The sequence below is a fragment of the Allobosea sp. genome (genome assembly GCF_035999205.1).
Lineage (GTDB): Bacteria > Pseudomonadota > Alphaproteobacteria > Rhizobiales > Beijerinckiaceae > Allobosea.
Map to the genome: position 1 here is coordinate 1 of NZ_DASYHA010000002.1, position 57,671 is coordinate 57,671.

The window sequence follows — 57,671 nt, forward strand, 5'->3', positions numbered from 1 at the left end:
CGCGGCGCCCGCGCCACCATGGAGCAGGCTCCGCTGCTGCTGGTCTGGCCCTGCGCCGCGCTGACGCTCACCATCCTCGCCATGAACCTGCTCTGCGACGGCCTGCGCGACACGCTCGACCCGCGCACCGCCGGCCGCTGATCTCTCTCGTCTAGACCAACAAGGACCAAGCCATGGCTGCCAAGACCGATCCACTCGTCCATATGGGCACGATCACCGGGGGCGAGGCCCGCGAGATCTACAAGGACAACCCGATCATCCTGCTGCCGATGGGCAGCCAGGAGGACCAGGGTCCGCACGCCCCGATGGGCGACTACCTCCTCGCCGAGAAGATCGCCGAGCTCGCTGCGATCCGCGCCAGCAAGGCCGGAACGCGCACGCTCGTCGCGCCGGTCCTGCCCTTCGGCGGCGCCGACTGGTTCGGCCCGATGGTCGGCGGCATCGCGATCTCGCAGGCGACGCTGACCACGGTCATCGCCGAGATGGTCGACTCGCTGCATCGCAACGGCCTGACCCGGATCATCGTCATCAACGGCCACGGCGGCAATGTCGGCCCGATCTCGGAAGTCGCGCGCGAACTCTACCAGCGCGAGCAGATCGTACTGCCGAGCCTGTATCTCTGGCGCATCGGCTACGGCCTGCTGCCGGGCATACTCGGTGGCGCCGACAAGGCCGCGGCGGTCGCCGGGCACGGCTCCGACCCGCTGACCTCGATCGGCCTGCATCTCTTCCCCGAGCTGATCCGCAAGGACCTGATCCCGGACGGCAAGCCGCTGAAGAAGGACCCGGTGCTCGACCTGCAGTTCACGGGGCTCGGCCTGGCCAGCTTCGAGGGCCACGAGGTCGCGATGCCCAACGAATATGACGAGACTTACAATCTCGGCGTCGCCAAGGGCGATCCGCGCCTGTGCTCGGCCGAGACGGGCGCCGCCCTGACCGAGAAATTGACCGACATCTGCGCCCGCTTCGTCGCGCATTTCGCCAGCAAGGTCCCGGCCTGATCGCAACGGCGCCGCGGCTTCCGCGGCGCCGTTTCCACATCCGCCCGCGAATGCGCCAATCTCAGGAGGTCCCCATGCCGACACGCCGCCTCATTCTCCAGACGGGTCTCGCCACCATCGCCATGCCGGCGGTGCTGCGGGCGCAAGGCCTGACCGGGCAGATCACGCTGATGTCCTATGCCGGCATCTTCCAGGACAACTACACCAAGGCGGTGGTCGAGCCCTTCCTGGCCGCCAATCCCGGCGTGAAGGTGAACTATGCGCCCGGCGGTACCTCCGCGCAGATGGTCGGCTCGGTCCGCGCTCAGAAGGCCGATCCGCAGATCGACGTCGTCATCATGGATGTCACCACCTCCAGCATCGGCAACATCGAGGGCCTGTTCGAGAAGCTGACGCCCGCCGAGTTTCCGGTCCTCGAGGAACTTGCGCCGGAGGCGCGCGCGGCCGGCGGCGAGTTCGGCCCCGCCGTGACCTTCGACCATCTCGTGCTGGTCTACGACACCCAGAACCTCAAGCCGCCGCTCGCGAAGCTCGCCGACCTCTGGCGGCCGGACCTGAAGGGCCAGATCGCGCTCTCGGCCCCACCGAACATCCAGGGGCTGGCCCTCACCGCCATGGTCGAGAAGATGGAGGGCGGCGACCATCGCAAGTCGATCGACGCGGCGATGAAGCGCCTCAAGGAGCTTGCCCCTTCGGTCAACACCTTCGAGCCCAATCCGGATGGCTACTCGCTGATCCTGAACGGCGTTGCCAAGGTCGCGACGGGCTGGAACGCCCGCTCGCAGCTCTACGGCGACCAATCCGGCGGCAAGATCGGCACGCTGCTGCCGCCCGAGGGCTCGGTCTTCCAGATCAACACGATCAACCTGACCGCCGGCTCGAAGAACCGGGCGGCCGCTGCAGCTTTCGTGAAATACGCCCTGTCGCAGCCGGCGCAGAAGGCCTTCACCGAGCGCATGTTCTACGCGCCGACCAATGCCAAGGCCCAGATCGATCCGAAGGCTGTGGCACGCACGGCGGCGGCACCCGAAAGCCGCGCCAACATGATCCCGCTCGACTGGAACGACATCCTCAAGGTGCGCGACCAGTGGAACAACCGCTGGCGCCGCGAGGTCATCACGGCGGCACGGTGAACCGCTCCCGCGGCGTCCTGCTCGCTGCCGTGGCGAGCAGCCACGCCTTGAACATTGCCCTCGACGAAGAATGACATGGATGGTCGGGACAAGCCCGACCATGACGGAACAGCCCGGAACATCTTGGTCATGAGCTATCTCGAACTGGCCGGCCTGCAGAAGCGCTATGGCAGCGCCGTCGCGGTCGACGATGTCTCGCTGTCGGTCGCGAAGGGCGAGTCCGTCGCCCTGCTCGGCCCTTCCGGCTGCGGAAAGACCACGACTTTGCGCATGCTCGCCGGGCTGATCGATCCCGATCGCGGCACCATCCGCGTCGACGGCAGCGAGATCACGAAGCTGCCGGCACACAAGCGCAACATGGGCTATGTCTTCCAGTCCTATGCACTGTTTCCGCATCTGAGCGTCGCGCGCAATGTCGCCTTCGGGCTGGAGGAGCGCGGCGTCGGCAAGGCCGAGATCACCAGGCAGGTCGAGGAAGGGCTGGCGCTGGTCCGCCTCTCCGGCCTCGGCGGCAGGCGGCCGCGCGAACTCTCCGGCGGACAGCAGCAGCGCGTCGCGCTGGCCCGCGCGCTGGTGATCCACCCCTCCGTGCTACTGCTCGACGAATCGCTCTCAAATCTCGACGCCAAGCTGCGCGACACGATGCGCCACGAGATCCGCTCGATTCAGCGCTCGCTCGGCATCACCACCCTCTTCGTCACCCACGACCAGGTCGAGGCGCTGACGATGTGCGACCGCATCGCCGTGATGAATCGCGGCCGCATCGCCCAGATCGGCACGGCCGAGGACATTTACGAGCGCCCGGCCACCCGCTTCGTCGCCGAGTTCGTCGGCCGGGCGAACGCCTTGCCCGCGACGCGCGACAGCGACGGCAAGGTCCTGCTCTGGGGCGCCTCGCAGCCGGTTGCGGCGCCGCCGCAGGGCGAGTTCGATCTCTTCGTGCGCCCGCAGCGCATGCGTCTCGTGCCCGTTTCCGAACCGGCCGGCGGCTCGACCGTGCGTGTCGCCGGCCGCGTGCTGCGTAGCGTTTTCGTCGGCGACCATGTCGAGGTACTCGTCGAGGGCGCGGGCGGGCAACTCACCGTCGAAATGCCCTCGGGCACCACAGCCCCTGCGGAGGGCGCGGAGATCGCGGTGATCTGGCAGGCGCAGGACAGCCTGCCCTTCGCGCGCGAGGCGGCATGATCGGCGTCGCCCGCCTTCCGCTCCTGCTGGTTCCGGCGGGGCTCTTCGTTCTGGCCATCTATGCCTGGCCGACGCTGCTGCTCCTGCGCAACGGCTTCAACGAGGTCGGGCCGACCGGCGCGATGATCGAGGCCTGGTCGCTGAAGACGGCGGCCGATACCTTCGCCGACGGCTTCACTTTCGAGCTGACGCTGAACTCCCTGCAGCTCTCGCTCAGCGCGACCACCATCGCGCTCGCCCTGTCCTATCCGCTCTCGCTCTTCCTGTTCCGCACGAATTCGCGCTTTCGCGGCCTGCTCGCGGTAATCGCGATCCTGCCCATGCTGATTTCGAGCGTCGTGCGCGTCTTCGGCTGGCTCGCCATTCTCGGCGATCGCGGCCTCGTCAACACGCTGCTGCAGTCGCTCGGACTGATCTCGGCTCCGCTTCGCCTCGTCTTCAACTGGACGGGCGTCACCATCGGCCTCGCCGAGAGCATCATGCCCTACATGATCCTGGCGCTGCTTGCCGGCTTCGGCCAGCTCGACCGCACGCTCGAGGAAGCTTCGCGCTCGCTCGGCGCCTCGCCCCTGCGCACCTTCTGGCGGGTCACGCTGCCGCTCAGCCTGCCGGCGCTCGCGCTCGCCGCCGGCCTCGGCTTCGTGCTCTCGATGTCGGCCTACATCACGCCTAAGCTGCTCGGCGGTGGGCGCGTCTTCGTGCTGGCGACCGAGATCTTCGAGCAGGCGACGACCAACACGAACTGGCCGGTCGCGGCCGTGCTGGCGATCTACACGCTCGGCCTGCTGCTTCTGCTGCTGGTCCTCTCCAACCTGCTGGCGCGGGGGTTGAAGCGATGAACGGCGCCGGCACCGTCCTCTCCGGCCTCGCCGCACTGGTCTATGCGCTGATCCTGGCGCCGATCGTCGTCGTGGTGATGCTCGCCTTCTCGGCCGACAACTTCATCCTGTTCCCGCCATCCGGCTATTCGCTGCGCTGGTTCCAGGCTCTGGCGTCTCATGCGCCGCTGCTTTCGGCGCTGTGGCTGAGCGTGCAGGTCGCCAGTGTAGTGACGCTCTTGTCGCTCGCGATCGGCGTCCCGGCCGCACTGGCGCTGGCCAAGGGCGAGTTCCGCGGCAAGGACGCGCTGACCGGCTTCTTCCTGGCACCGCTGCTGCTGCCGACCCTGATCACCGGCCTCGCTTTGCTGCTCTTCTTCACGCCCCTGCGGCTGACGGCAACGCTTCCCGGCCTCGTGCTCGGGCACATGACCGTGACCGTGCCCTTCGTCATCCGGATGATGACGACGGCGCTGTCCACCCTGCCGCACGACATCGAGGCCGCAGCCGCGACGCTCGGCGCCCCGCCCTGGCGCGTGGTACGACGGGTGACGCTGCCTTTGGCGACGCCGGGCCTGATCGCCTGCGCCTGCCTGTCCTTCCTGCTGTCCTTCGACGAGACCGTGATCTCGCTCTTCATCTCGGGCCCGCGCGCCTCGACGCTGCCGGTCGAGATGGTCCGCTATGTCGAGGGCCGCACCGACCCGCTGATCGCCGCCCTGTCCGTCGTCCTCATCATCGCCACGTTGATCGTCGTCGTCGCGGTCGAGCGCCTTGTCGGCGTCGCCCGCGCGGTCGGCAAATAGGAGAGAGACCATGCCCGACTACCGTATCGCCCCCATGCCGGAACAGCTCCCGGCGGCCCTCGTCGAGAAGCTGCAGAAGGTCGAGACCGCCACCGTCGGCCATTCCCAGCACTGGGGCTTCATGGACCGCGGCATCCAGCCGCTGCTGCGCGGCAAGCGCATCGCCGCCGCTGCCGTGACCCTCGCCATCCCCGGGCAGGACTCGACGCTGCTGCACCACACGCTCGGCCTGCTGCGGCCGGGCGACATCCTCGTCGTCGACAGGCTGGGCGACGACAAGCATGCCTGCTGGGGCGGCGGCGTCACCGTCGCAGCCAAGGCTGCCGGCGCGATCGGCGGCATCGTCGATGGCCCCTGCACCGACCTGACCGAGATCGAGGATTCGGACTTCCCGATGTGGTGCCGGGGCATGTCTCCGATCACGACGCGCCTCTACAATCTCGGCGGCACGCTGAACCTGCCGATTTCCTGCGGAAATGTCCCGGTGAAGGCGGGAGACGTCATCCTCGCCGACGAGTCCGGCGTGCTCGTGCTGCCGCGTGACGAGGCCGAGGCGATCGCGGATGCGGCGATCGCCCGGCAGGAGCGTGGTGAACGTTCTCAGGACCGCGTCCGTAAGGGCGAGAAGCTCGGCGACATCTCCGGCGCGACCAAGATGGTGCTCGACGCGCTCGCGGCGGCCAAGGGCTGAGGTCCGAGCTCATGAACGCCATCGCTCCCACCCCGCGCATCACGAGCTTCACCTGCGAGAAGCGCCCGGCGACCGGCTCGCGCGGCATGGTCGTGACCAACCATCCGCTCGCCTCGGCCGCCGGCTCGCAGATGCTGCTCGCCGGCGGGAACGCGGTCGATGCGGCGGTGGCATCGCTCTTCGCCTTGACGGTAGTCGAGCCGATGATGGTCGGCATCCTCGGCGGCGGCCTGAGCCATATCCGGATGGCCGACGGCCGCCATGTCGTGCTCGACGGGCTCTCGACCGCCCCGCTGCGCGCGACGCCGGACATGTATGACTGCCTCTCCGACGAGATCGGCAAGCAGCGCGATGTCCGCGACCGCGAGAATGTCGTCGGCCCGAAGGCCGTCGCCGTTCCCGGCGCGCTCGCCGGCTGGTGCGAGGCGCTGGCGCGCTTCGGCACGCTGCCCCTGGCCGACGTGCTCCAACCCGCGATCGCGCTGGCCGAGCGCGGTTTCGTGGTGACGCCGTATCTCTCCAACTGCATCGCCGACAATGTCGCAGACCTGTCGCGCGACCCGGGTCTCACGGCGCTGCTCTTGAAGGACGGCAAGGCGATCCCCGCCGGGTCCCGGCTGGTGCAGACGGATTATGCCGCAAGCCTGCGCCTGATCGCCGAGCTTGGCCCCGCTGCGCTGTATGACGGTCCGCTCGGCAAGGCGCTGACCGATTTCATGGCGGCCAAAGGCGGCCTGATCGGCCAGGACGACCTCACCGCCTTCAAGGTCGAGACGCGTGAGCCGATCCGAGGCAGCTATCGCGGCTACGAGATTGTCGGCCCGCCGCCCCCGGCCTCCTCCGGCGTTCATGTCGCGCAGATGCTCAACATCCTCGAAGGCTACGACATCGGCGCGCTCGGCTTCGGCTCGCCCGATGGCGTGCATCTGCTGGCGGAGGCGCTCAAGATCGCCTTTGCCGACCGCGCCGTCGCGACCGCCGACCCCGCCTTCGTCAAGGTCCCGGTCGCCAGGCTGATCGACAAGGCCTATGCCGACGAACGCCGCGCGCTGATCGCGATGAACGAGGCGAAGGCCTGGTCACCGGGGCTGGCGCCGGGCGAGTCGCATGACACCACCCATGTCACGGTCGCCGATGCCGACGGCAACGTCGTCACCGCGACGCAGACCATCAACGGCCTCTTCGGTGCCTGCACCCAGATTCCCGGCACGGGCATGCTGACGAACAACTACATGTTCAACTTCGATCCGCATCCCGGCCGCGCGCTCTCGATCGCGCCCGGCAAGCGCGTCTTCACCTCGATGGCGCCGATGATCGTGCTGAAGGACGCCAAGCTCTGCTTTGCGCTCGGCCTGCCCGGCGCGTTGCGCATCTTCCCGTCGGCCCTGCAGGCGATCGTCAACCTGATCGACCACGGCATGAGCCTGCAGGAAGCGGTCGAGGCGCCGCGCATCTGGACCGAAGGCGGCGCGCTTGAACTGGAGGAAGCCTTCCCGGAAGCCGTTGCCGAGGCGCTCCGGGCGCGCGGCCACCGCATCGTCCCGATGCCCCGCATTGCCGGCGGCATGAACGCGATCCGCTTCAACGAGGACGGCACGCTGACCGGCGCCGCCTGCTGGCGCGCCGACGGCACCCCCGTCGCCATTTCCGGCGGGCTCGCCCGCGCCGGAGCGCGCTTCACGATCTGAGCCCGCGGCGCGCCCACCGCCCGCTTCCACCACGACCGATCCGAGAAAAGAACGACCCTATGACCGAAACCATCTGCCTCCTCGACATGACCACCCCCGCGCGCGCCGAGAAGCTGCGTGCGCTGCTGCCGCCGGGCTTCGTGCTGACCCATGGCACCGAGCGCGGCGACGAGCACATGAAGCAGATCATCGCGGAAGCGGACTATGCGATCTCCGGCCAGGTCGCCGTCTCCGGCGACGTGCTGCGCGCGGCGAAGAAGCTGAAGCTCCTGCACAAATGGGGCGTCGGCTACGACAACATCGACGTCGCCACGGCGAAGGAGCTCGGCATCAAGGTCGCGCGCACCACCGGCAGCAACGCGCTGCCGGTCGCCGAATTCACGATCGGCCTGATGCTCTCGACATTGCGCTATATCGGCTACGGCCATGCCGAGCTGAAGAAGGGCCACTGGAGCACCGGCCATTTGCCCGGCGACACCTTCATGCTCTCGGGCAAGACGGTCGGCATCGTCGGTTTCGGCGCGATCGGCCAGAACGTCGCCAAGCTGCTCAAGGGCTTCGGCTGCACGATCCTCTATTCAAAGCGCCAGCCGCTCAGTGCTGCGGAGGAAGCCGCGCTCGGCGTCAAATACGCCACGATCGACGAGATCCTGGCGCAGTCGGACGTCGTCTCGCTGCATTGCCCGCTGACGCCGGAAACCGCCAACCTGATCGACACCAGGGCCTTCGCCGCGATGAAGAAGACCGCCGTGCTGATCAACTGCGCGCGTGGCGGCGTCGTCAACGAGGCCGAACTGGTCGTTGCCCTGCGCAATCGCGAGATCGCGGGCGCGGCGATGGACGTCTATGCGATCGAGCCGTTGCCGGCCGACAGCGAGTTGCTCACGCTCGACAACCTCGTCGTCACGCCGCATCTCGCCGCGATGGCCGCCGACAACTTCGCCCCGACCGTGTCGCGCATGTTCGCCAACATCGCCCATGTCTCGCGCGGCGAACCCGTCCCGGCCAAGGATGTCGTGGTCTGAGCGCCCTCGAACGAAGCAGTCGCCCGTTCGCGTGACGATCACGCGATCAGACAACAGGCCCGGAGCACTTTTCGATCCCGCCGGATCGACAAATCCTCCGGGCCGCGACGCCGCACCGCGGCAACCCGCTTGACCTGAATCAAGGCCCATAGACCCCGCCATCGCTAAGTGTTGCCCCTGACGGCCTGCGCCAGGAGCGCGGCAGAACTGCGGGGACTGGGCATGGCGGCGGGCAATCCGATCAGACACGCGACGATAGGCGAGATCGCCGGCATGATGCTGGCGGCGGCGGCATTCCTCGGGCTGCTGCTCATCGCCGCGCAAACCGAGCACTCGGGCTACGCCTTCCATGCCGCGGTCGGCATGGCGGCGGCTCTGGTCTCGATCTTCATGATTGGGAATCGCTGCTTCAGGCCAGGCACGGGCCCGGCCCCGCAGGAGATCGACGGCCGGCCCAACTACAACATGGATCCGGTCAAGTTCGGCACCATCGCCGCGATGTTCTGGGGCATCGCCGGCTTCACCGTGGGGCTGATCATCGCCCTGCAGCTCGCCTATCCGGCGCTCAACTTCGATCTGCCCTGGATCAATTTCGGCCGGCTGCGGCCGCTGCACACCTCGGCGGTGATCTTCGCCTTCGGCGGCAACGTGCTGATCGCGACCTCGTTCTACGTCGTACAGCGCACCTCGCGGGCGCGCCTCGCGGGTGATCTGTCGCCCTGGTTCGTCGTCCTCGGGTACAACCTCTTCATCGTCATCGCCGGCACGGGCTATCTGCTCGGCATCACCCAGAGCAAGGAATACGCCGAACCCGAATGGTATGCCGATCTCTGGCTGACAATCGTCTGGGTCGTCTATCTCTTCGTCTTCCTGGCGACGCTGGCGAAGCGCAAGGAACCGCACATCTATGTGGCGAACTGGTTCTACCTAGCCTTCATCCTGACCATCGCCGTCCTGCATGTCGGCAACAACCTGGCGCTGCCGATCTCGGTCCTGTCGCCGCGCTCCTACATCGTCTGGTCGGGCGTGCAGGATGCCATGTTCCAGTGGTGGTACGGCCACAACGCGGTCGGCTTCTTCCTCACCGCCGGCTTCCTCGCGATCGTCTACTATTTCATCCCCAAGCGCGCGAACCGGCCGGTCTACAGCTATCGCCTCTCGATCATCCACTTCTGGGCGCTGATCTTCCTCTACATCTGGGCCGGGCCGCACCACCTGCACTACACCGCCCTGCCGGACTGGGCCCAGACGCTCGGCATGACCTTCTCGATCATGCTCTGGATGCCCTCCTGGGGCGGCATGATCAACGGCGTCATGACCCTGTCCGGCGCCTGGGACAAGCTACGCACCGACCCGGTCCTGCGCATGATGGTCGTCTCGCTCGCCTTCTACGGCATGTCGACCTTCGAGGGTCCGCTGATGTCGATCAAGGCGGTCAACTCGCTGTCGCACTACACCGACTGGACGATCGGCCATGTCCATTCCGGCGCGCTCGGCTGGGTCGCCTACATTTCCTTCGGCGCGATCTACTGCCTGGTTCCGTGGCTCTGGAACCGCAAGGAACTGTATTCGAACAAGCTCGTGAACTGGCACTTCTGGATCTCGACGCTCGGCATCGTGTTCTACATCTGCGCGATGTGGGTTTCGGGCATCCTCCAGGGCCTCATGTGGCGGGCCTACACCTCGCTCGGCTTCCTCGAATACTCCTTCATCGAGACGGTCGCCGCGATGCACCCCTTCTATGTCATCCGCGCGCTCGGCGGCGCCCTGTTCCTGACCGGCGCGCTGATCATGGCTTTCAATCTCTGGATGACGGTCTGGCACGGAACTGTGGGCGCCTCGCAGGCGGACCCGATGCCGCAGCCGCAGCTCGTCCCGGCCGAGTAGAGGAACGCTCCCCATGTCGAGTTCTGACCTGTCCGCGGCCTCGCCGCAGAAGTCCCTGCCGCGCAAGTCGCTCTGGGCCAAGCACAAGATCTTCGAGACCAACTCCATCGTCCTGATCATCGGCACGCTGCTGGTGATCTCGGTCGGGGGTCTGGTCGAGATCGCGCCGCTCTTCTACCTGAAGAACACGATCGAGAAGGTCGAAGGCATGCGGCCCTATACTCCGCTCGAGCTCGCCGGCCGCGCGATCTATGTGCGCGAGGGCTGCTACAACTGCCACAGCCAGATGATCCGACCACTGCGCGACGAGATCGAGCGCTACGGGCATTACTCGCTCGCCGCCGAGAGCATGTATGACAAGCCCTTCCAGTGGGGCTCCAAGCGCACCGGCCCGGATCTCGCCCGCGTCGGCGGCAAGTACTCCGACGAGTGGCAGCGCGGCCACCTCGCCGAGCCGCGCGCGCTGGTGCCGCAGTCGATCATGCCGGGCTACCCCTTCCTGGCCAAGACCGACCTCAAGTTCGGCGACATCGCCGATGATCTGCGCGCCAACCGCGGCGGCGGCGTGCCCTACACCGACGAGATGATCGCGCAGGCCGAGACCGATCTGCGCGCCCAGGCGACCCCCGACCACCCGAAGGCCGGCAAGCTCGAGGCGCGCTACCCGAAGGTGCAGGCCCGCGACTTCGACGGCGACCCCGGCCGCATCACCGAGGCCGACGCGCTGATCGCCTATCTCCAGGTCCTCGGCACGCTCGTCGACTTCAAGCTCTACGACGGCAAAGCCAACATCCGCTGAGCGAGGTCATCATGGACGCAACCTATCTCTGGCTCGCGCGCTTCGCCCAGTCCGCCGGCCTCCTCTACTTCGTGGGCATCTTCCTGGCCGTCTGCCTCTACGCCTTCTGGCCGTCCAATCGCGGCCGCTTCGAGCAGGCCGCCCGCACCCCGCTGCAGGACGATTGAGCCCATGAACAAGCACCACGACACGGATCACCAGATCGACGCCCATAGCGGTCAGACCATGACCGACCATGAATGGGACGGCATCCGCGAACTCAATACGCCGCTGCCGCGCTGGTGGCTCGGCATCTTCTACGCCACGATCGTCTGGTCGATCGGCTACTGGGTGGTCTACCCCGCCTGGCCGCTGATCAGCGACGCCACCAAGGGCGTGATCGGCTATGCCTCGCGCATCGAGATCGCCAAGGATCTCGCGCTCCTTCAGCAGCATCGCGCCACCCAGGCGAGCGGGCTGGCCGAGGCCTCGCTCGAGCAGATCAAGGCCGATCCCGCTCTGTTCCGCATCGCGATGGCGCAGGGCAAGGCCGCCTTCGGCGACAATTGCGCCGCCTGCCACGGCGTCGGCGGCGCCGGTGCCAAGGGCTATCCCAACCTGAACGACGACGACTGGCTCTGGGGCGGCACGCTCGCCGACATTCACCAGACGCTGCAGCACGGCATCCGCGTCGCCGGCAACGGCGACACCCGCATCAGCCAGATGCCGGCCTTCGGCAAGGATGGCATGCTCAAGCCGGCCGAGATCCGCGCCGTCGCCAACCATGTCCGCGAACTGGCCCACCTGCCGCCGGAGCCCAAGGCCGATCTGGCCAAGGGCCGTGAGCTGTTCGCCGCCAACTGCGCCGCCTGTCATGGCGACGCCGGCAAGGGCAACAGGGAACTCGGCGCGCCCGACCTAACCGACGCGATCTCACTCTACGGCATGGACATGGCCTCGCTCACGGAGACCATCACCAACAGCCGCGCCGGCGTGATGCCGTCCTGGGGCCAGCGCCTCGACCCCACCACGCTGAAGGCCCTGACCGTCTACGTGCATTCGCTCGGCGGGGGTCAGTAGTCATGGCGGTTCGAGATGCCGAGACAGAGGACGTTCCGCTCTTCGCGGCGTCGAAGAAGGTCTATCCGCAAAGCGTGACCGGCCCCTACCGGCGCGCCAAATGGATGATCCTCGCCCTCTGTCTCGGCATCTACTACCTGCTGCCCTTCCTGCGCTGGGACCGGGGACCGAACCTGCCCAACCAGGCGGTTCTGGCCGATCTCGCCAACGCCCGCTTCTACTTCTTCTTCATCGAGCTCTGGCCGCAGGAGGTCTACTACTTCACCGGCCTGCTGATCCTGGCCTCTTTCGTCCTGTTCCTGATGAACGCCGTCGCCGGTCGCATCTGGTGCGGCTATCTCTGCCCCCAGACCGTCTGGACCGACCTCTTCCTCACCGTCGAGCGCTTCTTCGAGGGTGACCGGCGCGAGCGCATCAAGCGCGACGAAGGCCCCTGGGACGCCGACAAGATCTGGCGCAAGAGCGCGAAGCACACGGTCTGGCTGCTGATCGCCTGGTGGACCGGCGGCGCCTGGGTGCTCTACTTCGCCGACGCCCCGACGCTGGTGCGCCAGCTGGCGAGCTTCGAGGCGCCCGTCACGGCTTACGCCTTCATCGCGATCCTGACCTTCACGACCTATACGCTCGCCGGCATCATGCGCGAGCAGGTCTGCACCTATATGTGCCCGTGGCCGCGCATCCAGGCTGCGTTGACCGACGACGAAGCCCTCAACGTGACCTATCGTTACGATCGCGGCGACCCGCGCGCCTCGCTGCGCCAGGCGGAGCGCCTGCGCAAGCAGGGCGAGCCCGCCGGCGACTGCGTCGACTGCCGGCAATGCGTCGTGGTCTGCCCCACCGGCATCGACATTCGCAATGGCGCCCAGCTCGACTGCATCCAGTGCGGCCTGTGCATCGACGCCTGCGACAACGTCATGGACAAGATCGGTCGCCCGAAAGGGCTGATCGGCTATGACACCGAGGACAACGTCAAGCGCCGCATCGCCGGAGAGAAGCCGGTCTACCGGCCGCTGCGTCTGCGCACGATGACCTATGCCGCACTGATCCTGCTGGTCGGCGGCGCCATGGTCTGGCAGCTCGCCACGCGCCGCACGCTTGAGCTCTCGGTCCTGCACGAACGCGCACCGCTCTTCGTCAGGCTGAGCGACGGCTCGATCCGCAATGCCTACACCATCAGGATCCTGAACAAGCGGCCGCATGAGCGCCCCTTCGCGCTCACGGTCGAAGGCCTGCCGGGCTTGCGCATCGAGACGGTCGGCGTCACCGCGACGGCCGATCTGCGCCCGATCGTGACGGTCGACCCCGATTCCTCGCGCGAGGTCCGCGTGCTCGTGACGCTGCCGGCCGACGGCCATCCCCAAAAATCCCAGACGATCACCTTCACCGCCGCCGACCTGTTCGCCGGGGAGACCGTGACCGCCCAGGACCACTTCATCGCGCCTTGAGGGGGAGACGCCCCATGTCCTGTTGCGGAGCCTTCATCATGCCGATCGATCTGACAGCCCCCGCCGAGCGCCCGCCAAGCCGCCCCGCCCGCCGCCCCTCCCACCTCAGCGGCCGCATGGTGCTCGCTTGCATGGTCGGCTTCTTCCTGGTCATCGCGGGCGTCAATGCCGCGATGATGACCATCGCCATCCGCACCATGCCGGGGGTCGACGTGAAGAGCGCCTACGAGACCAGCCAGCGCTTCAATGGCGAGATCGCCCGCATGCAGGCCCAGGCGGATCGCGGCTGGCAGGCCGGCGCGGAGCTGCGCCGGATCGGCGCCGATGCCGCGGTGACACTTTCCCTGCGCGACCGCACCGGCGCGCCCGTCACCGGTCTTGCCGTCCGCGCGAGGCTCGAACACCCCGCCGCCCGTCGCGAGGACCACGAGGCGACCCTCGGCGAGACCGCAGCCGGCGACTACGCCACCACCATCCCCTCTGTCCATGGCGGCGGCTGGACCCTCGCGATCACTGCCACGCGCGGCGAGGAGCAGGTCTTCGTCTCGCGCAGCCGCGTCATCCTGAAGGATTGAGCCATGGCCACGCAGCAGGATCTCTCGGTCTTCGTCCGTCATGGTGAAGGTGGGGTGGCCGGGATGGAACTGGCCGTCGAGGGCATTCGCTGCGCCGGCTGCATGCAGGCAATCGAAAGCGGACTCGGCCGCGACGCCGCGATCCTGAAGGCGCGCGTCAACCTCGCACTGAAGCGTGTCACGGTGGAATGGCGCGAAGGTGCGCTCAGGCCGGAAGGCGTGATCGAGCGCCTCGCCGCACTCGGCTTCAAGGCCTATCCGTTCCTGCCCTCGGCCGAGCGCGACAGCGTCACGCAGGAGGAGAAGCGGCTCCTGCGCTACCTCGCGGTGGCGGGCTTCGCCTCGATGAACATCATGCTGCTTTCGGTCTCGGTCTGGTCCGGCAACAGCAGCGACATCAGCCCCGTCACGCGCGACTTCTTCCACTGGCTCTCCGCCCTGATCGCCCTGCCCACGGCTGCCTATGCCGGGCGGCCCTTCTTCGAGAGCGCGCTTCGGGCCTTGCGGGCCGGAGCCGTCAACATGGACGTGCCGATCACGCTCGGCGTCGTGCTGGCGCTCGGCATGTCCGTGGTGGAGACCGCCAACCACTCCCACCACGCCTATTTCGACGGCGTGATGATGCTGCTCTTCTTCCTGCTGATCGGCCGCTATCTCGACCAGCTGACGCGCCGCCGCACGCGCGACCTCGCCGGCAATCTGGCCGCTCTCAAAGCCGAGACCGCTACGCGGCTGGCGGACGACGGCACGACGACCATCGTTCCGATCGCGGCCGTCGCCCCCGGCGACCTCGTGCTCGTCCAGCCCGGCGAGCGCATCGGCGTCGACGGCCTCGTCGAGACTGGCCGCTCCGAGATCGACCGCAGCCTCGTCACCGGCGAGACGGACCCCGCCGCGATCGCGGCTGGCGGGCAGGTCCATGCCGGCACGATGAACCTTTCCGGTGCGCTCACCATCCGCGTCGAGGCCGCAGGTTCCGGCACGCTGCTGGACGAGATCGACAAGCTGATGGCGCAGGCCGTAGAGAGTCGCTCGCGCTATGTCCGTCTCTCGGATCGGGCGGCCAGGCTCTACGCTCCGGTCGTGCACACCATCGCCTTCGCCACGCTCGTCGGCTGGATCGCCTTTGGGCTGGCCTGGCAGCAGGCGCTGATCATCGCGATCACCGTGCTGATCATCACCTGCCCCTGCGCGCTCGGACTCGCCATTCCGGCTGTCCAGGTCGTCGCCGCCTCCGCCCTCTTCCGCCGCCAGGTCATGCTGAAGGAGGGCGATGCGCTTGAGCGACTGGCCGAAGCCGACGTGGTGGTCTTCGACAAGACCGGCACGCTGACCCTGCCCGAGCCGGACCTGCTGAATGCCGGCCTGATCGATGCCGGCGCCATGCGGGCGGCAGCCGGTCTGGCGGCGGCAAGCCGCCACCCCCTCGCCCAGGCGATCAGCCGCGCGGCGGGCAGCCCGACGCCCTTGGCCGATACGCAAGAGCATCACGGCCTCGGCCTCTCCGCCATTGTCGATGGCGACGAGATGCGCCTCGGCAGCGCTGCCTTCTGCGGCGCCGAGGACCTCGCAGAGCAGGTCGGGGCCGCATTCCCCCCCGCCTCGCTGATCGCCTGGCGGCATCGCGAAGCCCGGGTCGTCTTCGCCGTCGGCCAGCGCTTGCGTCCGGACACGGGAGCCTGTGTCGATGCGCTCCGCCGTCTCGGGCTCGAAGTGATGATCCTCTCCGGCGACCGCGAGACCACCGTCGCGACCGTCGCCGGCGATCTTGGCATCGACAGTTGGAAAGCGGGTCTTCGCCCCGACGAGAAGCTGCACGTGCTCGACGGCCTCGCGGCCAGCGGCCGCAAGGTGCTGATGGTCGGGGACGGTCTGAACGATGCCCCGGCGCTGGCAAAAGCGCATGTCTCGGTCTCGCCGATCAGCGCCACGCATCTCGCCCAAGCCGCCGCCGACATCGTCTTCCTTGGCGACAGCCTGATGCCCATCGCGGCCAGCATCGGCATCGCTCGCAAGGCGCGTGGCCTGATGATGCAAAATCTCTGGTTCGCGGTCCTCTACAATGCGGTTGCGGTCCCGATCGCGATCGCTGGGCTGGCAACTCCCCTCGTCGCCGCCGCCGCCATGTCGGGCTCTTCGCTGGTCGTGACCGTCAACGCCCTGCGCGCGGCGAGAAGGGCGCCGGAAACTCTGCAGAAGGCTGCGTCATGAACATTCTCGTGATCCTGTTTCCGCTGGCGCTGGGACTGGGGCTGGCAGGACTTGGGGCTTTCTTCTGGTGCATGCGCAACGGCCAGTATGCCGACCTCGAAGGCTCGGGCTGGCGCGTGCTGCAGGATGACGATCTCGGGCTCGACACCGCCGCCGGCGAGACGCCAGCCGATGTCGCGCCGCGGCCAGCGCGGCCCGCTCCCGTTCCGCTTCATTGACAGGCGCGGCGATCTGAAACATTGGGTTTGGCCTCCCGGGGATCGTTTCCGACGCTCTCCTGCCATCACGCGCCCCGAGGGGCGGCGAGCCTGACGCCATGGTTTCAGCACAACGCGTGCTTCTGACGGGAGCCGCCGGTTTTGTCGGCTTTCATGTAACTGAAGCGCTGCTGGCCAAGGGCAGCCAGGTTCTCGGCATCGACAACCTGACCCCCTATTACGATCCGGCGCTGAAACAGGCCCGCCTCGAGCGGCTGCTGCCGCGCAATGGCTTCAGTTTTGAGCCGATCGACATCGCCGACTACGACGCGCTTCAGGCCGCCTTCGCCGCCTTCAGGCCAGAGGTCGTCATCCATCTCGCGGCACAGGCCGGCGTGCGCTACTCGCTCGACAATCCGCGCGCCTATGCCCATTCCAATCTCGACGGCTTCCTATCGGTGCTGGAAGCCTGCCGGCATAGCCCGGTCGCGCACCTCGTCTATGCCTCGTCGAGCTCGGTCTATGGCGCCAATGCCAAGGTGCCGTTCAGCGAGCATGACGGCGCCGACCACCCGGTCTCGCTCTATGCCGCGACCAAGCGCGCCAACGAGCTGATGGCGCACAGCTATTCCCAGCTCTACGGCATTCCGGCGACCGGCCTGCGCTTCTTCACCGTCTACGGCCCCTGGGGCCGGCCGGACATGGCCTATTTCAAGTTCACCAAGGCGATCCTCGAAGGCAAGCCGATCGACGTCTATGCCGAAGGCGAGATGAGTCGCGACTTCACCTATGTCGACGACATCAGCGAGGCGATCGTCAGGCTGGCTGCCCTGCCGCCGGAGTCCGCCGCCGCAAACTCCGGGCAAGCGGCCGACCCTGCGACGGCCGCCGCCCCCTGGCGCATTTACAATATCGGCAACCACACGCCGGTGCGGCTCGACCGCTTCATCGCGGTGATCGAGGCTGCCTGCGGCAAGGCCGCGATCAAGCGCCACCTGCCGATGCAGCCCGGCGACGTGCGCGCGACCTATGCCGACGTCGCTGACCTGATGGCCCGCGTCGATTTCAGACCGGATACCCCGATCGAGGACGGCATCGCCCGCTTCGTCGCCTGGTATCGGGAGTTCTACCGGATCTAAGGCGCGTTCCGGGAAACGCGGAAGGCTGCGTCAGGCCGTCGCCAGAGTAGCGCTTACGACCAACTGGGCCGCCATTTCGCGAACTCGGCCTTGGTCTCCGCATTGGCCGGATAGAGACCGAAGATGCCCTGTCCGCCACGCACGCGCTCGGCGACGAAATCCTCATAGGCCGTCTGCTCATAGACTTCGGGCGCGATCTCGTTGGCGATGTGAGCGGGGATGACGCAGACGCCCTCGCCGTCGCCGACGATGATGTCGCCCGGATAGACCGCGACATCGCCGCAGGCGATCGGCGCGTTGATGTCGAGCGCGTGATGCCGGATCAGGTTGGTCGGGGCGCTCGGCCGGTTGTGATAGGCCGGCATCGCCATGCCCGCGATTTCAGGACTGTCGCGGAATCCGCCGTCGGTGACGATACCGGCGACGCCGCGCTGCATCAGACGCGAGACGAGAATGCCGCCCGCCGAGGCCGCGCGCGGATCCTTGCGGCTGTCGATCACCATGACATGGCCGGGCGGGCAGTCCTCGACCGCGCGCCGCTGCGGATGCTGCGTGCCTTCGAACGTGCCGAGATGATCCAGATCTTCGCGAGCGGGAATGTAGCGCAGCGTGAAGGCCTCGCCGACCATGCTCTCGGATTTCTGGCCGAGCGGCCGCACGTCCTGGATGAACTGGTTCCGGAAGCCGCGCTTGAACAGGGCCGTCGTCAGCGTGGCGGTCGAGACGCGCTTGAGTTTCTTGCGGTTTTCGTCGGTGAGGGCAGTCGATGTCATGGTGGGAGCGTCCGATCGTCGTTACGCGGCGAGCATGGGATAGGCGTCACTCTCGGGCCAGGTCCGAGAATCTCGTGACCAGAGATCTCCGGTTTCCGTCATGGCCGGGTCGGGCCCGACCATGACGGTGTCGACGTCGATCACTCGATGCGGACATTCGCCTTCTGCGCCACCTCGGCCCAGCGCTTGGTCTCGGCGGCAATGTAGGCAGTGAATTCGGCCTGGTTCGAGCCGACAGGATCGACGCCCAGCTTCTTCAGCTGCTCGATGACCGCCGGCTCGCGCATGATCGCCTGCGTCTCGGCCGAGAGCTTGGCGACGATGTCCTTCGGCACGCCGGCCGGCGCGAAGAAGCCGTGCCAGGAGGCGGCCGCATAGCCCGGGATGAACTCGGCCAGCGCCGGCAGATCCTTGGCGACCGCCAGGCGCTGCGGCGTCGCGGTCGCAAGCGCCCGGATCTTGCCGGCTTCGACATGCGGCCAGGCGATGGTGATGTTGTCGAAGGTGATCTGGATCTGCCCCGAGAGCAGGTCCTGCGTCACCTGTCCGCTCGAGCGGTAGGGCACATGCACCATGTCGGTGCCGGTATCGACCTTGAACAGCTCGGCCGCCATATGCGTCGAGGTGCCGGCTCCGGACGAGCCGAAGGAATACTTGCCGGGGTTCTTCTTCAGGAGTTCGATCAGTTCCGGCACCGTCTTGGCCGGCAGGTCGAGATTGACCATCAGGATGTTCGGGACGCTGGCGACCTGCGAGATCGGCGCGAAGTCCTTGATGTGGTCATAGGGCATCTTGGCGTAGACGCCGGGGTTGATCGCATGGGACGAGACGGTCCCCATCGTCAGGGTATAGCCGTCCGGCGCTGCGCGCGCGACCGATGCCGCACCGGTGTTACCGCCGGCACCGACCCGGTTCTCGACGATGAACTTGCCGCCGAGCCGCGCACTCAACCGATCGGCCAGGATGCGGCCGAGCAGGTCGGTGGTGCCACCGGCTGCGAACGGCACGACGATCGTGACCACCTTGCTGCCCGGATAATCGGACTGCGCCAGCGCCGGAGCGGCCAGCACCGTCAACGACGCGGCTGCGGCCAGCATTGTTCTGCGATTCAGCATTGTTTCTCCTCCCAAGGAATCCGCGCCGGATGGCGCCGGTTTGCATGCGCCGTCACGCAGCGCTTGGCCGATCGAATAGCACATGATTCCAGATTTGAAATCTGAAATTTCAGCCTTGCCGACGCGTCGCGTTTGTGGTCAAGGTCAGCCTGAAGCGGTTAGATGACCGCCCGAGAGGCACGCCGGATGCGGGCCTCGCTCGTCGTTTTGAAAGCCGATGTCTGTGCAGCAGCTCGCCATCGAACCCGTTGCCCCGCAATTGCTGCGCTCGCTGCGCGAGCACGTGCACGAGCGTCTGCGCCAGGCGATCGTCGCCGGCCGGTTCCGCAGCGGCGAGCGCCTGAACGAGCGCACCTTGGCGGAGATGCTCGGCGTCAGCACCACGCCGGTGAAGGACGCCATCCGGATGCTGGAGAGCGAGGGCCTCGTCCGCACCGAGGCGCGCCGCGGCGTTTTCGTCGAATTCTCGGCCCGCCAGGCGCTTGAGATGGCGCTCGGCCGGGCCGCTCTGGAAAGCGTGATGGCCCACATCGCCGCTAACCGATTGACCGAGACCGATCTCGCCGAGCTCGGCAGGATGATCGAAGCCATGGACCGCGCCACCAGCCATGGCGAGCTCGAGGAGCTGGTCTCGCTCAACGAGACCTACCACGGCGCGATCCACCGGATCTCCGGCTGCAGCTATCTCGAGCGTCGGCTCGACGGCCAGCGCATGTATGACCACGCCCAGCGGCTCGCCCTGCTCTCCGAGCCGGCCGAGCGCGGCCAGGGCTTCGAGGAACATCGCGCGATTTTCGAGGCGCTCAAGGCGCGGGAACCCGCGCTCGCGGAACAACGGATGCGCCGCCACATCGTCCGCTCGGCGAAAGCCCATGTGCGGCAGGTGTTCGGCGCCGATGCGGAAGGGTTGGACTATGACGAATGACAAGATCCGTGGCGCTTTGCGCGGCATTTCCGGCGTGCATGTCACCGCCTGGAAAGCCGATGGCGAGGCCGATTGGGCTGTGACCGGCAAGATTGTCGCCCGCATCGCGCAGGCCGGCATTCACAACATCGTCTCCGCCGGAAACACCGGCGAGTTCTACCCGATGACGACGGACGAGGTCGTGCGCAGCCACGCGGTTGCGGCCGAAGCCGCCGCCGGCAAGGCGCTGGTCACGGCCGGCATCGGCCGCTCGCTGCGGGAAGCCGTCTCGACCGGCAAGCTCGCGGCCAAGGCCGGCTGCGATGCGGTGATGGTGCATCACCCGCTCGACCCCTTCGCCGCGCCGCAATCCCAGGCCGATTACATCATCGCCATCGCCGAGGCACTGACGATCCCACTCGTCGCCTATATCCGCTCCGACGCCATCGGCGTGAAGGATCTCGTCCGCGTCGCCACGCACCCGAATGTCGCGGGCGTCAAATTCGCCTCGAGCAATATGATGCTGCTGGCCGAGTGCGTCCGCGCGACGCAAGGGACGTCCGCCAACTGGATCTGCGGATTGGCTGAAGGCTGGGCTGCGCCCTTCTACGCGCTGGGCGCGCGCGGCTTCACCTCCGGGCTGATCAATGTCGCGCCGGAGCGCTCGCTCGCCGTCTGGAACGCCCTCGAAAAGGGCGACTACGCCGCAGCCCGCGTCGAGGTCGACGCAATCGCCGGCTTCGAGACGCTGCGCACGAAATACGGCAACGGCGCCAATGTCACCGTGGTCAAGGAAGCGCTCGGCCTGCTCGGCACGCATGTCGGCCCGGTGCGCCTGCCCGGCCTGCCGGAGCTCAACGAGGCCGAACGCGCCGAACTGCGTGCCATCGTATCGGGCTGGGGCGCGGCGAAAGCGGCAGCAGAGTAGGACACGTCATTCTCGGGTGAGGCCAGACGGAAGGCCCGAGAACCCCACGACCGAAGGGTGCTGGTTCCCGAAATGGCCGGGCGGAGCCCGGCCATGACCCCAGCGCCGGTTAGAACGACAAGAATTCGAGGAAACGCCTATGTCGTCCCATCCCCGCAAGACGCCCGACACGCTGCGCTCGAAGCGCTGGTTCGGCGCCAGCGACCTGCGCTCCTTCGGGCATCGGTCGCGAGCGCTGCAGATGGGCTTTGCCCATGACGAGTTCATGGGCAAGCCGGTGATCGGCGTCATCAACACCTGGTCCGAGATCAACCCCTGCCACACCCATTTGCGCGACCGTGCCGATGCGGTGAAGCGGGCCGTCTGGGCGGCTGGCGGCTTCCCGGTCGAGATCCCGGTAATGTCCGCGTCGGAGCAGTACCAGAAGCCGACGACGATGCTCTACCGCAACTTCCTGGCGATGGAGACGGAGGAATCGATCCGGTCGCATCCGCTCGACGGCGCTGTGCTGCTCGGCGGCTGCGACAAGTCCACACCCGCGCTCATCATGGGAGCCTGCAGCGCCGGCCTGCCTTTCATCTACGTGCCGGCCGGGCCGATGCTGCGCGGCAACTGGGCAGGCAAGGTCCTGGGCTCCGGCGCCGACGTCTGGAAGTACTGGGCCGAGAAGGAAGCCGGCAACATCACGGATGACCAGTGGAAGGACATGGAGAGCGGCATCGCCCGTTCGCATGGCACCTGCATGGTGATGGGAACGGCGGCGACGATGATGAGCCATGCCGAGGTGCTGGGCCTGACCCTGCCCGGCGCCTCCGCCATTCCGGCCGCGGACGCAGCCCATCCGCGCATGGCCGCAGCGAGCGGCAAGCGCATCGTCGAGATGGTTTGGGAAGACCTCACGCCCGATCGCATTCTCACCCGCAAGAGCTTCGAGAACGCGCTGACCGTGCACATGGCGGTTGCCGGCTCGACCAACGCCATCATCCACCTGATCGCCATGGCCGGCCGCGCCGGCGTCTCGCTGACGCCGGACGATTTCGACGCCTTCTCGCGCAAGGTGCCGGTGATCGCGAACCTGCGTCCCTCAGGCGATTTCCTGATGGAGGACTTCTTCTATGCCGGCGGGCTTCCGGCGCTGCTGAAGCAGCTCGAGAGCAAGCTCCACACCGACGCGATGACCGTGACCGGCAAGCCGCTCGCCGAGACGATCGCGCTCGCGCAGGTCTATAACGACGACGTCATCCGCCCGCTCGACAACGCCGTGACCACCGCCAACGGGCTGGCCGTCCTCAAGGGCAACATCGCGCCCGATGGCTGCGTGATCAAGCCGTCGGCCGCCGAGCCACGCCTGCTCAAGCACTCCGGCCCGGCGCTGGTCTTCGAAGATTACGATGCGATGATGAAGGCGGTGAACGACGAGACCCTCGACGTCACCTCCGACCACGTCATGGTGCTGAAGAACTGCGGCCCGGTCGGCGGCCCCGGCATGCCCGAATGGGGCATGATGCCGATCCCCAAGAAACTGCTGAAGCAGGGCGTGCGCGACATGCTGCGGATTTCGGACGCGCGCATGTCCGGCACCAGCTACGGCGCCTGCGTGCTCCATGTCGCGCCCGAGGCCTATATCAAGGGCCCGCTGGCGGCGGTGAAGACCGGCGACGTCATTACGGTCGACGTCGAGGCGCGCAGCATCTCGGTCGGCCTCACCGAGGCCGAGATCGCAGAGCGCCTGAAGAGCTGGACACCGCCGAACCGCGACTATCCGCGTGGCTGGGGCAAGATGTCCGCCGCCCATATCCGCCAGGCCGACAAGGGCTGCGACTTCGACTATCTCGAAGGCACGGCGAAGATCCCCGAGCCAGAGATTCATTGAGGTTGCTCACTTGCCTCCGCGGGGCGTGCGATCCGCGCCGTCATCCCGGACAAGCCGCCAGCGGCGCCGATCCGGGATGACGCGCTGGTTCCGCCGGAGCCTCGTTTGACCTACGCTGTGGTCCCGCACCAGCGAGACGCACATCGTGCCGCCAGCCACTCCCTCGCCCCGGCTCTCATGGCAGGCCGCCTTCGACGCGCCGACCAATTCCCAGATCGAGCAGGAGCGCTGGGTGCTGGCCATGTGCCTGGGCCGGCGCAGCGGTCGCTTCGCGGAGATCGGCGCCTTCGACGGCGTGCTCCACAGCAACACCTATTTCCTTGAAACTGATCACGGCTGGAGCGGCGTGCTGGTCGAGCCGAACCCGATCCTGTTCGAGAAGCTGGCGGCCAACCGCCGCGCGGCCTGCCTGGAGCGCGCCGTGCATCGCGAGGGCGGGCAATTCCTCTCCTTCGTCGCATCGCAGGAGATCGGCACCCTCGCCGAATATGCCGAAGCCGACGGCCATGCCGAGCACCGCCGCCGGGCGATCAGTGAGAATGGCCTGATTACCGTCGAAACCGTCACCTTCGACGGGATGGATGCCGCCGACGGCCGCCCCGGCAGCGGCTTCGACTATGTCTCGCTCGACACAGAGGGCTCCGAACTCGACATCCTCAGGACGATCGACCTCGCCCGGCACAAGATCGCGCTCTTCACCATCGAGCACAATTTCACCGAGCCCCGCCGCGAAACGATGCGCGTCCTGCTCTCGGAGGCCGGCTACGACAGGCTGAATGTCGGCTTCGACGACTGGTATTGGCACGAGGGCCATCTGCGCGAGCGCAATGGCGGGGCGCTGCCAGACATCGCCGCCATCAGCCAGCATGTGAAGAGCATCTATCGGGACTGAAGCGCCTCGGCTTCACCCGAGCCCGACCGAGCTTCGATCCTAGCCGAAGACGCGAGGCCGCAGGCCCGCGTGAAACCAGGTGATCATCGAATAGATGTCGTAGACCGGCAGCCCCGTAGCCGCCTGCACGGCCGCCGCATAGGGCGGCATGTTCGTGCATTCCAGAACGATCGCCCCGACATCCGGGTTGCGCGCGACGAGGTCGAGCGCCGCATCGACGACATCGCGCTCGGCCAGGTCGACATCCATGTCGTCCTTTTCCGCCTTGATCAGCACGCGGAAGAACTCGGCGCCGTTCTCGGTGCCGGTCACCGGCGTGTCGAGCGGTACGCCCGCGCCCTCGAGATGCGCGGGCGTCAGCGTCCCGGCCGAGACCGTGACAAGCCCGACGCGCTTGCCCGGCGGCAGCGTCGCCTGCACCCACGGCACCTGCATCAGCGAAGACGTCGCGACCGGCACGCCAACCGCAGCTGCAAGCTCGCGCTGGAACAGCGAGAGGAAGCCGCAATTCGTGGTGATGGCCTCCGCGCCGAGGCGGACGAGATCCTGCGCCGCCGCGATGAAGTCCGGCAGCAGCCCGGCAGCCCCCTTGAGGACGACCTTGTCGGGGCTGGCGCCGCCGACGACCCGGTACAGCACCGGGAACGGCCAGGTCGCGCCATTGCCCATGTCGCCGAGGATGCGCGGGAACCGTGCCTCCAGCATCAGGATGCCCAGCGGTGCGCCATAGATCGCCTTTCCGCCGCGAGCGATGCGCCTGCTCCGGGGTGTGACAGCGCTGATCGTCATGGATGATTCCCCAGAGTTCTCGGTCCATCAGAGGTAGCGCGGTCCTGCCGGGGGCGCCAACAGGGAATGGCCGATCGATCGATGCCGCACCGCAATAGGAGAGGTGACCAACCCCCTGTAACCGGCTATGCAACCAATGGGGTCATCTCCGCGACCGGTCATCGCGGCAGCCCGCGAGGACGACGCGTGGATCGCAATCTGACACGAGGCCATGACGACGCCCTGGTCGGGCAGGGCTGCCTGGCCTGCGGAACCCGATCCTTCAGCGTTTGCGCTGCCCTTTCGGCCGAAGAACTGGAGTTGCTGCACGGCCTGGCGAGCCCGGTCCGCTTTGACCCGAAAGAGCCGCTGCTGGTGCAGGGGCAATCCGCGCCGACGGTCTACAACATCACCTCGGGCACGGTGCGACTCTACATCCTGCTGCCGGACGGGCGCCGGCAGATCGTCGGCTTCGCCCTACCGGGCGACTTCATCGGCCTGTCGATGCGGGAGACGGCCAGCATCTCCGCCGATGCGCTCGATTCGGTCACGGCCTGCGCCTTCTCGCGCATGACCTATTCCGCTCTCGCCAATTCGAAGCCGTTCCTGCTGCGACGGCTGCACGACACGGCGAACCAGGAACTCGCGCTGGCGCAGGAGCAGATGATGCTGCTCGGCCGCCGCAGCGCCGAGGAGAAAGTCGTCTGCTTTCTCCTCGCGATGCAGCGCCGCTGGGCCAGGATCGGCTTGGCCTCGGTGACCGTGCCGCTGCCGATGGGCCGGCAGGACATCGCCGACTTCCTCGGTCTGACCATCGAAACGGTCAGCCGGACGCTGACGCGGCTGGCCCGTGACCGCGTCATCCTGATCGTCCCGGACGGTGTCAGGCTGGTGAAGGGCGACCATATGGCCATGATCGCCGCGGCATGAGAGCGCCCCCACAGCAGATCCGATTCCTGGCCGTGCAGGCTCCGGGGCCTCTGCCCGGCCTCTCGCGTGCCGGGCGGGCCGACGAAGCGAGACACCGCGCGTGAATCCCCTGGAAACGACCCTCCGGAGGATCGCCGCCGTCCTCGGCTGGAGTGCGGTGCTTGCCATTGCCTTCGCCACGTTGGCGCCGATCGGAAGCCGACCGCATGTTTCGGCGACCGGCCCCGACGTCGAACGCTTCCTCGCTTTCCTTCTCCTGTCCGGCACCTTGTCCCTGGCCTATCCGAAACGGTTCGGCCTCATCCTTGTACTGACGATCGGCCTCGTGATCGGCCTCGAGGCTGCCCAGAGTCTGGAGCCGACGCGTCACGGCAGGCCTCATGATGCCGTCATCAAGATCTTTGGCGCCGTGGCCGGCGTCGCCCTCGGCATCCTCGCCGACAGATTCGCACGCAGTCTGCTCCGGGCTCGCTGAAGCGAAGGCCTCCGAGCCCGGAACCCGCCTCTCGGCAAAGGCGCGGCACGAAAAAAAGCCTGCAAAGTCGGGCCGCAAGCGCCGTCTGGGCTAATCGGTCAGGCCGGGCCGGCCTGTTCCAGAATGGAACGCCGGCCCGGAGCGACGTTCCCACAGCCCGACATATCCACCCTGATCCGCCGCGCATGACGGCGGTTTCGCCAGGAATTTGCCGATTTGGAGCATGTCGCGGCGGCACCACGCTTGCGATCGACCTCCCGAAGGCGTCCTGCATCGGCCCGTTGTTCCGGAGTGAGGCGCCCAAGACTGCGCGGGCCAAAACTGCGCGTTTCGGGAGCGATCGAGCCGAAATGAGCGTCAACGAACTGAACTTCGCAGCGGTCGCGGGAGCCGAGGGCCGTGCCAATGCGTGGCGGCATTGGCTGTGGCTGGTCACCGCGGCGACGGACGGGCTGGTCGTGACGGTGACGGTCGGGCTGGTCTCGTTCGCCTACCACCTGTCGGCCTACGGCGGCGTTCCCGATGACCAGATCACGATCGAGCTGGCGTTGATGCTGGCCTCCATCTTCGTGTTCATCAACGCCATGCGTGGCCGCTACCAGCTCGCGAACTATCTCTCGACGAAGGGCCAGATCGCCTCGGCCTTCTCGGTCTGGAATGTGACGCTGATCGCCTTCGTCGCCATCCTCTTCCTGGCCAAGATCGTCGACCACTACTCCCGCGCCGTGATCATCGCGAGTTATCTCGCCGGCATTCCGGTCATCGCCCTGACGCGTTCGGCCATGGTCCGCACCATCTCCATCGCCAGCAAGACCGGGCGCATCACCAGCGAGCGTGTCTTCCTGATCGGCCGCGAGCCGGATGTGATGTCGTTCGTCTCGCGCCACCAGCCCTGGAATGTCGGCTTCGCCATCGTCGATGTCGCCTTCCTGCGCAGCAACGACGCGCGCCGCATCAACGATCCGGCCGCGGCCCTCGCCGCCGATCTCGCCAGCGCCGTCGCGACCTGCCGGGCGAAGCAGCCGGATGCCGTCTTCATCGCCCTGCCCTGGTCGGACCAGGAGACGATCGACGCCTGCGTCGATGCCTTCATGAACCTGCCTGTCGCGATCCACCTGACACCCGAGAAGATCATGGATCGCTTCGCGACGCCCCATATCGTCCGCACAGGCAGCCTCTCGAGCCTGCGCCTGACGCGATCGCCGCTGAGCCTCGGCGAGATCGCGCTGAAGCGCAGCTTCGACGTCCTCGCGGCCTCGCTGATCCTCATCCTGTCGGCACCGCTCCTGTTGGCCATCGCGGCCCTCATCCGGCTCGACTCGCCCGGCCCGGTGCTGTTTCGGCAGCGCCGCTACGGTTTCAACCAGCAGGCGTTCCGCATCTTCAAGTTCCGGACCATGACGACCACGGATGACGGCAACGTCATCGTCCAGGCGACGCGTCACGACCCGCGCATCACCCGCATCGGGCGCATTCTGAGGCGTTACAATCTCGACGAGTTGCCGCAATTGCTCAATGTCATCGCCGGGCAGATGTCACTGGTCGGGCCTCGCCCCCACGCGCTCGCCCACGATCGCGAATTCGAGCGCAAGATCGCGCTCTATGCGCGGCGCCACAACGTTCGGCCCGGGATCACCGGCTGGGCGCAGGTCAACGGCCTGCGCGGCGAAACCGACACCAACGAGAAGATGGCGAAGCGCGTAGCCTTCGACCACTGGTACATCGACAACTGGTCGTTCTGGTTCGACATCGCGATCCTGCTGCGGACCGTCCTCAGCAAGAAGGCACTCTTGAACGCGCGCTGAGCCTCACAGGACCCACCGCGAGCCAAAGCCGTGCCGCGTCGGCGCAAAGACGCGGCTCGCTCCGTCGCTGCGGGGCGCGACAACGGAAGCGCCCAGGCTCAGGCGGCGTCCGCCTTCGACTTGGGTTCGGCCTTCGCGACCCCGCGGCCAATGTCGAAATAGGTGAAGCCCTTGGCGCGAACCTGCTCGGCTCGGTAGACGTTGCGCAGATCCACCAGAACCGGCTCCGCCATCGCAGCCTTCACGCGGTCCAGATCGAGCGCGCGGAAGATGTTCCACTCGGTCACGATGACCGCTGCATCGGCTCCCGTCACGCATTCATAGGTGTCCGAGCAATAGGTCACCTCGGGGGGCAGCACCGCCTTGGCTTGTTCCATGCCCTCGGGATCAAAGGCCCGGATCGTGGCCCCGCCATCCTGAAGTGCCGTCACGATCGCGAGCGACGGCGCATCGCGCATATCGTCCGTGTTCGGCTTGAAGGTCAGTCCCAGCACCGCGATCGTCTTGCCACGGACCGAGCCGCCGCAGGCGGCCACGACCTTTCGCGCCATGGCACGCTTGCGCTGGTCGTTCACCGACACGACCATCTCGACGATGCGCGACGGCGTGCCATGATCCTGCGCCGTCTTGATCAGCGCCAGCGTATCCTTCGGGAAGCAGGAACCGCCGTAACCCGGCCCCGCATGTAGGAATTTGCCGCCGATGCGGTTGTCCAGACCCATGCCGCGCGCGACATCCTGGACGTTGGCGCCGACCTGTTCGCACAGATCCGCCATCTCGTTGATGAAGGTGATCTTCGTCGCCAGGAAGGCATTCGCGGCATATTTGGTGAGCTCGGCCGTCCGCCGGGTCGTGTTCAGGATCGGCGCGCTGTTCAGATAGAGCGGCCGATAGACATCGGCCATCACCGCCTGCGCCCGCACATCCTCGGTGCCGATCACGATCCTGTCCGGGCGCTTGAAGTCCTCGATCGCCGCGCCCTCGCGGAGGAACTCCGGATTCGACACCACGGCGAACTGCGCATCGGGGCGCAGCTCACGCACGATGCGCTCGACCTCGTCACCGGTGCCGACCGGCACGGTCGATTTGGTGACGATGACGGTGTAGCCATCGAGCGCCTGCGCAATCTCGCGCGCAGCGGCGTAAACATAGGACAGATCGGCGAACCCGTCGCCGCGACGCGACGGCGTACCGACCGCGATGAACACCGCATCGGCCTTGGCCACAGGCCCGGCCAGGTCGGTCGTAAAAGCGAGCCGTCCCGCCTCGGCATTGCTCCGCACGAGGTCCGACAGGCCGGGCTCGAAGATCGGGATCTCGCCCTTCTTCAGCGCGGCGATCTTGCTTTCCTGCTTGTCGACGCAAACGACATCATGCCCGAAATCCGCGAAGCAGGCGCCGGAAACCAGCCCGACATAACCTGAACCGACCATGACAATCTTCATCGGATACTCTCCAAGGTCGCCCTATCGGCAGATTTGACCGGCCGCATCGGCAAGCCGATCCTCGCGAGGTGGTCTGAGCGCTCCGGTCCTCATAAAGCGCCCGGCGTCGTCGCGCCAATCATTAAACCGTCGCAAGGGGCCGCCGTGGGATCAGGGCAGGTTCTCGCGCAGCACGATCTCGGTCCGCGGCCGCTCCACCCCTTGAGACGCCGGCCGGCCGGCGCGCAGATTGGCGAAGATCGAGACGCAGTCCATCATCGCGGCCTGCGGGTTCTGGGTGATGACCGCATCCATCGCGCCCTCGATCAGCAGGCTGCGCGTATCCGGTGTCAGGCCATGGCCGACGACGACGACCTCATGCTGCCGCCCCGCCTCCTTGAGCGCCCGCGCGATGCCCTCGGGGCCGCCGCCGATGTTGTAGATGCCCGCGAGGTCCGGGTGTTGGGCCAGAAGCGTCTTGGTCTGGCGGTAGTTCCTGGCCTCCTCGTCATGGCCTTCTCGCAATCCGACAACCTGGATCGCCGGAAACAGATCCTCGAACAGGTGCAGGAAGCCCATCTCGCGTTCCTCATGGGCGCGATAGCTCAGGCTGCCGGCGATCATCGCGACCTTGGCCGGCCTCTGGCCTATGAACCGCGCCAACAGATAGCCGGCCGTGCGCCCGGCCGAACGGTTGTCGAGTCCGACATAGGCGACGCGCTTCGTATTCGCGATGTCGGAGATCAGCGTCACGGTCGGCACACCGCGCTCGGCCAGCCAATCGACCGCCTCCCGCACCGTCGGATGCTCGAGCGCCATGAAGGCGACGCCGTCGACGTCACGGCCGACCTTCTTCAGCTGTTGCGCCAGAAGCTCCGGCTTGAAGCTCTCGATGTAGTCGACCCGCGCCCGCATGTTGAACGAGGCGAGCTGCTCCTGCGAACCGGCGATCAGCCGGCCCAGCATCGCCAGGAAGCGGTTGCTGCCCGCCGGCAGCAGGAAAGCGAGCCGCATCGGCTTCAGCGCGCTTGCCGGCTGCGTGCCGTCGATGACATAGCCGATCTCGCTGGCCGCCTTTAGCACTCGCTGGACCGTGACCGCACGCACGCCAGACCGACCGTTCAGCACCCGGTCGACCGTCGCGGTCGAGACTCCGGCACGCTCGGCGACGTCATCGATCCGCGTCAAGCGGCGACGCCTCGGCAGGTTTTCCGATTCATCCAGCATCATTCAAAAACCATCAAAAACCATCAGAAATTGAGTTTGACGCCCATCATGCCGACTTCCTATCGTTTGGGGAAGAACACCGCAAACAATCAGATCGCTGAGCGATCCAGGGAGGTAGAGATGACTGAATTGACGCGCCGCAAGGTCCTGCGCACGCTTGCCGCATCGTCCGCGATCCCGCTGATCGGCATGCCGCACATCGCCCGCGCGGCCGAGATCGAGCTGAAATACGGCAACAACCTGCCGCTCAGCCATCCCCTCAACATCCGGGCTCACGAGGCGGCCGAGCGCGTCGCCAAGGAAACCAACGGCCGGGTCGAGATCAAGATCTTCCCGAACAACCAGCTCGGCGGCGACACCGACATGCTGAGCCAGGTCCGCAATGGCGGCATCACCTTCTTCACGCCCTCGGCGCTGGTCATCGCGACGCTGGTGCCGGTGGCCGCCATCAATGCGGTCGGCTTCGCCTTCGCCGATTACGACCAGGTCTGGAAAGCGATGGACGGCAAGCTCGGCGCCCATGTCCGCGAGGCGATCTCCAAGGTGAACCTCTTCGCCTTCGAGAAGATGTGGGACAACGGCTTCCGCCAGATGACGACCTCGGGCAAGCCGATCGAGCAGGCCAAGGACATGTCTGGCCTCAAGATCCGCGTGCCGGTCTCGCCGCTTTCGATTTCGATGTTCAAGGCGCTCGACGCCGCCCCGGCGAGCCTCCAGTTCTCCGAGGTCTATTCCGCCCTGCAGACCAAGGTGGTCGACGCGCAGGAGAATCCGCTGCCCATTATCCAGGTCGCCAAGCTGTTCGAGGTGCAGAAGAACTGCGCCATCTCGAACCACATCTGGGACGGCTTCTGGTTCATCGCCAATGGCCGCGCCTGGCGTGGCCTTCCCGCCGACATCCAGAAGATCGTCGGCGACGCGATCAACGATGCCGGCGTCAAGCAGCGCGGCGACATCAAGGCCCTGAACGAAACCGTCCAGGCCGACCTCCAGTCCAAGGGTCTCGCCTTCAACAAGACGAACCCTGACTCGTTCCGCGCCAAGCTCCGCGAGGCCGGCTTCTACAAGGAGTGGCAGGAGCGCTTCGGCGCCGAGGCCTGGGGCCTGCTCGAAGGCGCCGTCGGCAAGCTCGCTTGAGGCAACCGGCGGGCCTAGAAGGGCGCGAAGACCAAGATCACGAAAAGGCGCCGCTGCCATGGCCCCCCATACCGCTACCATGCATGACGCACCGCCGATCCCGACCACCGGGATCGGCCTGATCGCGAACCGGCTCGACCACGTGGTCGGCACCGCCGTCGAGGCGATCGCCGCAACCCTCGTCCTCGTCGAGATCTGCATCCTCGCGGCGGGCGTCACCGCCCGCTACGTTTTCCACGCCCCCCTCGTCTGGTCGGACGAGCTGGCCTCGATCCTGTTCCTTTGGCTCTCGATGCTGGGCGCCGTCGTCGCGCTCCGGCGCGGCGAGCATATGCGCATGACCGGCCTGGTCTCGCGTGTCTCGCCCCAGACCCGCGCGCTGCTCGAAGTGCTCGCGATCACTGCCGCGATCGCGTTCCTGTTGCTCATTCTGCCCCATGCGCTCGAATATGCCGAGGAGGAACTCTTCATCGTCACACCGGCGCTGGAGATTACCAATGCCTGGCGCGCGGCAGCGATTCCCGTCGGGGTCGGCCTGATGCTGCTGGCGGCGACCTTCAGGCTGCTGCGCTGCGGCTCGCTTCGCACGGCCCTGACCGCGATCGCGATCACCGCGGGGCTCGTCGCGCTGTTCTGGCTGGCGGGGCCCGTCCTCAAGCCGCTCGGCAAGCTCAACCTGATCGTCTTCTTCGTCGGCGTCGTCGCGCTCAACGTCTTCTCCGGGGTGCCGATCGCCTTCTCCTTCGCGCTCGCCACCTTCGGCTATCTCGCCTGCACCACGACGACGCCGCTGATCGTCATGGTCGGCCGGCTCGACGAGGGCATGAGCCATCTCATCCTGCTCGCCGTGCCGCTTTTCATCTTCCTCGGTGCGCTGATCGAGATGACCGGCATGGCCAAGGCGATGATCCAGTTCCTGGCCTCGCTGCTCGGCCATGTCCGTGGCGGCCTCTCCTACGTGCTGATCGGCGCGATGTATCTCGTCTCCGGGATCTCGGGCTCGAAGATCGCCGACATGGCGGCCATTGCCCCGATTCTGTTCCCCGAGATGACGAAGCGCGGCGCCGAGCCCGGCGACCTCGTCGCCCTGCTCTCGGCTACCGGCGCGCAGACCGAAACGATCCCGCCCTCGATCGTGCTGATCACCATCGGCTCCGTCACCGGCGTCTCGATCGCGGCACTGTTCACCGGCGGCATGCTGCCGGCGCTCGTGCTCGGCATTGCGCTCTGCTTCGTCGTCTGGTGGCGCTATCGGGCTGAGGATCTCAGCCAGGCCGTCCGCTATTCCTGGCGCCAGATCGGCAGGCTCTGCCTGATCGCGTTGCCGGCCATCGCCCTGCCCTTCGTCATCCGCGCCGCCGTCGTCGAGGGCGTGGCGACCGCGACCGAGGTTTCGACCATCGGCATCGCCTATTCGGTGGTGGCTGGCCTCCTGCTCTATCGCCAGTTCGACTGGCGCCGCCTTCCCCGCATGCTCGCCGACACGGCGTCCCTCACCGGAGCGATCATCTTCATCGTCGGCTGCGCGACCGCGATGGCCTGGGGCCTGACGCAATCCGGCTTCTCGCAGGATCTCGCCCGCGTCATGGCCACCGTGCCCGGCGGAACCTGGGGCTTCCTCGGCATCTCCATCGTTGCCTTCATCATCCTGGGCAGCGTGCTCGAGGGCATTCCGGCGATCGTGCTGTTCGGCCCCCTGCTGTTCCCGATCGCCAAGCAGGTCGGCGTGCACGAGGTCCATTATGCGATGGTCGTGATCTTCGCGATGGGCATCGGGCTCTTCGCCCCGCCCTTCGGCGTCGGCTACTACGGCGCCTGCGCGATCAGCAAGGTCAATCCCGACGACGGCCTGAAGCATATCGGCGGCTACATGCTCGCCCTGTTCCTGGGCCTCATCCTCGTCGCGGCCGTGCCGTGGATCTCCATCGGCTTCCTGAAATCCTGACCACTCGGCAACCGACAATCACAAGGGTATCCCCATGAGCCGCTTCTTCGGCCAGATCCGCCAGGCGGGCTATGTCGTCTCCGATATCGAGGAGGCGATGGACTATTGGAGCCGCGTCCTCGGCGTCGGCCCGTTCTTCTACAACCCGAAAGTCCCGATCAAAAACTATCGCTACAAGGGCGAGGCCTACGAGCCGCACAACTCGGTCGCGCTGGCCAATTCCGGCCCTCTCCAGATCGAGCTGATCCAGTGCCGCAACGCCGTGCCGTCCATGTACAAGGACTTCACCGATGCGGGCCTCACCGGCCTCCAGCACGTCGCCTATTGGACCTCGGACTACGACGCCGATCTCGAACGGCTGACGGCTCAGGGCTTCAAGGTTGTGATGTCCGGCGAGGTCGGTGAGCGTGGCCGCTTCTGCTATTTCGACACGCACTACCACCCCGGCACGGTGATCGAGCTCTCCGAGGTCGCCGGTGCCAAGGGCGAGATGTTCCGCCTGATCCGCGAGGCCGCCGAGACCTGGGACGGCAGCGATCCCGTGCGTCCCTTCCCGGACCTGAGCAAGCTCGCCGCCGCGGCGGGCTAAAGCCTTCTGGCATGCAGCCGTCATGGTCGGGCCTGCCCCGCCCCTCTCGCAAACCAGTGCGCTCTGGTCCTGAGATGCTCGGGTCAAAGCCCGAGCATGACGCCCTGAAAGGCAGTCCGATGACCCACGACCGCTTTGAAGCCACCTATCTGATTGAAACGCCGCTCGACCCCGCCAAGGTCGCGGAGGTGATGGCGGGCGAGCAGTCGAGCGGAACCTTCACCCGCGTCGCCGGGGAGACCGACGAGTTGCGCAGCCGCACCCGCGCCGTCGTGACGACGGTCGAGGAACTCGAAGCCGCGGCCTCACCCAGCTTGCCCAATGCCTGGCTGGCGAAGAAGGGGATCTCCGGCCCGTGGCGCCGCGCGCGCGTGGCGATCTCGTTTCCGGTCGACAATGTCGGCGCCAACCTCGCGACGCTGGCCTCGATCGTCGCCGGCAACCTCTATGATCTCGGCGAGGTCACCGGGCTTCGGCTCGACACCATCACCCTGCCGGCCTCCTTCCGCAGGCGCTTCCAGATACCGCGCCAGGGCATTGCCGGCACCCGCACGCTGACCGGCGTGATGGAAGGGCCGATGGTCGGCTCGATCATCAAGCCCAATGTCGGCCTGAGCCCGCAGGAGACCGCGGCTCTCGTCGCCAGGCTCTGCGAGGCTGGCCTCGACTTCATCAAGGACGACGAGATTTCGGCCGACCCCGTCCATGCCCCGCTGGCCCAGCGCGTGCCGGCCGTGATGGAGGCCGTCCGGCGCCATCAGGACCGCACCGGCAAGGCGGTGATGATCGCTTTCAACATCACCGACGAGACCGACGCGATGAAGCGCCACGCCGATCTGGTGGCGCGCGAAGGCGGCACCTGCGTCATGGCGAGCCTGAACTGGTGCGGCTTCTCGGCGATCGAGACGCTGCGGCGTGCGACCGATCTCGCCCTGCATGGCCACCGCAACGGCTACGGCGCGCTCTCGCGCCACCCGCAGCTCGGCATCTCCTTCCAGGCCTATCAGACGCTCTGGCGCCTTGCCGGCGTCGACCACATGCATGTCCACGGATTGCAGGGGAAATTCGCGCAGGAGGATGAGGAGGTTGTCACCTCGGCGAAGGACTGCGTCACGCCGCTGAGCCAAGGCCTAGTCGAGCAAGGCATTGACGATCGCGTCTTGCCGGCCTTCTCCTCCGGCCAGTGGGCAGGGACGGCGCAACCGACCTGGGATGCGACCGGCCATGCCGACCTGCTCTTCATGGCCGGCGGCGGCATTCTCGCCCATCCCGGCGGACCAGCGGCCGGTGTCGCCAGTATCCGCCAAGCCTGGGAAGCGGTCGCCGCAGGCCAGTCGCTGGCGGATGCCGCGGCGACCCAGCCGGAACTGCAGCAGGCTCTCGACTTCTTCGGCAAAGTCACCGGGTGACGCAGGCGATGACCACGTCTCGCCCACTCTATGGCTGGTATGGCGACGATTTCACCGGCGCGACCGATACCCTGGCTTCGCTGGCGGAGCGCGACATTCGGGCGCTGCTCTTCCTGCGTATCCCGACAGCGGAGCAATTGCGGGCCGCGGGCCCCCTCGATGCGATCGGCATCGCGGGCGCGACGCGCTCCATGGCGCCTGATGCCATGGCAGCGGAGCTTTCCGCCGCTGGGCGGTTCTTCGCCACGGCCGGTGTCGGCATTCTCCACTACAAATGCTGCTCGACCTTCGACAGCGCCCCCCATGTCGGCAGCCTTGGCGCAGCGGCGCGGGCGCTACGGTCGCATTTCGCCAATCCCTTCCTGCCGATCGTCGGAGGCCAGCCCAATCTCGGGCGCTATTGCCTGTTCGGCAATCTCTTCGCCGCCGCCGGCAGCGGCGGTCCGATCCACCGCATCGATCGCCACCCGACCATGAGCATCCACCCGGTCACGCCAATGGGCGAGGCCGATCTGCGCCGGCATCTGGCCGCACAGGGGCTGGAGCGGATCGAACTCGTCGACTACCGCGACTATGAGGGCCCGACCGCCGAAGACGCGTTCGCCGCCCGGCTCGCGGCCAATCCAGATGCCGTGCTGCTCGACGTCGCCCGGAGCGGGGATCTCTTAGTCATCGGGCGGATGCTGCGACGGCAGATGGAAGCCGGGCCGATGCTTGCCATCGGCCCGAGCAGCGTCGCGCAGGCTCTCGCGACGGCATGGCCGGGAGCTCGGCACGGCGCCAGCGTCTCGACGCAGGATGTGATGCACGCCGGCCCGGTGCTCTGCCTCGTCGGCAGCCTGTCTCCGGTAACGCGGGCGCAGGTGGCAGCGTCGACGGCCTATAAGCGCCTCGGCGTCGACACGGCAGCGCTGCTTCGCGAGCCCGCCTATGCCGTCGCGCTCGAACAGGATGTCCTTGGCCGGCTTGCCGCAGGCCACCATGTCATGCTGGTCACCGACAGGCCGTCGCAAGCGCCCGGCAATGCCGAAGGCGTAGCGCTCGCGACGGGGCGGCTCCTGCGCGGTATCATGGAACAGGCTCTAATCCGGCGCCTCGTCGTCGCCGGCGGCGACACTTCCAGCCTCGCCGTCCAATCGCTCGACATCTGGGGCCTGTCCTATCGAGCCGCCCTGGTGCCTGGCGCCCCGCTATGCCGAACCCACAGCGACGACCCTCGACTCGACGGGCTCGACATCATCCTGAAGGGCGGCCAGATGGGCCCGGTCGACTTCTTCGACAGCCTCGTCGCCGGCTAGAGCAGTCTAGAGGCGGATTCACCGATCAGGTTGGTTCAACCTGATCGGATCAGGCACTAGCTTTCCGGCTACGACGCGATCTCCGCCGCCATCCGCAGCAGATACTGGCCGTAATCGCCCTTGGCGAGCCGGTTGCCGAGGCTCCGGAGCTGTTCGACATCGATCCAGCCTCTCCGGCAGGCGATTTCCTCCGGGCAAGCGATCCGCAGATCCTGGCGGCTTTCGAGCGTCCGGACGAACTCGCCGGCCTGGAGCAGACTGTCCGGCGTTCCGGTGTCGAGCCAAGCGAAGCCGCGCCCCATGCACTCGACCGAGAGCTGACCGCGTTCGAGATAGGCCCGGTTAACGTCGGTGATCTCGAGCTCGCCGCGCGGGGACGGCTGGAGCGAGGCGGCGATGTCAACCACCTGGCCATCGTAGAAATACAGCCCCGTCACGGCCCAGTTCGAGCGCGGCTGCTTCGGCTTCTCCTCGATCGAGATCGCCCTGCCCTGCGCATCGAAGCTGACCACGCCATAGCGCTCGGCATCGCGCACCTGATAGGCGAAGACGGTCGCGCCGGCCTGGAGCGCCCTCGCCTGGCCCATCATCTCGGGCAGCCCATGCCCGTAGAACAGATTGTCGCCGAGGATGAGCGCCGAAGGCTCGCCTGCGACGAAATCCGCGCCGATCAGATAGGCCTGCGCCAGCCCGCCGGGATGCGGCTGTTCGGCATAGGACAGGCTCAATCCCCACTCCGAGCCGTCGCCGAGCAGGCGCTGGAAATGCGGCAGGTCGGCCGGCGTCGAGATGATCAGGATCTCGCGGATATCCGCCAGCATCAGCGTGGTCAGCGGATAGTAGATCATCGGCTTGTCGTAGACAGGCAGAAGCTGCTTTGAGATCGCCAGCGTCATCGGATGCAGGCGGGTGCCGGAGCCTCCGGCCAGAATGATGCCCTTCATTGTCACCTCTGGTCCTTGCCCTGATCCTTGAGAAGCCGCGCGACGCAAGCCCGCAGCGGCCCCTGCCACTCCGGCAAACTCAAGCCATGGACGAGGGCGAGCTTGCCGCAGTCGAGCCTGGAATTCGCGGGTCGGCGTGCCGGCGTCGGATAATCGGCCGTCGTGATGCGCTTGACCCGAACCGGCTTGCCGCCATGCCGCTCCCGTTCGGCGAAAACCGCTTCCGCGACATCGGCCCAGACGGCCTCGCCCGCGGCGCTCATATGAAACACGCCACGCAGCGAAGCGTCATCCGCGCGGGCGGTCAGGTTGCGCGCGACCGTGAAGATCGCATCGGCGATGTCGAGCGCGCCGGTCGGGCAACCCACCTGATCTGCGACCACGCCGGCCTCGTCGCGCGTTTCGGCAAGACGCAGCATCGTCTTGACGAAGTTCTTGCCGAAGGGGCTGTAGATCCAGGCCGTGCGCAGGATCGCGTGATTGCTGGTGGCCGCCGCGACCGCCTGCTCGCCGGCGAGCTTGCTCGCTCCATAGGCCGAGATCGGGCCGGTCGCGTCGTCCTCGCGATAGGGCCGGTCGAGCGCGCCGTCGAAGACATAGTCGGTCGAGAGCTGGATCACCGGTATGCCTAGCGCAGCAGCGGCCCGCGCCGCTTCGCCGGCCGCTTCGCCGTTGACGCGCATGGCGAGCTCGGGCTCGCTCTCGGCCTGGTCGACGGCTGTGTAGGCGGCCGTATTGACGATGATGTCGGGTCTGGCTGAGCGCAGGGCCGGCGCGACCGTCTTCGGGACGGCGAGGTCGAGGTCCGGGCGGCGCAGTGCGATCACCTCGACGCCCACCGGCACGCGCTCCAGCATGGCGCAGACGACTTGGCCGGTCCAACCGGTAACGGCGATGCGAAGTGTCATCAGTCGAAATACCGCGGCAGCTCCGCCAGTCGCGGATGCCTGCGGTCCTTCTCCGACAGGATCAGCCTGTCCGGCGGCATCCCCCAATCGATGCCGAGTGCCGGATCATCGAAGGCGAGCCCATGGTCGTGGTCCGGGGCATAAGGCGCGCTGACCTTGTAGAGCACCTCGGTATCGGGCTCGAGCGTTACGAAGCCATGCGCGAAGCCTGCCGGAACCAGCAGCTGCTGCCAGTTCTCGGCGGAGAGCTCGACCGCGACCGCCTTGCCGAAATCGGGCGAGGAGACGCGAATGTCGACGGCGATGTCGAGGATACGGCCGCGCGGCACGCGGATGAGCTTGTTCTGCGCGAAGGGCGGCGACTGGAAATGCAATCCTCGCAGCGTCCCGACGGCAGGCGAAAGCGAATGGTTGTCCTGCACGAAGACAAGGTCGATCCCCGCCTCGCTGAAGGCGCTCCGGCTATAGGTCTCCGAGAAGAACCCGCGGTGATCGCCGAATTTCTTCGGCTGGATCACTTTCACATCCGGCAGCGCGGTCGCTTCGACATGCAGCATAGGTGTTATCCTCCGGCGGCCCGGGCCGTTCAGCCCGTGCCGAGCCGTTCTCCGCGATAGACGCCGGAGCGGATGTCACCCCACCAGCCGGCATTGGCGAGATACCATTCGACCGTCCGACGCAAGCCGCTCGCGAAACTCTGCTTGGGCGCCCAGCCGAGTTCGCGGCCGATCTTGGCAGCGTCGATGGCGTAGCGGGCATCGTGCCCCGGCCGGTCGGTGACGTAGGAAATCAGCCGTTCATGCGGGCCGGCCGCATCGGGGCGCAATTCGTCCAGCAAGGCGCAGATCGTTCTGACCACGTCGATATTGGCCATCTCGTTGTGGCCCCCGATCGCGTAGGTCTCACCCGGCCTGCCCCGTTCGGCGACGAGCAGCAGGGCATCCGCATGATCATCCACATAGAGCCAGTCGCGGACATTGGCGCCGTTGCCATAGACCGGCAGGGGCTTGCCTTCGACTCCGTTGATGATCATCAGCGGGATCAACTTCTCCGGGAAATGATACGGCCCGTAATTGTTCGAGCAATTGGTGACGAGCACCGGCAGGGCGTAGGTATGGTGCCAGGCTCGAACCAGATGATCGGACGCCGCCTTCGAGGCCGAATAGGGCGAAGTCGGCTGGTACGCCGTGTCCTCGCGGAAGAGCCCCTCCGCGCCCAGCGAGCCGAAGACCTCGTCGGTCGAGATGTGATGGAAACGGAACCGCTCGCGGCGCCCGGCCTCGAGCCCGCGCCAATGGCGCAGCGCCTCCTGCAGCAGGACGAAGCTTCCGACGATGTTGGTGTCGATGAAAGCCGCCGGGCGGTCGATCGAGCGATCGACATGGCTTTCCGCGGCAAGATGCATGACGATGTCGGGATCGAAAGACGCAAAGATTGCGCGCATCCGCTCGCCATCGCCGATATCGGCCCGCTCAAAGCGAAAGCGCTCGTCATTCGCGACAGGCGCGAGCGAAGCCATGTTGCCGGCATAGGTCAGCTTGTCGACGACGCAGACGCTATGGGCGGTCTCCGCAATCAGCTTGCGGACCACGGCCGAGCCGATGAAACCCGCCCCGCCGGTCACCAGAAATCTCAAAGATGCCGGCAATGCCGCTCTCGCTCCTGTTCGGCGGGGGTATAGGGGATTCCGCCGCCGCAGGTAAACCCGACGCCGGCCACGGTGAGCCCGCTGGCAGCGTTCACCCGCCGGTGCACTTGCCGATACTCACTTGCCTTGCCACTGCGGCGGGCGTTTGGCGAGAAAGGCTTCCATGCCCTCGCGGAAATCGGCGCTGGTGTAGCACATCAGCACGAGGTCTTCGCCTTCGCCCGTGGCTGCGCCACCGAGGCGGCGCAAGGCCTCCTTGGTGGCCCGCATCGTCAGCGGTGCATGACCGGATATCGTCGCAGCCAGTTCGCCCGCCCGGCTCATCAGCGCCGGGTATTCGGCGACGATCTCGCTGTAGAGGCCAATGCGGTGACCTTCATCGGCCTCGATCAGCCTCGCGGTGAAGACGATGTCCTTGACCCGCGCCGGTCCGAGCAGCGCCGCCAGCCGGGCATAATTCGCCATCGACAGGCAGTTACCCAGCGTCCGCGCGATCGGATAGCCGAAGCGTGCCGAAGGCGTAGCGATGCGGATATCGCAGGCGCAGGCGATGCTGGCGCCACCGCCGGTGACGGCGCCGGAAATCGCCGCGATGGTCGGGACCGGACAGCTTTCGATCGCGGTGATGATGCGCTCGATCTTGTTCTCGTAGGCCAGCGCGTCTTCGGGTGTCTCGAAGGCCCTGAACTGGGCGATGTCGGTGCCCGCCGCGAAGGCCCTTTCGCCGGCACCGGTCACAATGATCACCTTCGGCGCGCCATGGGCGACCGGATCTGCGCAGATCGCGGCAACCCGCTCATACATCGCAAAGGTCAGGGCGTTGCGGGCCTGCGGGCGGTTCAGCGTGATCGTTCCGACGCCGCCCTCGACGGCGTAGAGAATTTCGTCGTCCATAGCGCTCGCTTCTGTCGGCCGCAGGGACGCGAACTATCCGGTCAGGCCCGCACAGCGTCAACGGCGCTCGCGCCGGTGGCGAAATCCCGGCCGGGCGCGGCCTCGATCAAGGCGCGCGTATAGGCATGAGCGGGCGCCGAAAACACCTGCGAGGTCGCGCCCTGCTCGACGATCACGCCCTTCTCCATCACCACGATCCGGTCGCAGATCTGCGCCGCGACCCGCAGATCATGGGTGATGAACAAGATCGCCAGGTTGAAGCGCTCCTGCACATCGGCCAGCAGCGCCAGAACCTGCTTCTGCACGGAGACGTCGAGCGCCGAGACCGCCTCGTCGGCGATCAGGATCTCCGGCTCCATGGCGAGCGCACGCGCGATCGCGATGCGCTGGCGCTGGCCGCCGGAAAACTGGTGCGGATAACGTTCGAGCGCAGCCGGCTGCAGGCCCACCAGCGTCATCAGTTCCCGTGCGCGCTGCATCGCCTCGGCCGTGCCCAGACCGAAATTGACCGGCCCCTCGATGATCGAGGCCCCGACTGTGCGGCGCGGATTGAGCGAGCGAAACGGATCCTGGAACACGACCTGGATCTTGCGGCGATAGGGCCGCAGGCGGGTCTCGGACAGCTTGGCGATGTCGAGGTCCGGCACCAGGATCGAACCGACGCTGGGCGGCATCAGCCGGGCGACGCAACGCGCGACCGTCGTCTTGCCCGAGCCGGATTCGCCGACGATCCCCACCGTCTCGCCGCGCCGGACCCGGATCGCCACATCCTTCGCCGCGTGCACGACGCGCTCCTTCCGGAACAGCGCCTTCGAGCTGTAGGTCTTGCCGAGGCCCGTGGTCTCAAGCGCAAGCGGGCCGAGCACCGGCTTGCGCTCGGCCGGTTTCAGGCTCGGCACGGCACCGATCAGCATCCGCGTATAGGGATGCTGCGGCCGCGTCAGGATGTCCGCCGCCGGTCCCTGCTCGACGACCCTGCCCTTCTCCATGACGACGACACGATCGGCGATCTCGGCGACGACTCCGAAATCATGGGTGATGAACAGCACACCCGTGCCGCGCCGCCCCTGCATGTCCTTGATCAGCTTGAGGATCTGCGCCTGCGTCGTGACGTCGAGCGCCGTCGTCGGCTCGTCCGCGATCAGCAGCGCCGGGTCGAGGATCAGGGCGGCAGCAATCATCACGCGCTGGCGCTGGCCGCCCGAGATCTGATGCGGATAGGAGGCGTGCATCCGTTCCGGCTCGGGCAGGCGCATCGACTCCAGCATGGCCAGTACCTTGGCGCGCCGCTCGGCCGGGCCGAGATCGGTGTGGATGCGCAGTACCTCCTCGATCTGGTCACCGATGGTCAGCACCGGGTTCAGCGCCGTCATCGGCTCCTGGAAGATCATCGCCATGCGGTCGCCGCGCAGCGCCCGCAGCCGCTGCGGCGTCGCCGCGAGAACGTCCTCGCCTTCGAGTTTGACGGTACCGGCGACGGGCTTGAGCACCTTCGCCAGCAGTCCCATCACAGAGAACGCAGTGACGGACTTGCCCGAACCGGACTCGCCGACGACGCAGACGATCTCACCGGCCGCAACCTTGAGCGAGACATCATCTACGGCGCGCGCGCGGTCGCCACCGCCCGGCAGCGCGATGCTGAGGCCGGAGATCTCGAGGACAGGTGTCTGCGCGCTCATCGGCCAGCCATCTTCGGATCGAGCGTATCCCGCAGGCCATCACCCAGCATGTTCACAGCCAGCACGGTGAGGCCGAGGAAGATGCCGGGATAGAGGATGTTGTGCGGGAAGACGCGGAACAGGTTGCGCCCCTCGGCCATGATATTGCCCCAGGTCGGGATCTCCGGCGGGATGCCGATGCCGAGGAAGGACAGGATCGCCTCGACCAGAATGGCCGAGGCGGCGATGAAGGTGCCCTGCACGATCAGCGGCGCGACCGTATTGGGCAGGATATGGCGGACCATCAGCTTCGGCAGGCGCGTGCCCGCCATGATGGCGGCCTCGACATAGGGTTCCTCGCGCACCGACAGCACGATCGAGCGCACCACCCGCACGACGCGCGGGATTTCAGGCACGATGATCGCGATGATCACTGCGGTCAGCCCGCTGCGGAACAGCGAGACCACGGCGATCGCGAGCAGGATGCCAGGTATCGCCATCAACCCGTCCATGAAGCGCATGATGATGCCGTCGAGCGGACGCACATAGCCGGCGACCAGCCCGATCACGAGGCCGATCGCGATCGAGATCGAGGCAACCGAGACGGCGATCAGCAGCGAGACGCGCGCGCCGTAGACGACGCGGCTATAGACGTCGCGGCCGAGCGAATCCGTACCCATGCGATGCTTGAACGTCGTGGTCGTTCCGTCATCCGCGCGGATCGTGCGCTCGAAGCCCGGCACCTTGTTGCGCGTGCTGGGGTTGATCGCCGTCGGATCGATCGTACCGAGCCAGGGAGCGAACAGGCCGATCAGCGTCAGCAGCATCAGCACGACGCTGCCGATCGCCACGACCGGGTTGCGAACGAGCCGCATCAGCACGGTACGGGACGGAGCAGCCGGCTCGACCGCGACCGGCGCGAGAATGCTGGGTTCGGCGTTCAATAGCGGATCCTCGGGTCGAACAGGCTGTAGGCGAGGTCGATCAATAGGTTGATGCCGACATAGACGCCCGAGAACAGCAGGATGACGGCCTGGATCGTCGGGTAGTCGCGCGCCAGCACCGCATCGACCGTGAGGCGCCCGAGCCCGGGGATCGAATAGACACTCTCGGTCACCACCACCCCGCCGATCAGGAGCGCGATGCCGATGCCGACCACGGTGACGATCGGCACGGCGGCATTCTTCAGCGCATGACGGAACAGGATCTTGCGCTCGACTTGGCCCTTGGCGCGAGCGGTGCGGATATAGTCCTCGTTCAGCACCTCGAGCACACTGGCGCGCGTCATCCGCGCAATCAGTGCGATGTAGATCACCGATAGCGTCACGGCCGGCAGCACCAGCCGCTGCACGAAGCCGCCGAACCCGCCCGACAGAGGCTGGTATCCCTGCACCGGGAACCATCCGAGCGTGATCGCAAAGATATAGATCAGGGCATAGCCGATAACGAAGACCGGCACCGAGAAGCCCAGCACCGAGAAGCCCATCACGATACGGTCGATCCAGGAGCCGTGCTTATAGGCGGCGAGCACGCCGAGCGGGATCGCGACACAGATCGCGATCAGCATGGTCGCGAAGGCCAGCGACAGCGTCGGCTCGATGCGGCCAGCGATGAGCTCGCCGATCGGCTTCTTGAAGAAGAAGCTCTCGCCGAGATTGCCCTGGGCGAGGTTGCCCGCCCAGATCGCGAACTGCGTCAGGATCGGCTTGTCGAGCCCGAGCCGGTTGCGGATCAGCGCGATCTGCTCGCTCGTCGCGTTGTCTCCGGCGATGACCGCCGCCGGATCGCCAGGCGTCAGCCTGAGCATCAGGAAGACGAGGACGGCGACGATCAGGAGAACCGGGATCGTCGCCAGCAGACGTCGCAGGATATAGCCGAGCATCAGGGCCGGTTCCGTGCGATCAGCGTCGCCACCTCACTTCTTCTCGACATTCCAGAACACCGGGGCCGGCGCGGTCAGGATGCCGGAGAGGTTCTTCCGCGCCGCGATCGGCACCTTGTACTGGCCGAGATGAACATGGGTGACCACCTCGCGCCAGCGCGCCTGCACGGCCTCGGCGATGGCCTTCTGCTTGGCCGGGTCGGGCTCGCGCGCAAAATCGTCGCGCAGCTTCTCCATCTGTTCGTCGCACGGCCAGCCGAAGGCGGCCTTGTCGCAGCTCGCATTGAAGAAGCCGGCCATCACCGGGTTGAGGATGTCGGCCGAGACCCAGGAGGTCTGCATCACGTTCCAGCCGCCCTTGTCGACCGGGTCCTTGCGGACGCGCCGGGAGACGACGGTCTGCCAGTCCGAAGACTGCATGTCGACCTTGAACCCGCCCTTCTCGAGCAGCTGCTTGGCGACGGGGCCGAGGTTGGTCAGCGCCAGCAGGTCGGTCGAGTGCAGCAGCACGATCGGCTTGCCGTCATAGCCGGCCTCCTTCAGCAGCTCCTGCGACTTCTTGAAATTGGATTCGAGCAGCCCCTCCATGCCCTTCTCGGAGGAGAGCGGCGTCCCGCAGACGAACATCGACTTGCAGACTTGATAGTATTCGGGATTGCCGATCGTGGCCTCGAGGAAGTCCTTCTGGTTCAAGGCATATGTCACGGCCTGGCGCACCTTCGGATTGTCGAAGGGCGGCTGCGTGTGGTTGAAGCGCAGCGTGTACTGCAGGCCAAGCGGATTGTAGTTCCACAGCTTGATGTTGCTGTCGCTCTGCACCAGCGGGATCAGGTCGAAGGCCGGCTGCTCGACCATGTCGATCTCGCCGGCGAGCAGGGCGTTGACGGCCTGCTGCTGGTCGGCGACCGCGAGCCATTCGATGCGATCGACCTTGGCGACCTTGCCGCCGGCGAGGCCCGATGCCGGCTCGGCGCGGGGCTTGTAGTCCTTGAACTTGGTGTAGACGATCTTGTCGCCGGGCTTCCATTCGTCCTGCTTAAGGACAAATGGGCCAGAACCGATGAACTCTGAGATCTGCGTGTTCGGATCGGTCTTCGCCACGCGCTCCGGCATCATGAAGGGCACGTTGGACGAGGGCTTGCCGAGGCCGAAGATCAAGAGGCCGGTCGGCGACTTGAGCTTGACCGTGAAGCTCTTGGCATCGTCGGCCGTCATCGTATCGACGAAGGTCATCAGCTTCTGCCCGACCGGATCCTTGGCCGACCAGCGCTTGATCGAGGCGATGCAGTCCTCCGGCGTCACCGGCTTTCCGTCATGCCAGGTGAGGCCGTCGCGCAGGGTGAATTTGTAGGTCAGCTTGTCCGGCGACTCGGTGAAGCTGTCGACCATCTGAGGCTTGATCGCGCCGGCCTCGTCCATGGCGAACAGCGTGTCGTAGATCATGTAGCCGTGGTTGCGGACGATGTAGGCGGTGGTCCAGATCGGATCGACAATCTTGACGTCTGAATGCATCACCACCTTCAGCGTCTGCGCCTGGGTGAGCGAAGCGCCGGCGACGATTGCCGCCGCGGCCACGAGTGATCTCAAACGCCATGCCATGCTGGTTCCCCCTCACCCATTTCAGTGGTCTGTTCCCGCGTCAGCTGCATGCAGGCTCTGTGCCACAAGCAGGTCATGCTGGCCCGGCCTGATCAGCCGGTCAACCGCGCCAGCAAACCGGCAATCAGCCTCGTCCGCTGGGCCAGGCTGTCGACCTCGATGTGCTCCTCCAGCGTGTGGTAGCCAGCCCCGAGCAGGCCAAGACCGTCGAGCGAGGCGATGCCGGCCGCGCCGGTGAAATTCGCATCCGAGCCGCCGCCGGCAGAGCCATGCTCGAGCGTCCAGCCGAGTTCGCCGGCCACCTCGCGCGCGAGCCCGAACAGCTTCAGCGTCGCCTCGTCGGGCTCCCAGACCGGACGGGTGACGCCGCGCGTCACGGTGAAGCGCGTGCCGTCCTCGTTCTGCGCCGACAGCGCCAGCATGCGCTCGACCCCGCGGTCGAGGTCCTCCTGCCTTTTTGCCATGCTGAGCGCCTCGGCCCGGCAGGTCGTCGGCACGCAATTGACCCATTGCCCGCCGGAGATAACCCCGACGCTGAAGGTGCAGTCCTCATCCGTCATCGCCTCGATCGCGAGCAGCTGCTTCGCCATCATGCTGATTGCGGAACGCCCGTCCTTCAGCCGCGAGCCGGCATGGCTCGGCCGGCCCTCCGCCAACAGGTTGAAGCGCGCGATCGCATAGCGTCCGGTGACGACCCCGTTACCGGGCCGCCCCGGTTCCGGCACCAGGATGAAGCGGTGCTTGCGAGCCTCCGCCATGATGATCTCGCGCGTACCCGGGCTGCCGATCTCCTCGTCGCTCGTGAAGAGCACGCTGACAGGCAACGGCGTCTCCACCCCCGCCCTGGCCAGCGCGACGATCGCCTGCAGGCCGGCAAAGGCGCCGCCCTTCATGTCGAGGATGCCCGGCCCGTAGCAGCGCGAGCCGTCGCGCTTGAACGGCAGGACCTTCAGCGTGCCGACTGGATGCACGGTGTCGAGATGCGACATCATCAGGACGCCGGGCTCACCTCGACGTGGGTGCGGGAAGTCGCCGCGCACGCAGTCGCCGAGGCCCGGCGGGCCGGGAATGCGCGTCACCACGGCGCCGGCCGCGGCCAGCTCGGCAGCGGCCAGGTCCATCATCCGGTTGACGGCAGCCGGGTCGAAAGTTGGGCTCTCGCACTCGATCCAGGGCTTAAGCCCGGCGACCAGGGCATCGGTTTCCAGCGGCAGATCCGCCGGGCGGAATTCGGCAGGCATCGTCATCGTCCCTCAGGCCACGGTCCGCGTCTCGACCAGCCGCGCCAGCAGGCTCGCGCCGATCGGCAGGATGCCGTCATCGAGGACGAAGGCGGGGTTGTGCACCGGCACACTGCCGGCATGCCCGACCCAGGCATAGGCTCCCGGCACGACCCGCAGCATGTCGGCGAAGTCCTCGCTGCCCATCACCGGCTTCGGCTCGGTCAGGACGTTGGCCGCGCCGACGATCTCGGCCGCGACACCGGCCGTCGCCTCGGCCTGCGCGGGGTGGTTGACCAGCACGTCGAAGATCGAGCGGATCTCGACATCGATCTGCACCCCGAAACTCAGCGCCATGCCGGCTGCGATCTCACGCATGCGCTCGCGGACGAGCCTGGCGATATCCGGCGAGAAGGTCCGCACCGTTCCCGCGAGCACCGCTTCCTCCGGGATCACGTTATAGGCCGAACCAGCATGAATCTGCGTGATCGAGAGCACCGCGGCCTCGCGCGGATCGGCATTGCGGCTGACGATGGTCTGCAGGGCCGCAGCCAGCGAGATCGCGACGATCACTGGGTCGCGCCCGACATGGGGCATCGCGCCATGGCTGCCCTTGCCCGTGATCTTGATGTCGAAGAAGTCGGCGCCCGCCATCGCCGGGCCCGGGAAGACGGCGATCTGGCCGGGATCGAGATTGGGCGCGTTGTGGATGCCGTAGATCTCGTCGCAGGGGAAACGCTCGAACAGGTTGTCCGCGAGCATGGCGCGGGCCCCGCCGAGCCCCTCCTCCGCCGGCTGGAACACGAAAACCGCCGTCCCCTTGAAGCCGCGGTTCTCGGCAAGATAGCGCGCTGCGCCGAGCAGCATGGTGGTATGGCCATCATGGCCACAGGCATGCATCCGCCCCGGAATGGTCGAGCGCCAGGGCAGATTGGTGATCTCGTCCATCGGTAACGCGTCCATGTCGGCGCGAAGTCCGATGCGGCGGCCCGGACCGCCGGTGCCATGGAGGATGCCCACCACCCCCGTGCCGCCGATGCCGCGATGCACCTCGATGCCCCAGGAGGCCAGCTTCTCGGCGACGATTCCGGAGGTGCGGACCTCCTCGAAGCCGATCTCGGGATGGGCATGGATGTCACGACGGATCGCGACGAGATCGTCCTTGAAGGCATCGATCGCGGGAAGCGCAGGCATGTTGTAACTCCGAACGAAAAAGGGGGCGGTCAGCCGAAGACAGGGCCGAGCGGCGCGGTGCGCAGGCCCGGCCGCAGATGCTTCCACGGCAGCACGGAGGGATCGACCGGCATCGGGCCGGGCGCAGCGCAGACCAGCACGGCCTGCGCGATCGGCTCGAAATCGGCGCGGAAATGCACCGAGCTTTTGTTGACGAGGATCGCCTGCTCGGTCGGCTCGATCCCGACCTGACGGTACATCGCCTGATCGGCCATCTGCGCCTTGCGCGAGGCGACGACGATGCGCACCCCGCCGATGCGCAGCGCCGCACACGGCCCGAGATTCATCCGCGAACCGCCGAAGAATGGGCCAGGCGCGATGAAGCGGCCGTCCGAAAGCTGCTCGACGACGAACTCGCCCTCGAGCGGCACATCGCCGGGAATGCCGGACTTCGCACCGAGCGCCACATTGATCGTCGCACCGATGCCGGCCTTGTGAGCCTGCGCCGCGACCTCGGGATCGACGATGAGGCCGATCGCGGCACGCACGGCGCCGTTGCGCACCAGCGCACGCGCCATGCCCATCGTGTCTGAGTCGCCGCCAGCACCGGGATTGTCCTGCGTATCCGCGATGACGATCGGCTTGGCCGCGCCCTCGGCCAGCGCCATTGCCTCGCGCACGCCCTCGTCGGGCTCGAACACCTGCCCCTTGAATGCGGCCTCGCTCGCCATCACGCGCGCCGTCACGGCATCGGCTGCCCGGTCCGCGTCGGCCTGCGTCGCACCATAGGCTACGACGGTCGGCCCGCAGTCGGCGAAATCGGCGGCCGGGAATCCGGGCAGGAAGGAGAGTGTCGGCACGCTCTCGCCTTCGAGCGCGGCCAGTTCGCCATAGATCGTCCGGCACGGCTCCATCGCAGTCGCCTGCCAGGCGATCGGGATCAGATAGGGGATTTGGCGGAAAGCCTTGGCATCGCGCTTCGTCGTGCCGATCAGCCGGGCGAGATAGGTCGTGGCGCGGCTGCCGGTCAGCGCCATGTCGACATGCGGATAGGTGCGGTAGGCGACGAGCGCATCGGCGCTGTCGACCATGAGCTGGGTGACATTGCCATGCAGATCGAGGCTCGCGACCAGCGGCACATCGGGCCCGATAGCAACGCGCACCCGGCGCAGCGTCTCGCCCTCGCCATCGGGGAAGCCCTCCGTGACCATCGCGCCGTGCAGGTCGAGGTAGACACCGTCGAGCGGCAGCGCGGCGGTGATGCGCTCCACCAGCTCGCCCAGCAGCGCCTCGAACGCCTCGGCGGTGACGTGGGCCGAGGGGCTGGCTGCGCACCACAGCGTCGGCACCATTTCCCAGCCCAGCTCGCGCGCCGTCTCGACGAAGCCGGACGCCCCGACATTGACGTTGTGGACGGCGGCGAAAACCGCCTCGCCCCGCGCCAGCGCCGGCCAGCCACCGCCCTGAAGGAAGGCGTCGAGCCCCGCCTTGCTCGGCGCGAAGGTGTTGGTCTCGTGCAGGAAACCGCCGAAGGCGATGCGTGGCGACATGAGGCGAAGGCTCCGAACGGAACGGCGAGACGGCGCAGGTAATCACGCCCGCCGCGCGGCTCCAAGGGCCAAATCATCCGAGTCTGCTCAAGCGATAGGCACGCCGCCGCGCTTGCAAGCCGCGCGACGTACGACCTTCGAACGATGACAAGCGCCCCACCTTATGTGACAGTTTGATGACGCGCCGCGGACCATCAGCCGCGGCGCCGCCATGCTCGCCGGCCTCGACGCCCGCGGTGCTCAATGATTTTGGGAGGAATAAGGATGTTTACACGCAGGATCGCGCTTGCGGGCGCGCTCGGCCTCGGGCTCGTGGCCCCGGCCGCGTTGGCCCAGGCACCTTCCGGCAAGGTCACGGTCGTGACCTCCTTCTCCAAGGATGTCACCGATCCCATCAAGAAGGCCTTCGAGAAGGCTGCGCCGGGCGTCACCCTGGAGGTCCAGAACCGCAACACCAATGCCGGCGTGAAGTATCTCGAGGAGACCAAGGCCAACAACCAGGTCGACCTGTTCTGGGCCTCGGCGCCGGACGCCTTCGAGGTGTTGAAGGGCAAGCAGCTGCTCTCGGCCTACAAGCCGAAGGCGGCCGGCATCCCCGAGAAGATCGGCTCCTACCCGATCAATGACCCGCAGGGCTTCTATTTCGGCTTCGCTGCTTCTGGTTATGGCATCATGTGGAACGATCGCTATGCCAAGGCCAAGAAGCTGCCCGAGCCGAAGGACTGGCAGGATCTCGCGGGCGCGGCCTTCTACGATCATGTCTCGATCGCCTCGCCCGCTCGCTCGGGCACGACGCACCTGACGGTCGAGACGATCCTGCAGGGCGAGGGCTGGGACAAGGGTTGGCGCACCATCAAGGAGATGGCCGGCAACTTCAACGCGATCACCGAGCGCTCCTTCGGCGTGCCCGAGGCGGTGAACTCCGGTCAGGTCGGCGTCGGCATCGTCATCGACTTCTTCGCCTTCTCGGCCCAGGCCTCGGGCTTCCCTGTCAAGTTCGTCTACCCGACGGTGACGACCGTGGTGCCGGCCAATGTCGGCATCGTCGCCAACGCGCCGAACAAGGCCGCGGCCGAAGCCTTCGTCGAGTTCCTGCTGTCGCCGACGGGCCAGGAGGTGCTGCTGGAGCCGGGCATCCGCCGCCTGCCGGTCAACCCGGCCGTCTACGCCAAGGCCGGCGCCGACTATCCCAACCCCTTCACCGATCCGCGCTTCCAGAAGATGATCGGCTTCGACGTCGACAAGTCGGAAGCGCGCACCGCCGTCGTCGATACCCTGTTCGACCAGCTGATCTCCTTCCAGCTCGATGCCCTCAAGGGCGTCACGAAGACCCTGCACGAGGTCGATGCGGCGCTCGCCAAGAAGCCGAACGCGCAGGCGAAGGCGCTGGCCGACGAGGCCCGCACGCTGATCGCCGCCATGCCCGTCACCGAGACGCAAGGGTCGAGCGCGGAACTGCGCGGCGCCTTCACCGGCGGCAAGGAGAAGGGCGCCCGTCAGGCCGAGGTCGAGGCGCAGTGGGCGAGCTTCGCCCGCGACAACTACGCCAAGGCGAAGGCCAAGGCCGAAGACGCTCTGAAGGCAGCGAAGTAAGGCCGCTGAGCCTCCTCCGTCATCCCGGACAAGCGGCGAAGCCGCGCCGCTCCGGGATCCATCGTAGAGCGCAGTTCCCTACGATGGATCCCGGCGCTCCGCTTCGCTGCGGCCGGGATGACGCCGCGTACTTGCATTCGATCGAAAGCGCATGACCGCCATCCCCGCCGCCCTTCCCCGCGCCCGCCGCCTCTCCGCCACGCCCGGCCAGATCGCGCTGGCGCTGGCGATCGCCGGTTTCCTGTTGCTCTTTCTCGGCTTGCCGGTCGCGACGGTGCTCTATGTCGCCTTCACCGAGAAGGGCACCTCGAACTTCACGCTGGTCAATTTCTACGATTTCTTCCGCACCGAACTGTTCATGCGTTCGCTGTGGAACTCGTTCTACGTCTCGGCCATGTCGGTGGTCTGGGCCTCGGTCTTCGCCCTGCCCCTTGCCTATCTCACCACGCGCTTCGTCTTCCGCGGCGCCATGCTGGTGCAGACGCTGGGCTTCCTGCCTCTGATCATGCCGCCCTTCGTCGGCGCGGTGGCGATGCAGCTCTTCTTCGGCCGCAACGGCTCGATCAACCTGCTGCTGGAAGACTGGTTCGGCTTCAAGATCGGCTTCATGGAAGGGCTGAACGGCGTCATCTTCGTCCAGTCGGTCCACTACTTCCCCTTCATCCTGATCAATCTCTCGGCGGCACTGCGCAACATCGACCGGGCCATGGAGGAGGCCGCACAGAACCTCGGCTCCTCGGGCTTCCGCCTCTTCCGCCGCATCGTCTTTCCGCTTGCTCTGCCGGGCTATCTCGCCGGCGCCTCGCTTGTTTTCGTCAAGGTCTTCGACGATCTGGCGACCCCGCTGCTGCTCAACGTCAAGGACATGCTCGCGCCGCAGGCCTATCTGCGCGTCACCTCGATCGGCATCGCCGACCCGATGGGCTACGTCATTTCCGTCGTGCTGATCGTCGCCTCGGTCATCGCAATGTGGCTTTCGGCGCGCGCCCTGAAAGGCCGGGACTACGCCACCACCCAGCGCGGCGGCGGCGGCCTCGCCCGACGCGTCATGACACCGTTCGAGGCCGTGCTCGGCTACGGCGTCGTCGTCCTGATCCTGGCGCTGGTGCTGGCGCCACATCTCGGCCTGCTGCTGCTCTCCTTCGCCACGATCTGGTCGTTCTCGCCGCTGCCCGACGGCTTCACGACGGCGCATTACGCCCGCGTCTTCGGCGAGAGCTCGCTCTACATCAAGAACACTCTGATCTACGCCACGCTCGCGGGCGGCATCGACATCGTGCTCGGCGTCGCGATCGCCTATCTCGTGCTGCGCACCAAGCTTGTCGGTCGCGAATGGCTCGACTGGGCCGCCACCGCAGCGCTCGCCATTCCCGGCGTGGTGCTCGGCATCGGCTATCTCAGGACCTTCTATGGCATCACCCTGCCCGACGGCACGCCGCTGGCGACGCTCTGGATCACAATTGTGCTCGCGCTCGCCATCCGCCGGCTGCCTTACGCCCTTCGCGCCTGCTACGCCGCCCTGCAGCAAATCTCGGTTTCGCTGGAAGAGGCGGCGGAAAACCTCGGCGCCACGAAGAGCAGAACTGTCCGGCGCGTCGTCGTGCCGCTGATGGCGGGAGGCATCCTCGCCGGCTTCGTCACCTCGTTCTCGACGGCCGCCGTCGAACTCTCCGCGACGCTGATGCTGGTGCAGTCCAACTCCGACGCGCCGCTGGCCTATGGGCTCTACGTCTTCATGCAGTCGGCGGCAGGCCGAGGGCCCGGCGCAGCGCTCGGCGTCGTCGCCGTCCTGCTCGTCGCACTCTGCACCTTCATCTCGCACGTCATCATCGAACGCAGCCAGAAGGCCAAAGGCATGGGCCACTGACACGAATGGGCCACTGACATGAACGCGATTGCCCCACTGACCACGCCAGCCGTTTCCGTCGACATCCAAGGCGTGAACCTGTCCTATGGCGACAACCACGTCCTCAAAAATGTCGATCTTGCCATCCGGCCAGGTGAGTTCTTCGCCTTCCTCGGCCCTTCGGGCTGCGGCAAGACCACGCTGCTGCGGCTGATCGCCGGCTTCAATCAGGCCGATACCGGCCGCGTCCTGATCAGCGGAAAGGAGATCTCTGATCTCCCACCCTGGAAGCGCGACGTCGGCATGGTTTTCCAGTCCTATGCGCTCTGGCCGCATATGACGGTGGCACGCAACGTCGCCTTCGGACTGGAGGAGCGCGGCGTCGGCCGCGACGAGGTCAACCGGCGCGTCGCGCTCGCGCTCGATCTCGTCGGCCTCGGGCACCTGGCCGAGCGCAGGCCGTCGCAGCTCTCCGGTGGCCAGCAGCAGCGCGTTGCGGTCGCTCGCACCGTCGCCGTCGAGCCGAAGGTGCTGCTTCTCGACGAACCGCTATCCAATCTCGACGCCAAAATGCGCGTTCAGGTCCGGCGCGAACTGCGCGACCTGCAGCAGCGGCTCGGCTTGACCACGATCTTCGTCACCCACGATCAGGAAGAGGCCAACACGATCTGCGACCGCATCGCCGTGATGAATGACGGCATCGTCCAGCAGGTCGGCACACCGATGGAGCTTTACGAGCACCCGGCCAATCTCTTCGTCGCGAACTTCCTCGGCACTGCCAACATCCTCGACGGCAAGGTCGCAGGCGCCGGCGCGGAACGGCATTTCGCGATCGAGGGCGGCATCCGGCTGCCGCTCGCAGCCGATACGGTCGTGCCCGACGGCGCGAAGCTTGTCTTCCGGCCGCAACACGCAAGCCTGACCGGGCCGGCGGCATCGGCCGGCACCGGCCTCGCCTTGCCCTGCGTCGTGGCACATCGCGAGTTTCTCGGAGCGAGCGTCCGTTACGGCGTCCGGATCGGCACGACTGAAGTGGCGGTCGACATGCCCTTCCAGTCCGGCCGCGACCTGCACGAGATCGGCGCGCAAGCGACGGTCACGCTCTCGCCGCACGCCCTGATCTGGCTGGCGAACTGAGGGGAGCTGCGCTCCTCAGCCCACAGGGATGTCTAGCGTCACTTCTCGACGAAGGCGCGCTCCACCACATAGCTGGCCGGCGTCGAGCTCGAGCCCTCGACGAAGCCCTTACCTTCCAGCAGGACCTTCATATCGGCCAGCATGGCGGGGCTGCCGCACAGCATCACCCGGTCATGCTCGGCATCGACTGCCGGCAGGCCGAGTGACGCGAACCAGTCGTCGGAGGCGAACAACTCGGTGACGCGGCCGCGGTTCGGATAGTCCTCGCGCGTGACCGTCGGATAATAGATCAGCTGCGAGGCGACCATCTCGCCGATCAGCTCGTCGGCCGGCAGTTCCTTGCTGATGAAATCCTCATAGGCCAGCTCCGACACCAGCCGGACGCCATGAACGAGCACGACCTTCTCGAAGCGCTCATAGGTCGCAGGGTCGCGGATCAGGCTCATGAAGGGCGCAAGCCCCGTCCCGGTAGAGAGAAAATACAGGTTGCGGCCGGGCACGAGATTGTCGTGCAGCAGCGTGCCGGTCGCCTTGCGCCCGATCAGCACCTCGTCGCCGGGCACGATCTTCTGCAGCCGCGAGGTCAGCGGTCCGTTCTGCACCTTGATGCTGAGGAACTCGAGCTCGTCGTCATAGGGCGCGCAGGCCATGCTGTAGGCTCGCAGCAGCGGGCGTCCTTCCACCGTCAGGCCGATCATCGCGAACTGGCCGGCCTCGAAGCGGAAGGCGGGATTGCGGGTCGTGCGGAAGCTGAACAGCGTGTCGTTCCAGTGGTGAACCGACAGGACCTTCTCGACATACTGATTGCTCATGCTCGCTTCTTCCGTCCAAACCGTTTCGTACCAGCGCCTTCCAGCGCGTATCCCTCGTCGCCCATGCGCGGCCACTCCTCTGCGAAGCCGGCCACGAACGCAAGCCGTTGCGGGCGTTCTTTCTCGTCTCGGAGCGAATTCCGCCCCGCGACGCGCGGCCACGCTGGCACTGACCCCGCCGTTGAACGGAGAATGACTGCCCTAGATCTCCTTGGCGTCCAGCGCCCGGTAGAGCGGCAGCGCAAAGGGCGCGATCCGGCGCAAGAGCCCCTGGACGGGCTGCGCCCTCGGCTCGGAGAGCGGCAGGCCCAGCGTCGAGAGTGATGCCCCCTGCGTCGCATGCGCCAGTTCGCGCCCGAGCGAGATCGACAGTGCGACGGCGCGGCCGTTGCAGCCGACCCAACCGAAGCCATTGGGCCCGAGCTGGTGGATGCGCGGATAGCCCGGCACCTGCGGCTTCAGCACATCGTCCGGCGTCATGCCGACATAGCCCGACCAGACATAGTCGAAGGAGACCTCGCCGAGTTGCGGCCAGAGGCGCTTCAGCCGCTCGCCGACCGGTCCGCGCAGATTGTTGCCGCCGGCGCCCGGGAACACCGCCGCCCCGCCCGTTACCAGGCGATTTCGCGCATCCCAACGGGCGAAATAGAGCTCGCGATGCGTGTCCGACATCGCCTGCCGGCCGGGGATGATGGTCTTCGCGATGTTGTCGCTGATCGGCTTCGTCGCCATCTGCCAGGACAGCACCGGGATGACCTCCTCGGCGACCTCCGGCGCGAGCCCGCGCTCGAATTCACCTGTATAGGCATTGGTCGCCAGCACCAGCGCGCGCGCCATCACCGAACCCTTGGCCGTGCGGACCACCCAGCGGTCGCCCTCGCGCGCCATGCTGCCGACGGGCGAACGAGCATGGATGGTCGCGCCGAGCTTCAGCGCGACCTCGGCGAGGCCGCGCGCCAAAGCCAGCGGATTGATATGGCCGCCGGTGCGGTTCCAGAAGCCGCCGAACCAGGCCTGCGAACCCAGCATCTCGGCTGCCGCCGCCCGGTCGAGCAGTTCCACCGGTGCGCCGATCGCCGACCATTCGCGCACCCGCTTCTCGGCCAGCTTGAAGCGGCCGGGCGAATGCACCGGCTGGATCCAGCCGGCCTGCTCGGCCTCGGCCGGCACGTCGTATTTGCGGACGAGATCGAAGAGATACTGCGCACTGTCGCGCAACACGGCGTTGAAGCGCTCGCCCGCCTCGCCATGGCGCGCCACCATCGCCGAGGGATCATGCCCCGCCAGCGTCGGGATGACCTGCCCATTGTTGCGGCCCGACGCGCCCCAGCCGGGTTCCGCCGCTTCGACCACCACCACCTCGACGCCGCTTTCGCGGAGGTGAATGGCCGTCGAAAGCCCGGTGAAGCCTGCACCGATCACAACGACATCAGCCTGGATATCGCCTTCCAGCGGGTTCAGCGCAGGGCCGGCAGGAGCCGTCGCGGCCCAGAGCGAGGGCGGCCAGGTGACGGAGGCGGAGGTCGGCATGTCCATGACTTTCGAGCGATGTTCGGCGACGGCGCGCGGCGGATCGCCGAGCGGGCGCATCCTTGCCGCCCGCTTGGCGAGAGGCAAGAGGCGCTTCTTTCTTCGTCTGGCCAGAGAGGGATCAAA

51 protein-coding genes are annotated in these 57,671 nt (G+C 66.9%); 32 read left to right on the forward strand and 19 right to left on the reverse strand.

The annotated features are described in order from the left end of the window. Positions 1–173: 173 nt before the first annotated feature. The 17 genes from VGN82_RS00020 to VGN82_RS00100 all read left to right on the forward strand — a co-directional run bounded on the left by VGN82_RS00020 (position 174) and on the right by VGN82_RS00100 (position 17,659). A complete protein-coding gene (locus tag VGN82_RS00020; protein ID WP_327524920.1) occupies positions 174–1,001 on the forward strand; it encodes a creatininase family protein in 828 nt (275 codons plus the stop codon). A 74-nt stretch (positions 1,002–1,075) separates the two neighbouring features. Next, a complete protein-coding gene (locus VGN82_RS00025; RefSeq protein WP_327524921.1) occupies positions 1,076–2,134 on the forward strand; it encodes an extracellular solute-binding protein in 1,059 nt (352 codons plus the stop codon). Between the two features lie 129 nt (positions 2,135–2,263). After that, positions 2,264–3,319, forward strand: a complete 1,056-nt coding sequence (locus VGN82_RS00030; protein ID WP_327524922.1) for an ABC transporter ATP-binding protein — start codon at positions 2,264–2,266, stop codon at positions 3,317–3,319. Then, the gene (locus VGN82_RS00035) at positions 3,316–4,158 is read left to right on the forward strand and encodes an ABC transporter permease (RefSeq protein ID WP_327524923.1); all 843 of its coding nucleotides are present in this window, start codon (positions 3,316–3,318) and stop codon (positions 4,156–4,158) included. The genes VGN82_RS00030 and VGN82_RS00035 overlap by 4 nt, the downstream gene beginning before the upstream one ends. Then, entirely contained in the window at positions 4,155–4,943 is a 789-nt protein-coding gene (locus VGN82_RS00040; RefSeq protein WP_327524924.1) for an ABC transporter permease, read from the forward strand. Before VGN82_RS00035 ends, VGN82_RS00040 begins: the two co-directional genes overlap by 4 nt. A 10-nt stretch (positions 4,944–4,953) precedes the next feature. Continuing rightward, entirely contained in the window at positions 4,954–5,634 is a 681-nt protein-coding gene (locus tag VGN82_RS00045) for an RraA family protein (protein ID WP_327524925.1), read from the forward strand. A gap of 11 nt (positions 5,635–5,645) precedes the next feature. Beyond that, positions 5,646–7,322, forward strand: a complete 1,677-nt coding sequence (gene ggt, locus VGN82_RS00050; protein WP_327524926.1) for a gamma-glutamyltransferase — start codon at positions 5,646–5,648, stop codon at positions 7,320–7,322. A 59-nt stretch (positions 7,323–7,381) separates the two neighbouring features. Then, entirely contained in the window at positions 7,382–8,347 is a 966-nt protein-coding gene (locus tag VGN82_RS00055) for a 2-hydroxyacid dehydrogenase (protein WP_327524927.1), read from the forward strand. Between the two features lie 222 nt (positions 8,348–8,569). After that, complete coding sequence (gene ccoN, locus VGN82_RS00060; RefSeq protein WP_327524928.1) at positions 8,570–10,234, forward strand: cytochrome-c oxidase, cbb3-type subunit I; 1,665 nt, start codon at positions 8,570–8,572, stop codon at positions 10,232–10,234. A gap of 13 nt (positions 10,235–10,247) precedes the next feature. Further along, positions 10,248–11,033, forward strand: a complete 786-nt coding sequence (ccoO, locus tag VGN82_RS00065; RefSeq protein WP_327524929.1) for a cytochrome-c oxidase, cbb3-type subunit II — start codon at positions 10,248–10,250, stop codon at positions 11,031–11,033. Positions 11,034–11,044: 11 nt separating this feature from the next. Then, positions 11,045–11,200, forward strand: coding sequence for a cbb3-type cytochrome c oxidase subunit 3 (locus VGN82_RS00070; RefSeq protein ID WP_327524930.1), 156 nt, complete (start codon positions 11,045–11,047; stop codon positions 11,198–11,200). 4 nt (positions 11,201–11,204) lie between these two features. Beyond that, positions 11,205–12,092: a cytochrome-c oxidase, cbb3-type subunit III gene (gene ccoP, locus VGN82_RS00075; protein ID WP_327524931.1), complete on the forward strand. Its 888-nt coding sequence runs from the start codon at positions 11,205–11,207 to the stop codon at positions 12,090–12,092. Between the two features lie 2 nt (positions 12,093–12,094). Further along, positions 12,095–13,537, forward strand: coding sequence for a cytochrome c oxidase accessory protein CcoG (gene ccoG, locus VGN82_RS00080; protein WP_327524932.1), 1,443 nt, complete (start codon positions 12,095–12,097; stop codon positions 13,535–13,537). 38 nt (positions 13,538–13,575) lie between these two features. Continuing rightward, entirely contained in the window at positions 13,576–14,112 is a 537-nt protein-coding gene (locus VGN82_RS00085) for a FixH family protein (protein ID WP_327524933.1), read from the forward strand. Between the two features lie 3 nt (positions 14,113–14,115). Next, a complete protein-coding gene (locus VGN82_RS00090) occupies positions 14,116–16,323 on the forward strand; it encodes a heavy metal translocating P-type ATPase (RefSeq protein ID WP_327524934.1) in 2,208 nt (735 codons plus the stop codon). After that, positions 16,320–16,541: a cbb3-type cytochrome oxidase assembly protein CcoS gene (gene ccoS, locus VGN82_RS00095; RefSeq protein ID WP_327524935.1), complete on the forward strand. Its 222-nt coding sequence runs from the start codon at positions 16,320–16,322 to the stop codon at positions 16,539–16,541. Before VGN82_RS00090 ends, ccoS begins: the two co-directional genes overlap by 4 nt. 98 nt (positions 16,542–16,639) lie before the next feature. After that, positions 16,640–17,659, forward strand: coding sequence for an NAD-dependent epimerase (locus tag VGN82_RS00100; RefSeq protein ID WP_327524936.1), 1,020 nt, complete (start codon positions 16,640–16,642; stop codon positions 17,657–17,659). Between the two features lie 53 nt (positions 17,660–17,712). Here VGN82_RS00100 and VGN82_RS00105 read toward each other — a convergent pair whose 3' ends face one another. Together VGN82_RS00105 and VGN82_RS00110 are read right to left on the reverse strand one after the other, a co-directional pair. Then, positions 17,713–18,432, reverse strand: a complete 720-nt coding sequence (locus VGN82_RS00105) for a ribonuclease activity regulator RraA (protein ID WP_327524937.1) — start codon at positions 18,430–18,432, stop codon at positions 17,713–17,715. A 140-nt stretch (positions 18,433–18,572) separates the two neighbouring features. After that, a complete protein-coding gene (locus tag VGN82_RS00110; RefSeq protein ID WP_327524938.1) occupies positions 18,573–19,547 on the reverse strand; it encodes a Bug family tripartite tricarboxylate transporter substrate binding protein in 975 nt (324 codons plus the stop codon). A gap of 217 nt (positions 19,548–19,764) precedes the next feature. Here VGN82_RS00110 and VGN82_RS00115 point away from each other — a divergent pair, with 217 nt between their 5' ends. From VGN82_RS00115 to VGN82_RS00130, 4 genes are all read left to right on the forward strand, one after another. After that, positions 19,765–20,472: a GntR family transcriptional regulator gene (locus VGN82_RS00115; protein ID WP_327524939.1), complete on the forward strand. Its 708-nt coding sequence runs from the start codon at positions 19,765–19,767 to the stop codon at positions 20,470–20,472. Beyond that, entirely contained in the window at positions 20,462–21,379 is a 918-nt protein-coding gene (locus VGN82_RS00120) for a dihydrodipicolinate synthase family protein (RefSeq protein ID WP_327524940.1), read from the forward strand. The genes VGN82_RS00115 and VGN82_RS00120 overlap by 11 nt, the downstream gene beginning before the upstream one ends. A gap of 139 nt (positions 21,380–21,518) precedes the next feature. Beyond that, the gene (araD, locus tag VGN82_RS00125; RefSeq protein ID WP_327524941.1) at positions 21,519–23,252 is read left to right on the forward strand and encodes an L-arabinonate dehydratase; all 1,734 of its coding nucleotides are present in this window, start codon (positions 21,519–21,521) and stop codon (positions 23,250–23,252) included. 145 nt (positions 23,253–23,397) lie between these two features. Next, on the forward strand, positions 23,398–24,144 hold the full coding sequence (locus VGN82_RS00130) for an FkbM family methyltransferase (protein WP_327524942.1): 747 nt from the start codon (positions 23,398–23,400) through the stop codon (positions 24,142–24,144). 39 nt (positions 24,145–24,183) lie between these two features. Here the strand turns inward: VGN82_RS00130 and VGN82_RS00135 are convergent, their stop codons facing one another. Then, the gene (locus VGN82_RS00135) at positions 24,184–24,933 is read right to left on the reverse strand and encodes an aspartate/glutamate racemase family protein (protein ID WP_327524943.1); all 750 of its coding nucleotides are present in this window, start codon (positions 24,931–24,933) and stop codon (positions 24,184–24,186) included. A 186-nt stretch (positions 24,934–25,119) separates the two neighbouring features. Here VGN82_RS00135 and VGN82_RS00140 point away from each other — a divergent pair, with 186 nt between their 5' ends. The 3 genes from VGN82_RS00140 (at position 25,120) to VGN82_RS00150 (ending at position 28,122) form a co-directional block, all read left to right on the forward strand. Then, positions 25,120–25,842 (forward strand): helix-turn-helix domain-containing protein, encoded by a 723-nt coding sequence (locus tag VGN82_RS00140; protein ID WP_327524944.1) that lies wholly within the window; start codon positions 25,120–25,122, stop codon positions 25,840–25,842. A gap of 100 nt (positions 25,843–25,942) precedes the next feature. Continuing rightward, entirely contained in the window at positions 25,943–26,317 is a 375-nt protein-coding gene (locus VGN82_RS00145; protein ID WP_327524945.1) for a VanZ family protein, read from the forward strand. 350 nt (positions 26,318–26,667) lie between these two features. Then, positions 26,668–28,122: an undecaprenyl-phosphate glucose phosphotransferase gene (locus VGN82_RS00150; protein WP_327524946.1), complete on the forward strand. Its 1,455-nt coding sequence runs from the start codon at positions 26,668–26,670 to the stop codon at positions 28,120–28,122. Positions 28,123–28,220: 98 nt separating this feature from the next. Here VGN82_RS00150 and VGN82_RS00155 read toward each other — a convergent pair whose 3' ends face one another. Continuing rightward, complete coding sequence (locus tag VGN82_RS00155) at positions 28,221–29,567, reverse strand: UDP-glucose dehydrogenase family protein (protein ID WP_327524947.1); 1,347 nt, start codon at positions 29,565–29,567, stop codon at positions 28,221–28,223. Positions 29,568–29,717: 150 nt separating this feature from the next. Then, positions 29,718–30,734, reverse strand: coding sequence for a LacI family DNA-binding transcriptional regulator (locus tag VGN82_RS00160; protein WP_327524948.1), 1,017 nt, complete (start codon positions 30,732–30,734; stop codon positions 29,718–29,720). A 159-nt stretch (positions 30,735–30,893) separates the two neighbouring features. Here VGN82_RS00160 and VGN82_RS00165 point away from each other — a divergent pair, with 159 nt between their 5' ends. The 5 genes from VGN82_RS00165 to VGN82_RS00185 all read left to right on the forward strand — a co-directional run bounded on the left by VGN82_RS00165 (position 30,894) and on the right by VGN82_RS00185 (position 37,151). Then, positions 30,894–31,910, forward strand: coding sequence for a TRAP transporter substrate-binding protein (locus VGN82_RS00165; protein WP_327524949.1), 1,017 nt, complete (start codon positions 30,894–30,896; stop codon positions 31,908–31,910). Between the two features lie 79 nt (positions 31,911–31,989). Next, entirely contained in the window at positions 31,990–33,855 is a 1,866-nt protein-coding gene (locus tag VGN82_RS00170) for a TRAP transporter large permease (RefSeq protein WP_327524978.1), read from the forward strand. 34 nt (positions 33,856–33,889) lie between these two features. Next, the gene (locus tag VGN82_RS00175; RefSeq protein WP_327524950.1) at positions 33,890–34,444 is read left to right on the forward strand and encodes a VOC family protein; all 555 of its coding nucleotides are present in this window, start codon (positions 33,890–33,892) and stop codon (positions 34,442–34,444) included. Positions 34,445–34,563: 119 nt separating this feature from the next. Further along, on the forward strand, positions 34,564–35,853 hold the full coding sequence (locus tag VGN82_RS00180) for a ribulose-bisphosphate carboxylase large subunit family protein (RefSeq protein ID WP_327524951.1): 1,290 nt from the start codon (positions 34,564–34,566) through the stop codon (positions 35,851–35,853). 8 nt (positions 35,854–35,861) lie between these two features. Beyond that, the gene (locus tag VGN82_RS00185; protein ID WP_327524952.1) at positions 35,862–37,151 is read left to right on the forward strand and encodes a four-carbon acid sugar kinase family protein; all 1,290 of its coding nucleotides are present in this window, start codon (positions 35,862–35,864) and stop codon (positions 37,149–37,151) included. 68 nt (positions 37,152–37,219) lie between these two features. Here the strand turns inward: VGN82_RS00185 and rfbA are convergent, their stop codons facing one another. From rfbA to VGN82_RS00245, 12 genes are all read right to left on the reverse strand, one after another. Continuing rightward, positions 37,220–38,095 (reverse strand): glucose-1-phosphate thymidylyltransferase RfbA, encoded by an 876-nt coding sequence (rfbA, locus tag VGN82_RS00190; protein ID WP_327524953.1) that lies wholly within the window; start codon positions 38,093–38,095, stop codon positions 37,220–37,222. Between the two features lie 2 nt (positions 38,096–38,097). Further along, positions 38,098–39,003 carry a dTDP-4-dehydrorhamnose reductase gene (gene rfbD, locus VGN82_RS00195; RefSeq protein ID WP_327524954.1) on the reverse strand — a complete coding sequence of 302 codons (906 nt, stop codon included), beginning with the start codon at positions 39,001–39,003 and terminating at the stop codon, positions 38,098–38,100. Further along, complete coding sequence (rfbC, locus tag VGN82_RS00200; RefSeq protein WP_327524955.1) at positions 39,003–39,560, reverse strand: dTDP-4-dehydrorhamnose 3,5-epimerase; 558 nt, start codon at positions 39,558–39,560, stop codon at positions 39,003–39,005. The genes rfbD and rfbC overlap by 1 nt, the downstream gene beginning before the upstream one ends. 29 nt (positions 39,561–39,589) lie before the next feature. Further along, on the reverse strand, positions 39,590–40,627 hold the full coding sequence (gene rfbB / locus VGN82_RS00205; RefSeq protein WP_327524956.1) for a dTDP-glucose 4,6-dehydratase: 1,038 nt from the start codon (positions 40,625–40,627) through the stop codon (positions 39,590–39,592). A 141-nt stretch (positions 40,628–40,768) separates the two neighbouring features. Then, entirely contained in the window at positions 40,769–41,545 is a 777-nt protein-coding gene (locus tag VGN82_RS00210; protein WP_327524957.1) for an enoyl-CoA hydratase/isomerase family protein, read from the reverse strand. Positions 41,546–41,586: 41 nt separating this feature from the next. Continuing rightward, positions 41,587–43,224 carry an ABC transporter ATP-binding protein gene (locus tag VGN82_RS00215; protein ID WP_327524958.1) on the reverse strand — a complete coding sequence of 546 codons (1,638 nt, stop codon included), beginning with the start codon at positions 43,222–43,224 and terminating at the stop codon, positions 41,587–41,589. After that, complete coding sequence (locus tag VGN82_RS00220; RefSeq protein ID WP_414644166.1) at positions 43,221–44,147, reverse strand: ABC transporter permease; 927 nt, start codon at positions 44,145–44,147, stop codon at positions 43,221–43,223. The genes VGN82_RS00215 and VGN82_RS00220 overlap by 4 nt, the downstream gene beginning before the upstream one ends. Next, positions 44,144–45,085, reverse strand: coding sequence for an ABC transporter permease (locus VGN82_RS00225; protein ID WP_327524959.1), 942 nt, complete (start codon positions 45,083–45,085; stop codon positions 44,144–44,146). Before VGN82_RS00225 ends, VGN82_RS00220 begins: the two co-directional genes overlap by 4 nt. 33 nt (positions 45,086–45,118) lie before the next feature. Further along, complete coding sequence (locus VGN82_RS00230; RefSeq protein ID WP_327524960.1) at positions 45,119–46,684, reverse strand: ABC transporter substrate-binding protein; 1,566 nt, start codon at positions 46,682–46,684, stop codon at positions 45,119–45,121. 92 nt (positions 46,685–46,776) lie between these two features. Beyond that, positions 46,777–47,925, reverse strand: a complete 1,149-nt coding sequence (locus VGN82_RS00235) for a M20/M25/M40 family metallo-hydrolase (protein ID WP_327524961.1) — start codon at positions 47,923–47,925, stop codon at positions 46,777–46,779. Positions 47,926–47,937: 12 nt separating this feature from the next. Continuing rightward, positions 47,938–49,098 (reverse strand): M20 aminoacylase family protein, encoded by a 1,161-nt coding sequence (locus VGN82_RS00240; protein WP_327524962.1) that lies wholly within the window; start codon positions 49,096–49,098, stop codon positions 47,938–47,940. 29 nt (positions 49,099–49,127) lie between these two features. Then, on the reverse strand, positions 49,128–50,627 hold the full coding sequence (locus tag VGN82_RS00245; protein ID WP_327524963.1) for a M81 family metallopeptidase: 1,500 nt from the start codon (positions 50,625–50,627) through the stop codon (positions 49,128–49,130). A 264-nt stretch (positions 50,628–50,891) separates the two neighbouring features. On the opposite strand from VGN82_RS00245, the gene VGN82_RS00250 reads away from it, so the two are divergent. From VGN82_RS00250 to VGN82_RS00260, 3 genes are all read left to right on the forward strand, one after another. Then, complete coding sequence (locus VGN82_RS00250) at positions 50,892–52,220, forward strand: ABC transporter substrate-binding protein (protein WP_327524964.1); 1,329 nt, start codon at positions 50,892–50,894, stop codon at positions 52,218–52,220. A 151-nt stretch (positions 52,221–52,371) separates the two neighbouring features. After that, positions 52,372–54,087, forward strand: a complete 1,716-nt coding sequence (locus VGN82_RS00255) for an ABC transporter permease (protein ID WP_327524965.1) — start codon at positions 52,372–52,374, stop codon at positions 54,085–54,087. Between the two features lie 18 nt (positions 54,088–54,105). Then, positions 54,106–55,203, forward strand: coding sequence for an ABC transporter ATP-binding protein (locus VGN82_RS00260; protein WP_327524966.1), 1,098 nt, complete (start codon positions 54,106–54,108; stop codon positions 55,201–55,203). Positions 55,204–55,241: 38 nt separating this feature from the next. Here VGN82_RS00260 and VGN82_RS00265 read toward each other — a convergent pair whose 3' ends face one another. Both VGN82_RS00265 and VGN82_RS00270 read right to left on the reverse strand, forming a co-directional pair. Further along, positions 55,242–56,015, reverse strand: a complete 774-nt coding sequence (locus VGN82_RS00265) for a ferredoxin--NADP reductase (RefSeq protein WP_327524967.1) — start codon at positions 56,013–56,015, stop codon at positions 55,242–55,244. 201 nt (positions 56,016–56,216) lie between these two features. Continuing rightward, the gene (locus VGN82_RS00270) at positions 56,217–57,545 is read right to left on the reverse strand and encodes an NAD(P)/FAD-dependent oxidoreductase (RefSeq protein ID WP_327524980.1); all 1,329 of its coding nucleotides are present in this window, start codon (positions 57,543–57,545) and stop codon (positions 56,217–56,219) included. Positions 57,546–57,671: the final 126 nt, after the last annotated feature.

Bases quoted from the DNA above. Each gene is read 5' to 3' on its own strand.
- VGN82_RS00230 (WP_327524960.1), bottom strand. From the start codon at position 46,684: ATGGCATGGCGTTTGAGATCACTCGTGGCCGCGGCGGCAATCGTCGCC.
- VGN82_RS00255 (WP_327524965.1), top strand. From the start codon at position 52,372: ATGACCGCCATCCCCGCCGCCCTTCCCCGCGCCCGCCGCCTCTCCGCC.
- VGN82_RS00110 (WP_327524938.1), bottom strand. From the start codon at position 19,547: ATGCTGAATCGCAGAACAATGCTGGCCGCAGCCGCGTCGTTGACGGTG.
- ccoG (WP_327524932.1), top strand. From the start codon at position 12,095: ATGGCGGTTCGAGATGCCGAGACAGAGGACGTTCCGCTCTTCGCGGCG.
- VGN82_RS00215 (WP_327524958.1), bottom strand. From the start codon at position 43,224: ATGAGCGCGCAGACACCTGTCCTCGAGATCTCCGGCCTCAGCATCGCG.
- ccoS (WP_327524935.1), top strand. From the start codon at position 16,320: ATGAACATTCTCGTGATCCTGTTTCCGCTGGCGCTGGGACTGGGGCTG.
- VGN82_RS00135 (WP_327524943.1), bottom strand. From the start codon at position 24,933: ATGACGATCAGCGCTGTCACACCCCGGAGCAGGCGCATCGCTCGCGGC.
- VGN82_RS00045 (WP_327524925.1), top strand. From the start codon at position 4,954: ATGCCCGACTACCGTATCGCCCCCATGCCGGAACAGCTCCCGGCGGCC.
- VGN82_RS00085 (WP_327524933.1), top strand. From the start codon at position 13,576: ATGCCGATCGATCTGACAGCCCCCGCCGAGCGCCCGCCAAGCCGCCCC.
- araD (WP_327524941.1), top strand. From the start codon at position 21,519: ATGTCGTCCCATCCCCGCAAGACGCCCGACACGCTGCGCTCGAAGCGC.
- VGN82_RS00240 (WP_327524962.1), bottom strand. From the start codon at position 49,098: ATGCCTGCGCTTCCCGCGATCGATGCCTTCAAGGACGATCTCGTCGCG.
- VGN82_RS00120 (WP_327524940.1), top strand. From the start codon at position 20,462: ATGACGAATGACAAGATCCGTGGCGCTTTGCGCGGCATTTCCGGCGTG.
- VGN82_RS00020 (WP_327524920.1), top strand. From the start codon at position 174: ATGGCTGCCAAGACCGATCCACTCGTCCATATGGGCACGATCACCGGG.
- VGN82_RS00105 (WP_327524937.1), bottom strand. From the start codon at position 18,432: ATGACATCGACTGCCCTCACCGACGAAAACCGCAAGAAACTCAAGCGC.
- ccoN (WP_327524928.1), top strand. From the start codon at position 8,570: ATGGCGGCGGGCAATCCGATCAGACACGCGACGATAGGCGAGATCGCC.
- VGN82_RS00025 (WP_327524921.1), top strand. From the start codon at position 1,076: ATGCCGACACGCCGCCTCATTCTCCAGACGGGTCTCGCCACCATCGCC.
- ccoP (WP_327524931.1), top strand. From the start codon at position 11,205: ATGAACAAGCACCACGACACGGATCACCAGATCGACGCCCATAGCGGT.
- VGN82_RS00155 (WP_327524947.1), bottom strand. From the start codon at position 29,567: ATGAAGATTGTCATGGTCGGTTCAGGTTATGTCGGGCTGGTTTCCGGC.
- VGN82_RS00100 (WP_327524936.1), top strand. From the start codon at position 16,640: ATGGTTTCAGCACAACGCGTGCTTCTGACGGGAGCCGCCGGTTTTGTC.
- VGN82_RS00265 (WP_327524967.1), bottom strand. From the start codon at position 56,015: ATGAGCAATCAGTATGTCGAGAAGGTCCTGTCGGTTCACCACTGGAAC.
- VGN82_RS00175 (WP_327524950.1), top strand. From the start codon at position 33,890: ATGAGCCGCTTCTTCGGCCAGATCCGCCAGGCGGGCTATGTCGTCTCC.
- VGN82_RS00250 (WP_327524964.1), top strand. From the start codon at position 50,892: ATGTTTACACGCAGGATCGCGCTTGCGGGCGCGCTCGGCCTCGGGCTC.
- VGN82_RS00115 (WP_327524939.1), top strand. From the start codon at position 19,765: ATGTCTGTGCAGCAGCTCGCCATCGAACCCGTTGCCCCGCAATTGCTG.
- ccoO (WP_327524929.1), top strand. From the start codon at position 10,248: ATGTCGAGTTCTGACCTGTCCGCGGCCTCGCCGCAGAAGTCCCTGCCG.
- VGN82_RS00035 (WP_327524923.1), top strand. From the start codon at position 3,316: ATGATCGGCGTCGCCCGCCTTCCGCTCCTGCTGGTTCCGGCGGGGCTC.
- rfbA (WP_327524953.1), bottom strand. From the start codon at position 38,095: ATGAAGGGCATCATTCTGGCCGGAGGCTCCGGCACCCGCCTGCATCCG.
- VGN82_RS00150 (WP_327524946.1), top strand. From the start codon at position 26,668: ATGAGCGTCAACGAACTGAACTTCGCAGCGGTCGCGGGAGCCGAGGGC.
- VGN82_RS00040 (WP_327524924.1), top strand. From the start codon at position 4,155: ATGAACGGCGCCGGCACCGTCCTCTCCGGCCTCGCCGCACTGGTCTAT.
- VGN82_RS00210 (WP_327524957.1), bottom strand. From the start codon at position 41,545: ATGGACGACGAAATTCTCTACGCCGTCGAGGGCGGCGTCGGAACGATC.
- VGN82_RS00245 (WP_327524963.1), bottom strand. From the start codon at position 50,627: ATGTCGCCACGCATCGCCTTCGGCGGTTTCCTGCACGAGACCAACACC.
- VGN82_RS00225 (WP_327524959.1), bottom strand. From the start codon at position 45,085: ATGCTCGGCTATATCCTGCGACGTCTGCTGGCGACGATCCCGGTTCTC.
- VGN82_RS00185 (WP_327524952.1), top strand. From the start codon at position 35,862: ATGACCACGTCTCGCCCACTCTATGGCTGGTATGGCGACGATTTCACC.
- VGN82_RS00260 (WP_327524966.1), top strand. From the start codon at position 54,106: ATGAACGCGATTGCCCCACTGACCACGCCAGCCGTTTCCGTCGACATC.
- VGN82_RS00090 (WP_327524934.1), top strand. From the start codon at position 14,116: ATGGCCACGCAGCAGGATCTCTCGGTCTTCGTCCGTCATGGTGAAGGT.
- rfbD (WP_327524954.1), bottom strand. From the start codon at position 39,003: ATGACACTTCGCATCGCCGTTACCGGTTGGACCGGCCAAGTCGTCTGC.
- rfbC (WP_327524955.1), bottom strand. From the start codon at position 39,560: ATGCTGCATGTCGAAGCGACCGCGCTGCCGGATGTGAAAGTGATCCAG.
- VGN82_RS00235 (WP_327524961.1), bottom strand. From the start codon at position 47,925: ATGCCTGCCGAATTCCGCCCGGCGGATCTGCCGCTGGAAACCGATGCC.
- VGN82_RS00270 (WP_327524980.1), bottom strand. From the start codon at position 57,545: ATGCCGACCTCCGCCTCCGTCACCTGGCCGCCCTCGCTCTGGGCCGCG.
- VGN82_RS00170 (WP_327524978.1), top strand. From the start codon at position 31,990: ATGCATGACGCACCGCCGATCCCGACCACCGGGATCGGCCTGATCGCG.
- VGN82_RS00030 (WP_327524922.1), top strand. From the start codon at position 2,264: ATGAGCTATCTCGAACTGGCCGGCCTGCAGAAGCGCTATGGCAGCGCC.
- VGN82_RS00180 (WP_327524951.1), top strand. From the start codon at position 34,564: ATGACCCACGACCGCTTTGAAGCCACCTATCTGATTGAAACGCCGCTC.
- VGN82_RS00055 (WP_327524927.1), top strand. From the start codon at position 7,382: ATGACCGAAACCATCTGCCTCCTCGACATGACCACCCCCGCGCGCGCC.
- VGN82_RS00070 (WP_327524930.1), top strand. From the start codon at position 11,045: ATGGACGCAACCTATCTCTGGCTCGCGCGCTTCGCCCAGTCCGCCGGC.
- ggt (WP_327524926.1), top strand. From the start codon at position 5,646: ATGAACGCCATCGCTCCCACCCCGCGCATCACGAGCTTCACCTGCGAG.
- VGN82_RS00165 (WP_327524949.1), top strand. From the start codon at position 30,894: ATGACTGAATTGACGCGCCGCAAGGTCCTGCGCACGCTTGCCGCATCG.